Raw genomic sequence first — 57,671 nt, 5'->3', positions numbered from 1 at the left:
CTGGAAAGCTGGCTGCCGTCGACGCTGATGGTGCCGGAGGCAGCGGCATGTACCGCCGCCGAGCCGGCGCCGCTGCTGCTCAGGCTGCTGTCGGTGATGCCGATGCTGCCGCCTTCGGCCGTCCAGGCGCCATCGGCCTTGACGCCGCGGGTGGTCACCTGGCTACCCTCGGACAATTCGATACGGGTGCCCTGCCGGGTGTAGAGGCCATGGCTGCCCTCGCCTTCGGTGACGATCTGGCTGTTCTGCACCTGCGCCGAACCGCTGGCGTTGTTGACCATCACCCCGATGCTGGCAGCACCGTGGGTGGTGACGCTTGAGTCCTTCAGGGAGTTCTCGGCGCTGTTGCTGGAGATGTGCACGCCATGGCTGCCCTGCCCGGCAGTTTCCAGGGTCGCGCCGCTGACCTGCAGCGAGGCACCGTTGTTGGCCTGGATGGCGGTGCTGTCATCACCGGAGGTGGAAACCTGGGAATCCCCCAGCGTCAGGGTGCCGTTGTTGTCCAGTAGTACGCCGGCGCTATGGTCGCCCACGGTACTCAGCGCACTGCCGGTGACCTGGGCCGCACCGTTGTTGTGGGCGTGCACCGCGGCGGCGTTGTCGCCGTCGGTAGCGACAACGCCGCGCACCAATGCAACCTGTCCGCCGCTCTGGGCGTCCAGGCCGTAGTCGTTGTCACCGTGGGTACTGACCTGGGAGTCGACGATGTTCACCGTGCCACCGTTGACCTGCAGGCCGAAGCTGCCGGCGCTGTCGACTTCCACGTGGTCGACCTCGTCCTGCTTGCCACTCCACAGGTTGAACAGCAGACCGCCGCCGCTGCCGGTGTTGTGCACCCAGCCACCGTCCATGCTGAATTCCATGTCGTTGACGGTAATGGCGGCCTGGCCGGCATTCACGTCGAAGTGGGCATCGTGCAATTCGCTGGTGTTGTTCTCCCAGGGGGAAAACGACTGCGGGGTATCGAAATCCTCAGCCAGCGACGGCAGCGCCGCCAGCGAAGTGATCACCGCTGCCAGCAACGTGGGAAGAAACGGCGGCGCGTGTCGGCTCGTCGGCGAAAGGTTGCGGGTGTTCATCTGGTAGCCCTCCAGAATCCATGTCTGGCCGGCGCGTGAGCCGGTCTCTGGGGCGATTCTTCTCGGAGCGATGAGCTCCGAAGATGGGAAAGCATTTACCGTTGCGTAGGAAACTTCCTACTCAAATTCTGCAGGACGGGCGGAAATGCTCTAGCGTTGAACGAGACTTCGACAAGGAAAAATGCCATGGGCCAGGTGCTGATCGCCGACGGACATCCGGTCACCCGCCATGCCGTCCGCGTGCTGCTGGAGAGCGAAGGCCACGCCATCGCCGGCGAGGCCGAGGACGGTCTGGACGCCCTGCGCCTGAGCCTGGAACGCCCCGCGGACCTGCTGATCCTCGACATCGACCTGTCGCGCCTCAACGGCCTGGACGTGATGGCGCGGCTCAAGGCGCACGGCGTCGACTTGCCGGTGCTCGCGTTCAGCGCCCAGGACTCGGAGCACATCGTCGGACGCTTCCTGCAGGGCGGTGCCTCGGGCTTCGTCAGCAAGCACGACGACTTGCGTGAGCTGAGCCTGGCCGTGGCCATGCTGCTGCGCGGCCGCAGCTACTTTCCCATGCGTCTGCTGGGCAACGTCAATCTGCCCCAGGTGCGCAGCGGTGAGCGCGAGCGGGTGGCCAGCCTGTCCAACCGCGAACTTTCCGTGCTGTATTTCCTCGCCAGCGGGCGCAACAACCACCAGATCGCCCATGAGCTGACCATCAGCGAGAAGACCGTCAGCACCTACCGCACGCGCCTGCAGCACAAGCTCAACCTGCACAGCCTGGCGGAACTGATCGACTTCGCCCGGCGCAACGCGCTGGTGGCCGCCCCCCAGGCCGAACCCGAGCAGCCGGCGCCGGCCAGCGACGAACTGGTGATGCTGCGCAGCCTGGTCGACAGCCTGCCCGATGCGCTCTACGTACGCGATACCGGTGGCCGCCTGGTGCATGCCAACCTCGCCTTCCTGCGCCTCTACGACGTCGACCTAGCCGAGGTGCTGGGCACCCGAGCCATGGACGTGGATTGGTACGCGCCGGCCCAGGCCGAACTGCTGCACCAGTACTTCCTACAGGCCGTGGCCGCCGAACAGGCCTTCGCCCGCGACATCGAGCTGCGCATCCACGGCCAGCGCCGTGTGTTGCACCACTGGGGCAAGCCCTACCGCGACGCCCAGGGGCGGCTGCTCGGAATGATCTGCGGCAGCGCCGACATCACCGGCCGCCAGGACCGCCTGCGCGCCATCGAGGCGGACAAGCAGCAGGCCGAGCTGAGCAACCGGCAGAAACTCAACTTCCTGGTGCGGGCGAGCAACGAGTTCAGCCTGCCGCTAGGGGCGATGCACGGCCTGCTGGAGATGGTCCTGCAGCGCGCCAGCCTGGAGCCGGCCGACCGCCAGGCGCTGGAGTGGATCGACGGCACCAGCCGCGACCTGCTCAGGCTGACCGCCGACCTGCGCCAGATCGCCCGCCTGGAAAGTGGCGAGGAGCAGATGCAGAGCCTGCCATTGAGCCTGGAAGAACTGTTGCACGCCGCACTGGCCAGCGCCGCTGCGCCGGCCAGCGTCAAGGGGTTGAAGCTTGAGGTCGAAGTGGCACCACCGCTGGATCAAGCGGTACTGGGCGATCCCTTGCTGCTGCGCAAGATCCTCGACTACCTGCTGGCCTACCTGATCCGCGAAACCACCGCCGGCATCCTGCGCATCGGCCTGCATGGGCAGGTCGAGCACGAGCACCTGTCCGTCCGTCTCAACGCAGCCCCCATCGCCAGTACCCCGGAAGACCCGCTGGCAGTCTACTCGCTGGAAGAACTGGCCGCCGACGCTGCACGACAGATGCTGCAGGACGCGCCAGTCGGCCTGATCGTCGCCAAACGACTGGTGGGGCTGCTCAAGGGCGAGCTGGTACTCGCAAGCCCTCCCGGCCAGGGGGCGACCGTGAGCCTGCACCTGTCCCTGCCGCTGGCGTAGAGCTCTCGCTGGACAGGTTGGGAGGCGTAGGGCAACAACGCGCCAGCGCTGCCCCCATTCGCTTTTCCTAGGATGGCGTGGAGCGCAGCGATACCCATCAGGCCCACGTGCCGGCAGCATGGGTATCGCTGCGCTCCACCCATCCTACAGATCGAGCCACGCCGCCCTCTTCCTTCAGTAGCCAACGGATTTCAGCACCTCGCCCACCCCCTGGCTCGGCGGGCGGCCAAGGAAGCGCAGCAACTGGTCGGTGCGATTGGTGAAGAAGCCGTCCACGCCGGCTTTGCTCAACTGGTCGAAGTCCACCGCGTCATCGACCGTGTAGGCATGCACGAACAGACCACGCTCATGGGCGGCCTGGTTCATCCAAGGCTGCACCAGGTCCATGTAGCTCTGGTCGCCACGGGCGGTCAGGGTCACCGAAGGGCCGACACCCAGGGCGCCATTGGCCTTGGCCCAATCCAGCCAGGCGAAGAGTTCTTCCCTGGATTTCACTTCCTGGCGGGCATAGAAGTCTGCTTTGATCTTCTCGCCGGACTGGGCGAAGGTCGTCGGGCTCTTCGCCGCCAGGTAGCCATCGCCCACCCACAACAACAGGATCTTCGGCACCTTCGGCATGCTCTTCTGCAGCAGCTCCAGGCTGCTCTTCTCGAAGGTCTGCAACACGATCTTGCCCTGGGGTTCGCCATCGGCGTTGAGCCAACCGCGGTTTTCCAGCACCTTGCGCAGGTCTTCCTCGATGCCCGGGAACTGCCCCGGCGCCTTGGTTTCCAGGTAAAGGCCCGGGGTTTCGCCACCGCCTTCGGCGATGTCGATCAGCTCATCGAGGGTCAGGATGCGTACACCCACGTACTTGGAACGCGCGCGCTCGGGATAGGCGGCGTTGAACCAGCTGCCGGCGTCCAGGCGCTTGAGCTCGGCCAGGGTGAACTGACTCACCGGCGCCTTTTCACGACCCGGGAAGACCTTGGCGACGTCGGTGGTGCGCTCCAGGGTGTCATCGTGCACCGCTACCAGCACGCCGTCCTTGGTGCGCTGCAGGTCCGCTTCCAGGTAATCCGCCCCCAGGTCGCGGGCCGCGAGGTAGGCCGGCGCGGTTTCTTCCGGGGCGTCGTGGGAAGCCCCCCGGTGAGCGATTACCGTCGGCCAGGGAACGCCGGCAGCCTCGCTCAGCGTGCGGCCGGGCGATTCCTCGGCGCTGGCGGTGACACTGGCGACAGCCAGTACGAAGGTGCCCAGTACAGCAGCGAGACAACGGCGCATAGGCGAAAGCCCCCCTTTCCCGATTGAGCGGCCCAGTCTGCCGGCGGCCTGTGAACATCCTGCGACGGCTGGAACGACAAGGCCCGCGAACGATCGCTCGTTCGCGGGCCTTTGCTCTTCCCTGCCCGATCAGCGCGGCAGGTCGAAGCGGTCGAGGTTCATCACCTTGGTCCAGGCCTTGACGAAGTCATGGACGAACTTGCGTTCGCCGTCCGAGCAACCATAGACCTCCGACAACGCCCGCAGCTGGGAGTTTGATCCCAGTAGCAGGTCGATGCGGCTGCCGGTCCACCTGGCTTCGCCGGTCTTGCGGTCGCGGCCCTCGAACTGGTCGTTGGCGTCCGAGGTCGGCTTCCACACCGTCCCCATGTCCAGCAGGTTGACGAAGAAGTCGTTGCTGAGTGTGCCGGGGCGCGCGGTGAACACGCCGTTCTGCGAGCCACCGGTGTTGGCGCCGAGCACACGCAGGCCGCCGATCAGCGCGGTGACTTCCGGCGCGGTCAGGGTCAGCAACTGCGCCTTGTCGATCAGCAACGCTTCGGCCGGCACCGAGAACTTCGACTTCTGGAAGTTGCGGAAGCCATCGGCCACCGGTTCCAGCATGCCCACCGAGTGCACGTCGGTCTGCTCCTGGCTGGCGTCCATGCGGCCCGGCGCGAACGGCACGCTGACCTTGTGGCCACCCTTGCGCGCGGCCTCTTCCACGCCGGCATCGCCGGCCAGGACGATCAGGTCGGCCAGAGAGATCTTCTTGCCGCCAGCAGCGGAGGCGTTGAACTCGGACTGGATTTCACCCAGCACGCCGAGCACCTTGGCCAGCTGTTCGGGCTGGTTCACCGGCCAGTCCTTCTGCGGCGCCAGGCGGATGCGCGCGCCGTTGGCGCCGCCGCGCTTGTCGGAGCCACGGAAGGTCGAGGCCGAAGCCCAGGCAGTGGACACCAGCTCGCCGACCGACAGGCCCGAAGCCAGCACCTTGGCCTTGAGCGCAGCAATGTCGGCATCATCCACCAGCGGGTGGTTGACCGCCGGAATCGGGTCTTGCCAGATCAGCTCTTCCTTCGGCACTTCCGGGCCCAGGTAGCGAGCCAGCGGGCCCATGTCGCGGTGGGTCAGCTTGAACCAGGCACGGGCAAAAGCGTCGGCGAACGCTTCGGGATCTTCGTAGAAACGACGGGAAATCTTCTCGTAGGCCGGGTCGACGCGCAGCGAGATGTCGGTGGTCAGCATCGACGGCGCGCGGCGCTTGGATTTGTCATGGGCATCGGGAATGCTGCCAGCACCCGCGCCATTCTTCGGTTGCCACTGGTGGGCGCCGGCCGGGCTCTTGGTCAGTTCCCACTCGTAGCCGAACAGGTTCCAGAAGAAGTTGTTGCTCCAGCGCGTCGGTGTGGACGTCCAGGTGACTTCCAGGCCACTGGTGATGGCGTCGCCGCCCGAGCCCGTGCCGAACTTGCTGACCCAGCCCAGGCCCTGGCTTTCCAGGCCGCCGGCTTCCGGGTCGACGCCGACGTTGTCCGCAGGGCCCGCGCCGTGGGTCTTGCCGAAGGTGTGGCCGCCGGCGATCAGGGCAACGGTTTCCTCGTCGTCCATGGCCATGCGGGCGAAGGTCTCGCGGATGTCGCGGGCAGCGGCTACCGGATCGGGGTTGCCGTTGGGGCCCTCGGGGTTCACGTAGATCAGACCCATCTGCACGGCGGCCAGAGGGTTTTCCAGGTCTCGCTCACCGGTGTAGCGCTTGTCGCCGCCCAGCCAGGTGGTCTCCTCGCCCCAGTACACGTCCATGTCCGGTTCCCAGACATCTTCGCGGCCGCCGGCGAAGCCGAAGGTCTTGAAGCCCATGGATTCCAGGGCGACGTTGCCGGTGAGGACGATCAGGTCGGCCCAGGACAGCTTGGCGCCGTACTTCTGCTTGATCGGCCAGATCAGCCGGCGGGCCTTGTCCAGGCTGACGTTGTCCGGCCAGCTGTTGAGCGGGGCGAAGCGCTGCTGGCCACGGCCGGCGCCGCCACGGCCATCGCCGATGCGGTAGGTGCCGGCGGCGTGCCAGGCCATGCGGATGAACAGCGGGCCGTAGTGGCCGAAGTCGGCCGGCCACCAGTCCTGGGAGTCGGTCATCACGGCGCGCAGGTCGGCCTTGACCGCTTCCAGGTCGAGGGTCTTGAAGGCCTCGGCGTAGTTGAAGTCCTCACCCATGGGGTTGGACTTGGAAGAATGCTGGTGCAGCAGGTCCAGCCTCAGCTGGTTCGGCCACCAGTCACGGTTGGAAGTACCACCACCAGCGGTCTGGTGGAACGGGCAGCTACCTTTCTTTTCTTCACTCATTGCAGGCTCCTTGGGGGCGCCTATCGTTGGCGCCTTGTATTCGCACAACCCATCAGAAGATAGATCAACTGGGCGAGGCTGCTATTGCAGTTTTCGATTGGCTCGGACGGTAAAAGGCTATCGATGGGGATGGCGAAAAGCCTTGTTACAGAGGGGATGCGCCGGAGGGGCCGGCGCTGGGCGGTTGGCGGGCGTGGCCCGCTCCTGCAGGTTGGGTTGAAGCGCTCGTGGCCTTGCAGGAGCCGGCCATGCCCCGCGATCGGCATACGGCCCTTGCGGACCGCACCGTTACTCCATCAGAAGGCGAAGCAGGAACAGCCGAAGGCGCCCCAGAACCCGGCGAAGTCGCTTACCGGCACGTCTTTGGTACGCGCCCGTTCATGGCTGTGGCCATGGACACCGCAGGAGCCGATGCACTGGTGCACGGCCTGCTGCAGCGGAGCCTGCGGCCGCCAGTGGCCGGGGACCATGGCCACCGGAGACCATTCCGGCACCACCGGGATGCTCGGCGGGGCCAGTTTGTCGAATTCTCGGTCGCCGTGGACGATCTTGCCGCCCACCACGGTGAGCACCGACTCGATGGTCTTGATCGCCTCTTCCTCGACGCTGAAGAAGTCCTCCGAGAGTACCGCCAGGTCCGCCAGTTGGCCGGCCTTGAGCATGCCCTTCTTGCCCTGCTCGCTGGAGAACCAGGCGCTGCCGTGGGTGAAGAGCTGGATCGCCACTTCACGGCTCAGCCCTTCCGGGTAGAGGCTCAGGCCGCCCACGGTCTTGCCACTGACCATCCAGTACAGCGAGGTCCAGGGGTTGTAGCTGGACACGCGGGTGGCGTCGGTACCTGCGCCCACCGGCACGCCTTCGGCCAGCATGCGCTTGATCGGCGGCGTCGCCTCGGCGGCCTGTTTGCCGTAGCGATCGACGAAGTACTCGCCCTGGAAGGCCATGCGGTCCTGGATGGCGATACCGCCGCCCAGCGCCCTCACCCGCTCGATGTTCTTCGGCGTGATGGTTTCGGCGTGGTCGAAGAACCACGGCAGGCCGTTGAATGGAATGTCGCGGTTGACCTTCTCGAACACGTCGAGCATGCGCGAGATGGACTCGTCATAGGTCGCGTGCAGGCGGAACGGCCAACGCTGTTCGACCAGGTGACGTACCACCGGCTCCAGCTCGGCTTCCATGGTGCCGGGCAGGTCCGGACGCGGTTCGAGGAAGTCCTCGAAGTCCGCCGCCGAGAACACCAGCATCTCGCCCGCGCCGTTGTGGCGCAGGAAGTCGGTGCCCTGGCCGTAGGTCACGCTGCTGGTCCAGTTCTTGAAGTCCGCCAGTTCTTCCTTGGGCTTCTGGGTGAACAGGTTGTACGCGATGCGCACGGTGAGCTGATCGGCGTCGGCCAGCTGCTGGATCACCTGGTAGTCGTCCGGGTAGTTCTGGAAGCCGCCACCGGCGTCGATCACGCTGGTCAGGCCGAGGCGGTTCAGCTCACGCATGAACTGGCGGGTCGAGTTGACCTGGTACTCCAGCGGCAGCTTCGGTCCCTTGGCCAGGGTTGCGTAAAGGATCATCGCGTTGGGACGGGCGATCAGCATGCCGGTGGGCTCGCCGTTGCTGTCACGGACGATCTCGCCGCCGGGCGGGTTCGGGGTGTCCTTGGTGTAGCCAACGACGCGCAACGCAGCGCGGTTGAGCAGTGCGCGGTCATACAGGTGCAGGACGAACACCGGGGTATCCGGCGCCGCCTTGTTCAATTCCTCGATGGTCGGCAGGCGGCGCTCGGCGAACTGGAATTCGTTCCAGCCACCCACTACGCGCACCCACTGCGGCGACGGCGTGCGCTGGGCCTGCAGGCGCAGCATCTCCAGCGCGTCGGAAAGCGACGGTACGCCCTCCCAGCGCAGTTCGAGGTTGTAGTTCAGGCCACCGCGGATCAGGTGCAGGTGCGAGTCGTTGAGGCCGGGGATGACGGTGCGGCGGTTGAGGTCGACCAGTTTCGTCGACTCGTCGCGGTAGGCCATCGCCTGGGCGTCGGTGCCAACCACCAGGAACTTGCCGTCGGCGATGGCCACGGCCGTGGCGTGCGGGCGCTCCGGGTCGACGGTGTGCAGCTTGCCGTTGAACAGGATCAGGTCTGCGTTGCTCATATTCGGGTACCTCAGTATTGCAGGAAGGCCAGCAGGTCTTCGTTGAGTTGTTGCGCGTGGGTCACGGCAAAGCCATGGGGTGCGCCGGCGTAGACCTTGAGTTCAGCGCCCGCGATCTGCTGGGCGGCCAGCTTGCCGGTGGTCTCGAACGGCACGATCTGGTCGTCGTCGCCGTGGATGACCAGGGTCGGCACGTCGACCTTGGCCAGGTCGGCGCGGAAGTCGGTCTCGGAGAAGGCGCTGACGCAGTCCAGCGTGCCTTTGAGCGACGCCAGCAGAGCGATGTTGAGGGTCTGGGTGAGCACGCCGTCGGAGACTTTCTGGCCATGGTTGGTGCCGTAGAACGGCGCCGCGAAGTCGGCGATGAACTGGGCGCGATCCTGCAGCAGGCCGGCCTTGATGCCGTCGAACACGCCCTTCTCGACGCCCTGGGGGAAGTCGGCGGACTGGCCGAAGATCGGCGTTACGGCGCCCAGCAGGACCAGGCCGGCGACGCGGGAGGTGCCATGACGGCCGATGTAGCGGCTGACGTCGCCGCCGCCCATGGAGAAGCCCACCAGCGTCACGTCACGCAGGTCCAGGTGCTCGATCAGGCCGGCGATGTCATCGGCGAAAGTGTCGTAGTCGTAGCCGTTCCACGGCTGGCTGGAGCGACCGAAACCGCGACGGTCGAAAGCGATGGTGCGGTAGCCGCGGCTGCTCAGGTACTGCATCTGGTATTCCCACATGTCGCCGTCCAGCGGCCAACCGTGGCTGAACAGCACAGGTTTGCCGCTGCCCCAGTCCTTGTAATAGATCTCGGTGCCGTCGCGGGTAACGAAAGTGCTCATGGAAACTCCTCTGCCTGCCATGCAGGACGATGGGATACGGGCGCCACGCGGGCGCCTGGGGAGGGAAAGCTCAGTTGGCATTCAGCCAGCCGGCACAGCGACGGGTCACCCACGGCATGATCAGGTAGACCACCGGGAGTACGATGCACAGGGTCACCAGCAGGTTGCTCGGCACCACGCCGGCCAGCACCGGGAAGCGCTCGAACGCAGGCCCCCAGAGCGGCGGGATGACCATGGTCAGCGGGCTGATCACCAGATAGGTGAGCAGGGCCTGCTTCCATTTCGGCGGCTGGCGCACGTTGCCGTGCTCGGGGGTGAACCAGAATTCGGCGTCGTTGTGGATCAGTGGGTGATCGCCCTCTTCCAGCAGCGGCAGGACTTCGGCGACCAGCTCGGCGCGCTCGCGGGAGTCGATCCAGGCTTGCAGCTGGCCGGCGCGGGCGAAGCGCACCACGGTGGTGAACATCGCGCCCTCGCCGTCCGGACGGATCACGTTCACACCCAGGTGCCCCGGCTGCCGGCGCGCCGCGGCGACAGTGCGGCGCAGCCAGGCCTCGTAGCTGGGCAGGGCTTCACAACGCACCTTGTGGTGCACCACCAGCGTCACCACGCTGTTCAGATCGATGGTTTCGGCGCTCATGGGTGTCCCGGACTCATGATTGAGGTCCGGTCACTATGAACGAGGAAGCTGCCGGCCTATTGGACGCATGTGCTGGGTTGGGGCCCTACTGTGGTGATGAGCCGACTTGTAGGAGCGAGCTTGCTCGCGAACCCGCTTCACGCGGGTCGATCCGGTATTGGGCGGTTCGCGAGCAAGGACTAGGCGTCCCCCTCGGTCCTACGAAAAGCGTCAATGTGCGCGACGGGAAGAACGGGAGGCCAGGCTCTTGCAGGAGCGGATCAGGCCGCAGAGCTGGCGACCTCGACCTGGCGCAGGTACGCACGGGCCGTGTTCGGCACGCGGTAGCGTACCTCGCACTCGCCCTGCTCCACCCACAGCAGCGACTTGTCCGCCAGTTGCCGCACGGCGGCGAACACGCATTCGCGGCACCAGCGCTTGTCATCCAGCGAGGCGACCGCGGTATCCAGGGTGAAGTCATCCGCCAGTTGGGCGAGCAACCCCAGGCAGCGCTGCTCTGCAGCGTCGAGCAGGCCGTAGCTCCAGTCGTAGGTCGCACGCAGGTTCTGCTGGCGCGCCGGGGCGGTGCGGCGGCCGGGCATCAACAGTTGCATCGGTGTGTCCAGCAGTGCCGGCAGCCCGGCGAGGCCAAGGATTCCCACCTGCCGCGCGGCCATCTCGATGGCCAGGGGAATGCCGTCCAGCCGCCGGCAGATGTCGATGATCGCGCGCACTTGCCCGGATTTGAGTTCAAAGCGGTCGCAGACCTCCCGCGCGCGCATCACGAACAGTTGCACTGCCGAACTGCACATGGCCAGCGCGAGCGGCGCATCGTCCTGCACAGGTACCTCCAGCGGCGGCAGGCGTACCACGCGCTCGCCCTCCGCGCGCAGCGGCTCACGACTGGTGGCCAGGATGCTCAGTGCTGGGTGCAGGCGCAACAGGTGCTCCACCGCCTCGGCGCAGCGCTCGGCGAGGTGTTCGCAGTTATCCAGCAACAGCAGGGTCGCTTCAGGGGCCGGCTCGCGCAGGAGAATGGCGAGGCTCTGGCTGAGGGAGACACCGTCGGGATCTGCGGACAGGTCGAGGAAGCGCACCTGGTTGAAATGCTTGCCGAGCTGCTCGGCGGCGTGGATCGCCAGGGACGTCTTGCCCATGCCACCGGGGCCGACCAGGGTCATCAGGCGCGTGGCGGGCATCTGCTTCACCACCCGCTCAAGCAGCGCCTGGCGGCCGACCAGGCCCATCAGCAGCACCGGCAGGTTGCTGGCGCGCACCTCGCAAGGCCGTGTCACCGCCCGCGCCGGAGCGACCACGCTCTCCACCACACCGACGAAGCCATAGCCGCGCAACGGCACGTTGGCGATGTAGCGCTCACCCGTGCGGCCTTCGCCGAGGGCACGACGCAGGGCCGCGATGTGCACACGCAGGTTGATCTCCTCGACCACGGTGTCACCCCAGACCTCCCCGATGATCACATCCTTGCCGATGATCTCGCCGGGCTGGCGGATCAGCACCTGGAGAATGTCCAGCGCCCGGCTGCCGATACGCACCGGGCGATCGCCCTGCAACAGCTGGCGCTTGTAGGGGTGAAACTGGAAGCGACCGAACTGCAGGATGGTCTCGGTGCGGTTTTCCGTGCTTGCGCTCATGTCCTGCTCACGTCTGCGGATCTGACGGATCGCTCTACAACGGGTCCTCCAGGCGATCTGGCCAGTACCGAGGTGACGCGCCCCTGATGATTGGTCAGGGTATTCTCCCGCCCCCGTGTGACAGCGCAATTCCCGCGGGGGGAAGGATTCGGCCAACTTGGGTGCGCCAGACGGTCAACCCGCGAAAATTGCGGCGCACTGCCATCAGGCGAAGCCGAATTGCTCGCGATACTGGCTCGGTGTCATGCCGATGCGCTCGCCGAACACCGTGCGCATGTGCCGAGGGCTGCCAAAGCCGCTGCGACAGGCTACCTGCTTGAGCGGCAGGTCGCTGCTCTCCAGCAGCTTGCGCGCGTGGTCGATGCGCGCGCTCTGCACGTACTGCATGGGCGTCATGCTGGTCTCGCGCTGGAAGGCGCGGGCAAAATTGCGCGGGCTCATGGCCACCCGCTCGGCCAGGCGGTTCACCGTCAGCGGCTCGTCGATGTGGTCCACCACGTAGGCCTGGGCGCGGGCGATCACTGAGCCGTCGCGCACCACCGAGACCAATAGCGGGCCGAACGGGGTCTGACCACCCTGGCGCTTGAGCACCACCAGCAGCACCTTGGCGACCTCCAGGGCGATCTCCTTGCCATGGTCCTCGGCGACTACTGCCAGCGCCATGTCGATGCCAGCGGTGACCCCTCCGGAGGTGATCAGGTTGCGGTCGATGACGTAGATGCGCTCGGCCTGTACCTGAGCGCGCGGGTAGAGCTGTGCCAGCCGTTCCAGGTAGTTCCAGTGGGTGGTGCAGCGGTAGCCGTCGAGCAACCCGGCGGCGCCGAGCAGGAAGGCGCCGGTGCACACTGCACCATAGCGTTTCGCGGCGCGCGCCGCTGTCGGCAGCCAGGCGTTGAGCATCTGGTTGTCGCCGTTGTAGGCACCGGGTCCGCCGGGTACCAGCAGCAGGTCCACACCGGCGAGCAGCGCTTCCAGCGGCAGGTCGGCGCTCATCTTCAAGCCACTGGAGGCACGCACACCGTCGGCCTTCGTCGCCACTGTCAGCAGACGGTAATGCCGCTCCGGCGGCAAGTAGCGATTGGCCATGGAGAACACCTCCATCGGTCCGGTCACATCCAGCGCCAGCACATCGTCGTACAGCACCATGGCCACTGTTTTCATTCTTCTACTCGCACGCAAACGGGGCTTGGCGGTCTCGCGTGCCCCGGTATCAGGAAAAAACCACTGTACCCATTCACCGCGTCGGCGAATCGCACATTTGCATCATTCTGCGCCGGCCGGGCTGAGCACACAGGTCCAATAAATGCCAGGCCGGCGACACCATAGTCTGCCCAATGCAGCCTGCGGGCAGGCCTTGCAGAACTGCAAAGTGCCCCTGCAAGGCTGTCTGTTCCGCACCTTTCGCCGATCGGCAAAGATGCCTCCACGGTTCGGCACCGACCACAACGGACCGGACCCAACGACCACTTGAACCCCATCATCCAGAAGGACGACCCCCATGACCGCCATCGCCAAAGCCGTTCCCGGCAAGACCCTGCTCAACCCTTCCGATCACACCCTGATCATGATCGACCACCAGTCGCAGATGGCTTTCGCCACCAAGTCCATCGACGCAGTGACCCTGCGCAACAACGCAGCCCTGGTGTCCAAGGCGGCCAAGGAATTCGGCGTCTCCACCATCCTCACCACCGTCGCCGAGAAGAGCTTCTCCGGCCCGATGTTCGACGAGATCAAGTCGGTCTTCCCCGACCACAACGTCATCGACCGCACCAGCATGAACACCTGGGAAGACCCGCGCATCGCCGTGGAAGTGAACAAGTTCGGCAAGCAGAAGATCGTCCTCGCCGGCCTCTGGACCTCCGTGTGCATCGTCGGCCCAGCCCTGTCGGCCATTGACCAGGGCTTCGAGGTCTACGTGATCGCCGACGCCTGCGGCGATGTCTCCACCGAGGCCCACGAGATGGCGATGCAACGAATGATCCAACTGGGCGCCCGCCCCATGACCTCCGTGCAATACCTGCTGGAGCTGCAGCGTGACTGGGCTCGCGGCGAAACCTACAACCAGACCGTCAAGACCGCCATCGAGAACGGCGGCGCCTATGGCTTGGGCCTGATCTACGCCAAGTCCATGTTCAACGCCAGCGAAGGCCACTGAGCCTGAGCGCCAGAAAAAGGGCGGCATTGCCGCCCTTTTTCTTTGCCCCGGACAACCCACCATGCCGACCCACGACCGCTCCCCTGCCCTGGCGCTCCTGTTCATGCGGGTGACAGCCGCCCTGCTGCTCCTGCAGGTACACGGGCTACCCAAGCTGCTGCACTGGCAAAGCGAGCTGCAGCACATCGAAGACCCCTTCGGCCTCGGCGCCGTGCCGACCCTGGCGCTGGCGGTGTTCGCCGAAGTGCTCTGCCCGATCCTGCTGATCCTCGGGGTTTTCGCGCGCCTCGCCTGCCTGCCGGTGATCGCCGTGCTGCTGGTGGCGCTGCTGTTCGTCCATCCGCAATGGTCGCTGGAAGAAGGCCAGTTCGCCTGGTGGATGCTGATTCTCTTCACCGGCCTGGCGATCGCCGGCCCCGGCGCTTATCGCCTTCCCCTGCCCCGTTTCGTGACAGCCCTGATGGAGCCGCGCCCGTGAAAAGCCCGCTGATACCCTGCCTCCTGGCGCTGGCCTGCACCCAGGCCCAGGCCGCCGACTGGTCGCTGCTGTCGCGCAACTACTTCCTCGACAACGACTACCGCAGCCCCGGCCCCAACGGCCAGAGCCTGCGGCGCGAATGGGCGCAGGGTTTCATCGGCAGGTTCAGCAGCGATGTCACGCCCGGCACCATCGGCCTGGGCGTCGATGCCCACGCCTTCCTTGGCCTGAAGCTCGACGGTGGCCGAGGTCACGCCGGCACCGGTTTGCTGCCGCTGGACAGCGACGGCCGCAGCGAGAGCGAGTACTCCGATGCCGGCGGCGCGCTGCGCCTGGTGCACGAGAAAACCAGCCTCGCCTGGGGTGAGATGGAAGTGGCAACCCCGGTGTTCGACACCGGTGACAAGCGCCTGCAACCCGAATACGCCACCGGCTGGTTTCTCGACGACCGGAGCCTGCCGGGCCTGCGCCTGCAAGCCGGGCGCTTCACCGCCTTCAAGAACCAGAATTCCAGCTCCAGCCACGGCGAGTTCGAAGGCTACGGCGCCAGCACCCGCTTCGGCGGCCTGAGCCTGGCCGGCGCCACCTGGAGCGCGCCGGATGCCACCTGGGGCGGCGCGCTCTACGCCAGCCAGCTGGACGACGTCTGGCACCAGGCCTATGCCAACCTCAACGGCCGCTTCGGTCGCTGGTCGGTGGACGCCAACCTCTACAAGACCGGCGACGCCGGCAGCGCCCGTGCCGGGAACATCGACACCCTGGCGTGGAGCCTGCTGGGCAAGGTCGCGCTGGGTAGTCACGCGTTGAGCCTGGGCTACCAGCAGATAGACGGCGACACGCCATTCGACTTCGTCGGCGGCGACTCTATCTACCTCGCCAACTCCATCAAGTACGCCGACTTCAACGGCCCCGGCGAGCGCTCCTGGCAGGCCCGCTACCAGTGGGACGGCGCCAGCTCCGGCCTTGCCGGGCTGACCCTCTCGGCGCGCTATGTGCGCGGCAGTGACATCGACGGCACCCACGCCCCTTGCGGCGGCGCCTACAACCCCATGGAAGGCGGCGCCTGCCAGCCCGCCTACGGTGATGGCGGGAAGCATTGGGAGCGCGACCTGGATGTTCGCTACGTAGTGCAGTCCGGCCCGGCCAAGGACCTGGCACTGAGCGTCGCGCAGGTCTCCCACCGCGCCAACGACGCCCAGGGTGGCGCGGATATCGACCGTATCTACGTGATCATCGAGTACCCGATCAAGGGCATGTTCTGAGCCTGCGGCCCCACCTGCGCAGGGCGGATAACGCGCCAGCGTTATCCGCCACAACTGAACCGGCGGATAGCCTGTTCCAGGTTATTCGCCTCACGATTCTGAGCCGTTTACGGGTAAGACCCGCTTGAGGATTCCACTGGAAAAGCACGTCGCAGGATGGAGTGGAGCGATACCCATCATTACCCTGCTCCATCGGCATGGGTATCGCTGCGCTCCACCCATCCTACAAATGCCGATGAATTCCGTTCACGGCACCGGCGCGCTCATGTACTCGACCATCCGTTCGCGCAGCCAGCGTTCGGCCGGGTCGTTGTCGTGGGCGGCGCTCCAGACCAGGGAGAGCTCAGCCGGCTTGATCTCCAGCGGCGGGTCTTCGGCGCGCAGGCAGCTGTCTTCCACCAGCGCGCAGGCCGCGTAGTCAGGGACGGTGGCGATCATCTCGGTGTTGCGCAGCAGCGCGCGCAGGCTGCCGAACTGCGGCACGGCGAGCACCACGCGACGACGGCGATCGATGCGCTCCAGGTCCAGATCGATGGCGCCGTTCAGGTCGCCGGAGAACGACACCATCACGTGCGGCCGCGAGCAGTATTCGTCCAGGCTCAGCGGGCCGGGTCGGCTGTCACCGCGCAGCACCTTCACGCCGATATCGCGCAGCTTGCGACGCTTGGCGTTGGCCGGCAGATCAGTGGTGTAGCTGACTCCGGCAGTGATCTCGCCGGAAGACAGCAGCGCCGGCATCAACAGGAAGTTGGCGCGGCGCACCACCACCGTGATGTTCGGCGCATCCTGCTGCAGGCGCGCCAGCAGCGCGGGGAACAGGCCGAATTCGGCATCGTCGGAGAGGCCCAGGCGGAAGACGTTGCAGCTGCTCTCAGGCTCGAAGGTCTTGGCGCGGCTGACCGCAGCGGAGATCACATCCATCGCCGGGCGCAGTTCCTCGAAGATGTGCAGCGCCCGACTGGTAGGTTCCATGGCGCGGCCGGCGCGCACCAGCAGCGGGTCGTCGAACAGGTCGCGCAGGCGCGCCAGGGCGGCGCTGACGGTGGACTGGGTGATGAACAGCTTCTCGCCGACGCGGGTGAGGTTCCGCTCCAGCATCAGGGATTCGAAGATCACCAGCAGGTTCATGTCCAGGCGGCGCAGGTCGTTTCGGTTCATGGCTGGTCGCTCGGGGCTGTGGGAGTGGGCATCTTTGCACAAGACGAGGGCCTCGCCAGTCGACCACGTAACACAGCGATCTTATTGGACGCATGTGCTTGATGGCGGCCTCTGAGCGCAATTCGATTGAGCATCGGATCACCTTGATTTACCTTGTGTTTTTCCTTAATCGAAGCCGCTTTACGCCGCCGCTGGAAGCTAACAGAAGAGAGACGCCATGCCCGCACCTGCCCACCAGGTAGCGACCATGCTCGCCCCCCAGACCCACCGCCTGGTCCGGCAGCTCATGGAGGAGCTGGAAAGCCAGGGAGACGGCCTCCACCAGGCCAGCCAGCGCCTTTGCCAGCACCTGCTGGAACACTACCGGCTGCCTGAGCCCCGCAACGATGGAGCAGATACCGGCGAACGCCTCGCCCTGGCCCCCTGGCAGGAGCGCAAGGCCAAGGACATCCTCGCCGGCAGCCTGCTCAGCCGCCTGTACATTGCCGATGTCGCCGAGCAGTGCGGCCTGTCGCGCAGCCACTTTTCCCGCGCCTTCAAACAGGCCACCGGGCTCGCGCCACGGGAATGGGCGCTGCGCCTGCGCATCGACCGTGCCCGCGAGTTGCTGGCCAGCGGCGACGCGCCAATCTCCCAGGTCGGCCAGGAATGCGGCTTCGCCGACCAGTCCCACTTCTGCCGCAGCTTTCGCAAGCTGGCGGGCTGCACACCGAACCGCTGGCGGCAGGCCAGTCGGGTGGGCGGGACACAGGAATTGGCCTCTTCGTAGGAGCGGACTCCGTCCGCGATGTTTTCATCCAACTCCGGATGGGTCCGAGCGGCCATGAGTTTCGTAGGGCGCATAACCTGGAACAGGTTATCCGCCAGACGCGCCACCGGCGGATAACTCTGGCGCGTTATCCGCCCTACCTTCTGTTCGCGAGCAAGCTCGCTCCTACAGGGTTGGCATGAAGGGATAACCCTGAGCTCGCCGATGCGCTCTTCGTAGGAGCGGGCCACGCCCGCGATCGCGGACAAGGTCCGCATATTCAGATTCAAATCTTCCATTCAGCTTCGTTCAGCCATGGTTCAGCGAGGATCGGCCGAATCTTGAGGTATGACAGTCCTACAGCGATTTCCTAGGTCTACGCTTCCCTGCAGTTAATCACCTTTCCCACTTGGCAGGAGCCGGGAGTCAGAGCATGACTGCACAGCAAACCACCGACGGCAAACCACAAACCACCGACTGGTACCGCAAGAGCGTCGACCAGACCCTGGCCGATCTGCAGACCAGCGCGGAAGGCCTCTCCCCCGACGAAGCCGAGGCGAGGCTGCTGCGCGTCGGCCCCAACGCCTTGCCGGCCAAGGACGTCGACCCACTCTGGCTGCGCTTCGCCCGGCACTTCAACGACGTGCTGATCTACATCCTCCTGGCCGCCGCCGTGGCCACCGCGCTGATGGGCCACTGGACCGACACCATCGTCATCCTGCTGGTGGCAGTGATCAACGCCGGCATCGGCTTCTTCCAGGAGAACAAGGCGGAGAAATCCCTCGCCGCCCTGCGCGGCATGCTCAGCAGCACCGCCCACGTGGTGCGCAACGGCAAGAAGATCGAACTGGACGCCAGCCAGCTGGTACCCGGCGACATCGTCATCCTGCGCCCCGGAGACAAGATTCCCGCCGACGTGCGCCTGTTCGACGTGCACCACCTGCAGGTCGAAGAGTCCATGCTCACTGGCGAATCACTCACCGTCGGCAAGCAGGCCGACGCGCTGGACACCGAAGCGCTGCTGGCCGACCGCCTGAACCTCGGCTTCTCCGGCACCAACGTCAGCGCCGGCAACGCCCGCGGCGTGGTGATCGAGACCGGCGGCAATACCGAACTGGGCCGCATCAACAAGCTGATCGCCAACGTCGACGAAAGCGAAACCCCGCTGCTGCGGCAGATCGCCGAGCTGGGCAAACGCATCTTCCAGCTGATCATCGGCATGATGGTGGCGCTGTTCATCATCGGCTTCTTCTGGCACGACTACCCGTTCGGCGAACTGCTGCTGTCGCTGATCAGCCTGGCCGTGGCCTCGGTCCCCGAGGGCCTGCCGGCCATCGTCTCGATCATCCTGTCGCTGGGCGTGCAACGCATGGCGCAGAACAAGGCGATCATCCGCAAGCTGCCGACCGTGGAAACCCTGGGCGCCATGAGCGTGATCTGCTCGGACAAGACCGGCACCCTGACCATGAACGAGATGACCGTGAAGAGCGTGCTGCTCGCCAACGGTCTCTACAGCGTCGAAGGCCAGAGCTACGAGCCCAAGGGCCGCATCACCTTCGGCGGTACCAGCGACGAGCTCGACTGGTCGCAGCACGGTGCGCTGGATGCCCTCATCCGCGCGGTCGACATCTGCAACGACAGCAGCCTGCAACTCAATGACGAAGGGCGCTGGGGTGTAGTCGGCGGCCCCACCGAGGGCGCGCTGAAAGTCCTGGCGCGCAAGGCGGACCTGCCGGAGATCGAGTTCCAGAAGTTCGGCAAGATTCCCTTCGACTCCGCCTACAAGTACATGGCGCGCCGTTGCGACGTTGCCGGCCAGAGCCTGATCTACCTCAAGGGCGCGCCCGACGTGCTGCTGCGCGTGTGCCAACAGCAACTCGGTGCCAACGGCGTGGAGCCGCTGGACCGCGAGTACTGGGAGCGCGAGATGAGCTTCATCGCCGGGCAAGGCCTGCGCATGCTCGCCGCCGCCTACAAGCCGGTACAGCCCGATGACGGCGTGATCGACCACGAGGACGTACAGGACGGCATGATCTTCCTCGGCGTTGCCGGCCTGCTCGACCCGCCGCGCCCGGAAGCCATCGAGGCCATCGCGCTGTGCAAGCGCGCCGGCATCCAGGTGAAGATGATCACTGGCGACCACCCGGACACCGCCGTGGCCATCGCCGGCATGCTCGGCATGGGCAACGACCTGCGCGCCATGACCGGCCAGGAGCTGGAACAGGCCGATGATACCCAGCTGAAATCCCTCGCCATGCAGTACTCGGTGTTCGCCCGCACCAGCCCCGAGCACAAGCTGCGCCTGGTGCGTGCACTGCAGGCCAACGAGGAAGTGGTCGGCATGACCGGCGACGGGGTCAACGACGCCCCGGCGCTGAAACAGGCCGACGTCGGCATCGCCATGGGCATCAAGGGCACCGAGGTGACCAAGGAAGCCGCCGACATGGTGCTCACCGACGACAACTTCTCCACCATCGCCGGCGCCGTGCGCGAGGGCCGCCGGGTCTACGACAACCTGAAGAAGACCGTGCTGTTCATCCTGCCGACCAACATGGCCCAGGGCCTGCTGATCGTCATGGCGATCCTCGCCGGCGCGGTGATCCCGCTGGCGCCGCTACAGATTCTCTGGATGAACATGGCGACCTCCACCACCTTGTCCTTCGCCCTGGCCTTCGAGCCCGGCGAGCCGGGGATGATGCGTCGGCCGCCGCGTAACGCGAAGGAATCGATCCTCAACGGCTTCGCGGTCTGGCGGGTGCTCTATGTGGGCGGCCTGCTCACCGCCGCGGCCTTCCTGCTGGAAGCCTGGATGGTCAGCAACGGCCAGGACACCGACCACATCCGCACCATGATCCTGCACACCCTGGTTACCGCGCAGTGGGCCTACCTGTTCAACTGCCGGTTGCAGGAAGAGTTCTCGCTGAACACGGCGCTGCTGCGCAACGGCGCGCTGCTCACCGTGACCCTGGCGCTGATCCTGCTGCAGTGCTTCGTGATCTACGTGCCCTTCATGCAGACCGCCTTCCACACCGTCGCCCTGCCCTTCAGCGGCTGGCTGATCTCGCTGGGCATCGGCATCGCGGTGTTCTTCGCGGTGGAACTGGAGAAACTGGTGATCCGCCGCTGGAAAGCCTCGCGCGGTTGACAGGCTTCTCGTAGGAGCGAGCTTGCTCGCGAACAGCCCCAAGCCCCTCCCTCGCCGGAGGGGCTTTTTTTGGCCTGTACGCACTAACCTGCGTGCCCTGTAAGGCAGACCGGCGTCAGCCCGTTCGCGAGCAAGCTCGCTCCTACAGATCGGCGCCAGTATGTGAGTCCATCTTCCGACCCGTAGGGCGCATAACGCGCCAGCGTTATCCGCCGTTGGAGTCGATGGCTACCATGGCGGATAACCTGTTCCAGGTTATCCGCCCTAAGCTCGCTCCTACCAGTCGAGTTTGCGGTCAGAGCAACGGCAAGGTGTAGCTGACGATCAGGCGGTTCTCGTCCTGGTCGCGCTGGGTCGGCGTGCCGGAGCCGCTGGCGGGCAGGCCGCTGCGCAGCATGGCGTTGCGCCAGGAGAAGCCCAGCCCCTTGAAGCTGCCCTCGGGGATCACATAGGACAGCGTCAGGTCGCGCTCCCACTCGCCCTCGTCGCCGCTGGCGGTCTTCACGTCGTCGCCCTTGAGGTAGATCGCCGCGAAGGTCAGGCCCGGCAGGCCGGCCTGGGCGAAGTCGTAGCCGTAGCGCGCCACCCAGGTTCGCTCGCCGGCATGCAGGAACTTGCCGATCTGCACGTCGGTGATCAGGTAGGCGCTGCCGCTGGCACCGTCGCCCCGGTTCAGGTACGGGAAATCGCTGTCACCGTTCATGACCTGATAGCCGGCACCGAAGCTGTGTCCGGACAGGCTGTAGGTGAACATTCCGCTGTAGGTGCGATTGTCCACCTCGCCCTTGGTCACCCGGTTACCGTAGTAGCCGCTGGAGAGGTAGCCGTCGGCTTGCCCTGAGGTGCTGCCGTTCTTGCCATCGGAATCGCTGTCGAAGGCGCGCAGGTCGGTCTTCAGCACACCGGGGCCGAGGTTCAGGCTGTGTTGCAGGCCGAGGAAGTGCTGCTGGTAGAACTCGCTGAGCTGGCCGTAGTAGTACTGCAGCGTCAGGTCCTTGCTCAGCTTGTAGTCGCCGCCGGCATAGTAGAACTCGTTGCTGTCGCGGGCCGTCGCGCCGCTGTTGGCGCCCTGGATCGACAGGCCGCGCCAGTCGCTGGAGTTGCGCCCGCGGGTGTGTTCCAGCTTGCCGGCCACCAGGCTCAGGTTGTCGATGTCGGCGCTGGTCACCTGCCCGCCCTCGAAGGTGCCGGGCAGCAGGCGACCGTCGTTGTAGGTCACCACCGGCAGCTTGGGCATCAGGGTGCCGTAGCGCAGTTCGGTGCTGGAAATCTTCGCCTTGAGGGTCGGACCGAAGCTGCTGAAATCGTTCACCGCCTCGCCGTTTCTTTTCGACGGGAACACGGTGCCGGCCTGCTGACTGGCGGATTCGTAGTGGGTGCCGCCGCCACTGTCCAGCCGGACGCCGAGCAGTCCGATGGCGTCGACGCCCACCCCCACGGTGCCCTGGGTGTAGCCCGAGGCATAGTTGAGAATGAAACCCTGGCCCCACTCTTCCTGGCGGCTCGGTTCGGCAGTGCCGTTGCGGTTGTCACTGTTAATGTAGAAGTTGCGCAGGGTCAGGCTGGCCTTGCTGTCTTCGAGGAAGCCGGCAGCCTGGGCGGCAGGCACGAGCAGGCCGAGGGCGGCGCAGGCGATGGCGGCGCCCAGGGTGGAGTTTTTCATTGTTGTCTCCGGATCGTGGATTTCAGGGTGAGCGCCGCCCGTCCCAGCAGAGCGGGCAGACGCGAGGTTTCTAGCTTTTTGTAGGAGCGAGCTTGCTCGCGAACGGGCAAGCTCAGGGCTACCCGCAGCGTCTGGCGGCGCTGCGGGCGTTCAGGCGCGGATCAGGTCACCGGAGCCGGATTGAACAGCACCAGGTCGTTGTGCAGGCGGTGGCGTTCAGCCCAGGTGTGCACCTTGCCGCTGGCCACGTCGAGATAGAGCTGGAAGATTTCCCAACCCAGTTCGTCGAGGGTCATGCGCCCGGAGGTGACCCGGCCGGCGTCGACGTCGATCAGGTCCGGCCAGCGCTCGGCCAGCTCGGTGCGCGTTGCCACCTTGATCACCGGCGCCATGGCCAGCCCATAAGGCGTGCCGCGGCCCGTGGTGAAAATGTGCAGGTTCATCCCGGCGGCCAGTTGCAGGGTGCCGCAGATGAAGTCGCTGGCCGGGGTGGCGCAGTATTGCAGGCCCCTGCCCTTCACCCGCGCGCCGGGCGAAACGACCCCGGCGATGGCGCTGTTGCCGGACTTGGCGATGGAGCCCATGGCCTTCTCGACGATGTTGTTCAGCCCGCCCTTCTTGTTGCCGGGCGTCGTGTTGGCGCTGCGGTCGGCCATGCCGCGGGCGAGGTAGCGGTCGTACCAGTCCATCTCGGCGACCAGTTGCTCGGCCACCTCGCGGGTGGCCGCGCGGGCGGTGAGCAGGTGGATGCCGTCGCGCACCTCGGTGTTTTCGGAGAACATCACGGTGGCGCCAGCACGCACCAGCAGGTCCGCCGCCACACCGAGGCCGGGGTTGGCGGTGACGCCGGAGAAGGCATCGCTGCCGCCGCACTGCATGCCCACCACCAGCTCCGAGGCCGGCACGGTTTCGCGGCGGCGCTCGTTCAGCACCACCAGACGCTCTTCGATCAGATCGAGGATCTGCGCCACCATGCCCTGGAAGCCGTTGCCGGACTCCTGCAGGCGGTACAGCCACTGCGCCTCGTCCTGGCCGGCGGTGAGCGCATCGCCGTCCATCAGTTGCACCGGCTGCAGCTTCTCGCACCCCAGGCCGATGACCAGCGCCTGGCCGCCTAGGTTGGGGTTGCGCGCCAGGTTGTACAACGTGCGAATCGGGATGATCGCGTCCGGCGCGTTGATCGCCACGCCGCAGCCGTAACTGTGGGTCAGCGCCACTACGTCATCGACGTGCGGGTACTTGGGCAGTAGCTCGCGGCGGGCGCGCTCCACGCAGTGGTCCAGCACGCCGGTCACGCACTGTACCGTGGTGCTGACGCCCAGCAGATTGCGCGTGCCGACGCTGCCGTCGGCGTTGCGGTAGCCCTCGAAGCTGTAGCCGGTCAGTGGCTCGGCGGCGGGCGGCACGTCGGTAGCCAGCGGCAGCGCATCCAGCACCGGCGGCTCCGGCAGGCTGAGCAGCTGCTCGGTGACCCAGCGACCCTTGGCGATGGGTGCCAGCGCATAACCGATCACCGTGCCGTAGCGCAGCACCGGCGCACCTTCGGCTATGTCCACCAGCGCCACCTTGTGGCTCTGCGGGATCGACTCGGCAGCTACCAGTTCGTCTGGAAAGCGACCGCCAGCGGCCACGCCCTGGTCGTTGACGACGATGGCGACGTTATCGTCCGCGTGCAATTTCACGTAGCGCGGCGAGTCCTGGTGCGGGATCAACTGCATGACACTCATCTCCGAAATACCCCCGGAACTGCTCAGGAATTGGCCGGGGCCAGACGTTTTTCATCGACACGGCGCGGCGACTTGGGCGCTTCGTCGCTCAGCTCTACCCGCTCGATACGGCCGACGATGAACAGGTAGCTCAGCACCGCCACCAGGGCGTTGGCGCCGACGAACACCAGCGCCCACTTGAACGAGCCGGTGGCGCTGATCAGGTAGCCGATGACGATCGGCGTGGTGATCGAGGCCAGGTTGCCGAAGGTGTTGAACAGGCCACCGGAGAGGCCGGCGATCTGCTTGGGCGAGGTATCCGCCACCACCGCCCAGCCCAGCGCACCCAGGCCCTTGCCGAAGAACGCCAGGGTCATGAAGCCGACCACCATCCACTCGGCATCCACGTAGTTGCAGAACACCATGGTGGTGGACAGCAGCAGGCCGCAGACGATGGGCAGCTTGCGGGCGAAGGTCAGCGAATGGCCGCGGCGCAGCAGGTAGTCGGAGATGATCCCGCCCAGTACACCACCGAGGAAGCCCATCAGCGCGGGCAGCGAAGCGATGAAGCCGGCCTTGAGGATCGACATGCCGCGCTCCTGCACCAGGTACACCGGGAACCAGGTGAGGAAGAAGTAGGTGATCGCGTTGATGCAGTACTGGCCCAGGTACACGCCCAGCAGCATGCGGCTGCGCAGCAGCTGGCTGACGTAGTGCCATTTCGGGCCGTCACTGGCGCGCTTCTGGTCCATGTCGACCATACCGCCGCCCGCCTCGATGGCTGCGACTTCAGCGGCGTTGGTGCGCGGGTGTTCCTTGGGGTTGTAGATGGTCTTCATCCAGATGCCGGCGAAGACCATGCCCAGCACGCCCATCACCACGAACACGTGCTCCCAGCCGAAGTGGAAGACGATCCAGCCCATGATCGGCGCGAACAGCGCGGTAGCGAAGTACTGCGCCGAGTTGAAGATGGCCGAGGCCGTGCCGCGTTCGGCGGTGGGGAACCAGGCGGCGACGATGCGTGCGTTGCCGGGGAAGGACGGCGCCTCGGCGAAGCCCACCATGAAGCGCAGCAGGAACAGTGCGATCACCGCGCTGGCCACCGGCAGGTAGCCGACGAAGCCCTGCAGGAAGGTGAACAGCGACCAGATGAAGATGCCCGCCGCATAGACCTTCTTCGAGCCGAAGCGATCCAGCAGCCAGCCGCCGGGAATCTGCCCGGCCACGTAGGCCCAGCCGAAGGCGGAGAAGATGTAGCCGAGGGTGACCGCGTCGATGCCCAGGTCCTTCTGCAGGCTGGAGCCGGCGATGGAAATGGTGGCGCGGTCGGCGTAGTTGATGGTGGTTACCAGGAACAGCATCAGCAGGATCAGGTAACGCACATGCGTCGGTTTGGCGGTTGCTTGGCTCATCGATTGCGTCTCGTGTCTTGTTTTTATGGGAGCGACCGGCGCATGCCGGCCAGATTATCAGCCAGCCCGCTGCGGCGAGCCGTTACCGCCTCCTTGCCGACGTACGGCGGCCGGGGCCGGTACGTCCGTTCCGACTCGCGTACTGACGACATGCGCGAGCGACACAGGAAAGTGCGCGCCATGGCCGGCAGGCAGCCGGATGGCGAAGTGCTTGAGAGCGTGGAGCGAAGAAAACAGCCCCGCCGGGCGTCTGCCGAGCAGGCAAGACGGCGCGACGCGGCCAAGGAACGGGCGCGGGGGAAGCCGGCGCGCGACGGCGCGGCGATGTGCAATCGGATGTGTGATCGATTGATTCAGCATGACGACCTACCAGCGAAAGTGAGCGGAGTGGGAAGCTCGCGGCGCGTTCAGCGCCTGGGTTCGCGGGTACGTGTCGACTGCGGGCAGACGATGGTCATGGTGGTTCCCCTGCTTTGTTCTTGTATCGGGGTTACGGGTGCTTTCGCAGCGAGCGGCCATGGCAAGGGCCGCTCGCTGAGCCGGTCAGGCGCCGACGTAGGCGGTCTTCACCGTGGTGTAGAACTCCTGGGCATAACGACCCTGCTCGCGCGGCCCATAGGACGAGCCTTTGCGACCGCCGAACGGCACGTGGTAATCCACCCCGGCGGTAGGCAGGTTGACCATCACCATCCCGGCCTGGGCATGCCGCTTGAAATGCGCCGCGTGCTTGAGCGAGGTGGTGGCGATCCCGGCGGAGAGACCGAATTCGGTGGCGTTGGCCTGGGCCAGCGCTTCGTCGTAGTCCTTCACCTTGAGGATGCTGGCCACCGGGCCGAAGATTTCTTCGCGGTTGATGCGCATCTCCGGGGTGGTCTCGTCGAACAGCGCCGGGGCCATGTAGTAGCCGTCGGTGGCCAGCGCCAGACGCTCACCGCCGAACAGCAGGCGCGCGCCTTCGTTGCGGCCGATCTCGACGTAGTCCAGGTCCTGGCGCAGCTGCGCTTCGGAGACCACCGGGCCGATGTCGATACCTTCATGCAGCGCGTTGCCGACCTTGATCCTGCGCATGCGCTCGACCATGGCCTCGACGAAGCGCGGGTAGATACCTTCGGTGACGATCAGCCGGCTGGAAGCGGTGCAGCGCTGGCCGGTGGAGTAGAAGGCGCTCTGCACCGACAGTTCCACGGCGCTGGCGAGGTCTGCGTCGTCGAGGATGATCTGCGGGTTCTTGCCGCCCATCTCCAGCTGCACCTTGGCACCACGGGCCACGCATTGTGCGGCGATGCGCCGGCCGACACCGACCGAGCCGGTGAAGCTCACGGCGTCCACCTGCGGGTGGTTGACCAGGGCTTCGCCAATCACGCTGCCACGGCCCATCACCAGGTTGAACACGCCATTGGGGAAACCGGCGCGGGAGATGATTTCCGCCAGCGCCCAGGCACTGCCGGGCACCAGGTCGGCGGGTTTGATCACCACGCAGTTGCCGTAGGCCAGGGCCGGCGCGATCTTCCACGCGGGGATGGCGATGGGGAAGTTCCACGGGGTGATCAGGCCGACCACACCGACGGCTTCGCGGGTGACCTCGACACTGACGCCGGGACGGACCGAGGGCAGCAGGTCGCCGGCCAGGCGCAGGCATTCGCCGGCGAAGAACTTGAAGATGTTGCCGGCGCGACCGACCTCGCCGATGGCTTCGGGCAGGGTCTTGCCCTCCTCCCGCGCCAGCAGCGCACCCAACTCGGCGCGGCGCGCGAGGATCTCGCTCCCGACCTTGTCCAGCGCATCGGCGCGGGCCTGCACATTGCTGTTGGACCAGGCCGGGAAAGCGGCGCGGGCCGCCTCCACTGCCTGGTTGACCAGCGCGGCATCGCCCAGGGCGTAGTCGCCGACCACGTCGGAGAGGTCGGACGGATTGCGGTTCGGGGTCGCGTCGGTAGCGGCCAGCCACTGGCCGTCGACGTAGTGCGAATACTGTTGTGCCACGGGGACCTCCGGCTTACTGCGGGCCGAGTTTCTTGATCAGCGCGTCGAGCATCTCGACTTCTTCGCCGGTGAGATCGGTCAGCGGTGCGCGCACCGGACCCGCGTCATGGCCGACCAGCTTGGCGCCGGCCTTGATGATGCTCACGCCGTAGCCTTCGCAACGGTTGCGGATGGCCAGGTAAGGCAGGAAGAAATCGTCGATCAGGCGGTTGACCGTGGCGTGGTCGTCAGCGGCGATGGCGTTGTAGAACTCGATGGCAGTCTTCGGGATGAAGTTGAAGACGGCGGAGGAATACACCGGCACGCCCAGGGCCTTGTAGGCCGCCGCGTACACTTCGGCGGTCGGCAGGCCGCCCAGGTAGGTCAGGCGCTCGCCCAGGCGGCGGCGGATGGCGACCATCGGCTCGATCTCGCCGATGCCGTCCTTGAAGCCGATCAGGTTCGGGCAGCGATCCGCCAGTTTTTCCAGGCTGTCGGCGTTCAGGCGGCAGACGTTGCGGTTGTATACCACCACGCCGAAGTCCACCGAGCGGCAGACCTGCTCGACGTGGGCCACCAGGCCTTCCTGGCTGGCTTCGGTCAGGTAGTGCGGCAGCAGCAGGATACCGGCGGCGCCCTGCCGTTCGGCTTCCTGGGCGTAGGCGATGGCCTGGCGGGTCGGGCCGCCAGCGCCAGCGAGGATCGGCACCTGACCACGGCAGGTGTCCACCGCGGTCTTGATGATCGAGGAGAACTCGTTGGGTTCCAGCGAGAAGAACTCGCCGGTGCCGCCGGCCGCGAAGAGTGCACTGGCGCCGTACGGGGCCAGCCACTCCAGGCGGCGGGCGTAGGTGTCCGCGCGGAAGTTGCCCTGGGTATCGAAGTCCGTCACGGGGAACGACAGCAGACCGGACGAAAGGGTGGACTTCAGTTCTTGTGGATTCATTGGCGATCACCCTGCAAAGCGAATTTTTATAGGAAGAGGTGGAACGACAATCGGCTTATGGCGTCTTGTTGTCAGTCATCGTACAACTACAAATAAAAGACGGCAAGTCATCAGACAACCTTTTCTTCCGCCCGCTCGTCAGCCGAGTTTTTCTTCGGCCGATTCGTGGGCGCGGCGCAGGCGTTCGCGGGAATTGGTGAGGTGCAGGCGCATGGCGGCGCGGGCGGCGTCGCTGTCGTGGCGGGCGATGGCCTCGAAGATGTCTTCGTGCTCGCGGTTGACCCGCGCCAGATACTGGCCCTGGTCGTCATGGGCCAGGCGCGCGGAGTTGAGCCGGGTACGCGGGATGATGCTCGCCCCCAGGTGGCTCATGATGTCGGTGAAATAGGAGTTGCCGGTGGCCTCGGCGATGCGCAGGTGGAACTGAAAGTCCGAGGCCACTGCGTCGCGGCCGTGGGCCTGGCTCTCTTCCAGGGCGTCCAGGGCTTCGCGCAGGCCCTGCAACTGCTCCGGCGTGCGGCGCTGGGCGGCGAGCCCGGCGGACTCCACCTCCAGGCTGATGCGCAGTTCCAGCACGGCGAGCACATCGCGCAGGGTCACGATGGTCGCCGGGTCGATGCGGAACGGGCCGTCCTTGGGCGTGTCCAGCACGAAGGTGCCGATACCGTGGCGCGTCTCCACCAGCCCTGCAGCCTGCAATCGGGAGATCGCCTCGCGCACCACGGTGCGGCTGACGCCCTGCTCGGCCATGATCGCCGACTCGGTGGGCAGCTTCTCCCCCGGCTTGATGCGGCCGTCGCGGATACGCGCGGAAAGCTCGGCGACCACGTCGTGGGCGAGGCTGCGGGAACGTTTGCGGGGAAGCGGGCTGGTGGGCATGGGAGTCGCTGGATAAGAAGAGAGGCAGTCATCGTACAACATCAGGCGCCACGGGGGCCATGGCCCGCCAGGTTGTGTGATGACTGCCCTGCCCCACGCTCCCAGCTTCTTTATGTAGGAGCGAGCTTGCTCGCGAACGATTTTCCCGGTAGTTCCGGCGCTGGGAGGTTCGCGAGCAAGCTCGCTCCTACAGGAAGAACCGTAGTGGTGGATGCGAGGATCGACTGGCCGCCGTAGGAGCGAGCCGACCGCATGCCCCGCCCGGACATCCATGGCAGGTCGGCTCGCCCCTACAGTGCCACGCCCTTCCCTCCCCAGGTCCCCGGCCCTTTCCCGTCCGGGAAAGGAGGCGTACGCCGGGTGTTTCCGTGTTCACCTCATGGCCCGCCGGGCCATCCCCGGATGACCGTTCGTGCGGGGTACCTCGCTACATCAACCGCGCCTTGAGCAACGGCCGCAACAGGTAGTTCAGCACGCTGCGCTTGCCGCTGAGGATGTCCACTTCGGCGACCATGCCGGGGATGATCGGCAGCACCTCGCCGTTACGCGTCAACTGGCTGCCGTCGGTCTTGATCAGCACCTGGTAGTAGTACTCCTTGCCGTGCACCGTATCTTCTTCGATCGTGTCGGCGCTGATCTGTTCCAGGGTGCCCTTCAAATCGCCGTAGATGCTGTAGTCGTAGGCAGTGATCTTCACCTTGGCCGGCATGCCCGGCACCAGGAAGGCCACGTCGCGCGGCTTGACCTTGGCCTCCACGAGCAGGCGTTCCTCCACCGGGATCACTTCCATGATCGGCTCGCCCGGCTGCACCACGCCGCCACGGGTGCTGATCAGCACGGTGTTCACCCGCCCGCGCACCGGCGAGAGAATCTCCGTGCGGCGCAGCTGGTCCTTGCGCTGCTGGACGATGGGCTCGATCTGCGCCAGCTGGGCCTTCTTCTCCTGGCGCTCGGTGTAGGCATCCTGGAAATAGCTGTTCTTCAGCTCGGTGAGCTTGCCGCTCAGGGTGGCGATGTCCTGACTGAGCTTGAGCGCCTCCATCTGGCTCACCGCGCGGCGCTCCACCAGCGGCTTGACCAGCGCCAGCTGGCTCTGCGCCAGGCGAATCTGCTGCTGCAGCGAACGGGTGTTCTCCTCCAGCTTGTCGCGCCGCGACTTGAACAGCTCGCGCTCGGAGCGCGCCACCGGGCCGTCCGCGGACATGCCTTCAGGGAAGACGATGTGGTCCTGGCCCATCACCTCGGCATCCAGCCGGGCAATCGCGGCGCCGAGCACTTCGGCCTGGTTGGCGGCTTCCTGCCAGGAGGTCTCGAAATGCGTGCGATCCAGGCGCACCAGCGGCTGGCCCACCTGCACCAGCTCACCCTCCTGCACCAGCAGGCGGTCAAGAATGCCGCCCTCCAGGCTCTGGATCTTCTGCATGCGGCTGAACGGCACGACCCGGCCGTCGCCACGGGTCACTTCGTCCAGCTCGGCCCAGGCCGCCCAGGCGATGGCGGCGACCAGGCTCAACAGCAGCGCCCAGAGCAGTGGTCGCGACACCGGATGACTGGCAGCCAGCAGCGGGTCCTGCAACTCTCGGCGCAGGCGTTCGGCAGCGCGGGATTCACTGGCCATGGACGGCTCCTTCCTGTCCGGGAATATGGACCGTGCGGTCCTTGACGATCTGGTCCAGGGTGCCGTCCATCACCACCTTGCCCTGGCTGAGCACCACGGCACGGGTGGCCACGGCGAGCATGGTCTTCTTGTGCGTGGTCATCACCAGCGTGCGGCCTTCCAGCCAGCGCTGCAGGTAGCCGATGACGTGCAGTTCGGTGCTCTGGTCGAAGGTCGCGGTGGGTTCGTCGAGCAGCACCACGGACGGGTCCTGCAGCAGCACCCGGGCCAGCCCCACGGCCTGGCGCTGGCCGCCCGAGAGGCTGCCGTTGCCCAGCAGCGGAAGGTCCAGCCCCAGCGGGTGGGAACGGATGAAATCGCCCAGGCCGACACCGTCCAGCGCCTCGAACATCTCCTCGTCGCTGATCGCCGCGCCTTCCAGGTTGAGGTTGTCGCGCAGGGTTCCATAGAACAACGCCACATCCTGCGGCAGGTAGCCGATGTGGCGGCGACGGTCGGATGGGTCGATCTGCGCAATCGCCACATCGTCCAGCAGCAGGCGACCCGATTGTGCGTCGTACAGACCGGCCAGCAGGCGCAGCAGGGTCGACTTGCCGGCACCATTGCCGCCCAGCAGCGCGATGCGCTCGCCGGGGCGGATCTCCAGCGCGGAGACATCCACCGCCGGCGGGTTCTCGCCATGGGCCAGCTTCAGGGCCTCCAGGCGGTAATGCCCGGCAAGGCGTTCCTTGCGCACGAAGCGCTTGTCCTGCGGGCGCTCGCTGGGCGCCTGCATCAACTGGTCGAGCCCTTCCATGGCCACCCGGGTGTGCTGCCAGCGGCCGAGAATGCCGGCGGCCTGAGACAACGGCGCCACCGCGCGGGACGCGAGGATCGAGCAGGCCACCAGCGCACCGACGCTCAGCTCACCCGCGCTGATGCGGTAAACGCCGAACACCACCACGCCGACGTAGCACAGTTGCTGGACGATGCTCGCACCGTAGGACAGCGCGGTGGTCAGGGTGTGGGTGCGCATGGCGTTGCCGGCCAGCTGCGCGGTGAGGTTTTCCCAGAGGTGCAGGCAACGGCCTTCGGCGCGGGTGGCCTTGACCGATTCGAGGTTCTCGATGGATTCCAGCAGGATGCCGTTCTTCACCGCGCCCTCGCGCAGGTTCTCCCGCGACAGCCGCGCCAGCAGTCCCTGGCAGAACAGGCCGGGCAGCAGCATCAGCAGCGCCGCCACTGCCGGCACCCAGACCAGGTACCCGCCGATCAGCGCGATGATCAGCAGGAACAGGAACACGAACGGCAGGTCGCTGATCATTGCCGCACTGGATGCGGTAAAGAACTCGCGCACGCCCTCGAACTCGCGCACCTGCGTACTGAACGCGCCCACCGAGCCGGGTTTGGCGGCCAGCCGGGTATTGAGCACGCGCTCGAACAGCAGCGTCGACAGTTGCAGGTCGATGCGCTTGCCCATGGTCGTCAGCAGGTGCCCGCGCAGGGCACGGATCACCCCCTCCAGCACGATGGCCAGGCCCACGCCGGTGGCGAGGATCCACAGGGTGTCCATGGCCGCGTTGGGCACGACACGGTCATATACCTGCATGGCGAACAGGGCTGAAGCAATCGCCAGCAGGTTCGCCATCATCGCCGCCATGGCGACTTCGAAATAGGAGCGCCAGAGCCGCTTCAGCGGGCCGAAGAACCAGTGGTCCGGCTCACGCCGGGCGAAGTCTCCGACGCGCCCGTCCGCGCGGTAACGGCACTTGGCGAAGATCGCCACGCCGCTGTAGCGCTGCGCCAGCTCCGCCAGCGCAATCCGTTCGGCGCCGCCGTCGCTGTGCGGCACCAACACGCTGGCCGTCTGCTCATCCTGCTCGCAGAGCACCAGCGTACCGCCGTCCTCAAGCAGCAACAGCGCTGGCAGCAGGTAGTTGTCCATCTTCGCCAGGGCCAGGCGCTCGACCCGCGCGACGATGTCTGCGCGGCGCAAGGCTCGGGGTACGAAGCGCAGCGGCAGGCGGCCCTGGTGCAACGGCATGCCCTCTCCCAGCTCGGCCACGCCCAGCGGCCGACCCAGTTGCCGACAGAGCAGGGAAAGCCCCTGGCGCAGCGGGTCGGCCTCGACCTCGTACTCCGCCAGCAGTACCACATTCTCGGCGCTCATCAGGAGGCTCCCGCAGACAGGTGATGTTCCAGCAATGGCCCGAGCAGGCCGATCTGCGCGGCGGCACGGTATTCCACGCGCTTGCGCTCGAAGCGCAGGTTGGCCAGCTGGCGTTCGGCCTCGAAACGCTCGCGCTGCACGTTGAGCAGGTCGATCACGTCACGCCGGCCAACTTCGAACTGGTCGCGGTAGACACCGCTGACCTGATCCGATTCGCGCACTTGCTGCACCAGCGAATCCTCGCGCCAGCGCAGGGTGTCGTCGGTGTCGAACAGCGTCTGCAGCTTGCGCTTGATATCGCGCTGCATGGCGTCGCGGGTCCAGCGGGTGGCCTCCAGATGCTGCTGGGCAGCGGTGGGCCGACGGAAGTTGGACAGGCCCTCGAAGGTATCCATGCGCAGGCGCAGCGACACGACCGAGTCGTTCTCCAGGTGCCCGCCGATCTCCCGGCGCAGCGAGGATGCCTCCAGGTTTACCTGCGGCAGGAGCGATGCCTTGCTCTCGCGCAGTTGGGCCTCGGCCACGTCGGCGTCCTCGGAGGCCTTGCGGTACAGCGGACTGTCGACGATCAGACGATTCATGTCAGTCCCCACCAGATAGCGTTGCATGGACAACGGTTCCGGTTCGGCGAGGTCGGCCGGCGGCTTGCCGACCAGTACCTCATACTGGTTGCGGGCATCCTGCAGGGCCCCCTTCTCCAGAGCCAACTGCTCCTGCGCGCGGGACAGTTCGAGGTTGGCGCGGTCCAGCTCGCTGCGGTCGGAATAGCCATCACCGCCGCGCGCCTGGGTCATCTCGCGGATGTCGCCCAGGCGCTGGATGTGCTCGCGAACCGTCTCGATCCGCGCCTGGGCGGCGAGTACGTCGAGATAGGTCTCGACGATCTCCAGCGCCGCATCCTCGCGCTTCACCAGGGCCGTCTCGTCGAGCTGGCGATGAGTGGCCTTGGCGCTGTCGACCTTGCTTTTCATCCGGCCCCAGTCGTAAAGCATCTGCGATGCGGTGAGGTCATAGACGACTTCACCGAAATCGAATTCATTGGGCCCGCCGGACATGCTCACCTGCGGGTAATACCCTCCTTTGCTGATTTCCACATCGGTCTTGCCGCGTTGCGCTTCCGCCAGCGCGGCGCGGACTTCGGGATGGATCGCGAGGCCGGCGCGCACGGCCTCGTCCAGTGTCTGCCCCTGGCCTGCCGCGCTCGTGAGCAGCAGGCCATACAACCAGGCGTTGCGTAATGTCATGCAGGACTTTCCTTCTCCCGGAAACGACGGCTCAGGACACGACGACGTGGACGGTGTTCTCCTCCACCAGCAGCGTGGTGTTGCCGAAGGTATAGACGTCGTAGCTGACGCCGCTGTGGACCTGGTTGACTCCGGTATCCACGGCACCTCTCACCGTGAGGGTGTCATTGCTGTCACCGGTGACCTGCAGGACATTGTTGGCATCGGTGACCGCGTCCACCTGGGCGGCGGTGAGCGTCAGGCTGCCGCCGGTATCGCCCTTGCCCATGTCCACCCGCTCGATGTTGGTCCAGGTGCCGGTGCCGGCCGCGCCGTAGTTGAGGGTGATGCCGTGGTCGAGCATCACGGTGTCGAAGCCGGTACCGCCGTCGATGGACTTGAAGTTGGTGGCCTGCAGCTGGACGGTGTCGTTGCCATCGCCGGCCTGGACGATGTCGCCGGTACCGACATGGAGGAACAGGTCCGCCCCGGCATTGCCGTAGAAATGCTCGGCACCGCTCTGCCCGACGAACACATCGGCACCCGCTGTCCCGGTGACACTGATCTCGCCGATGGCCAGGCTCAGCCCCGAGCCGGTGAGCGAGATGCCGTAGGTCGCGCTCTGGTGACCGCTGGCGTCATAGGCGATCAATTGCAGGCTGAGCTGGCTGCCCAGGTTGAGGATCTGCGTGACGGACAGGCCGAGCTGCCCCAGCAGGTCCGCCGCCAGCAGGTTGATGGTGAAGTGCCCGGTGGCATCGACAACCGGGTGCAGCGTGACGTTGGCCGCCGGCGTGATCACCTGCACCGCGAGGCTGCCCCCGGCGATCGCCGTGCCGCTGATGCCCAGTGCCGGCGGCAGCAACCCGACGGCCAGGCCGAGCCCGCCGATGGTCACAGTGTTCTGCGTGAGCACATTCTCCAGGTTGATGCTCGCCAGGTTGCCGAGGTTGCCGGCGGCATCCCGCGATCCCACCGACACACTGGCGTCCAGCAACTGGTCCCAGGTCAGGCTCAGGCCCAGGCCGCTGAACAGGTCCACCTGGGCGAGGCCCGCGTTACTGGCAGTCAGTTCGGTGTGCGAGGTCAGCCCACTGACGTTCACGTCCACCACCAGCGTGCTGTTGGCCTCACCACTGATACCCAGCAGGTTGCTCGCCAGGGTCAGTACCGGTGTGGCCGGCGCAAGGGTGTCGAGGACGAAGCTGGCCGGCGTCGCCGTCAGCCCGCCATTGACGTCGGCGGTGAGGGTCGCCGCGCCCTGCGGGATCACACCCACTCCGGCGGCAGGCAGCACGGTTACCAGGGCCACTCCCGCCAGAATCTCCGCGGCAGTGAGCACGTGGGCCTGGGTGTAGCTGTAGCCGCCCGGCCCGCTGTAGCGCAGGGTCAGGGTCTGCCCGGCGCGGGCACCAGCGGTCAGGCCGACACGCACCTGGATGCCGTCGCTCAGCTCGGCCTTGTTGATGTAGCCGTCGGCGGCCTCGGCGATGGTCAGCACCGGGCGCGTCAGGTCCGGCGCCTGGATCTGGATCGCCGCGCCGGCATTGCCGGCGGCATCCACGGCGTTCACCGTCAGCAACTGCCCTGCGGTCAGGGCCGGGCTGAGGTTGACGGTGAAGTTGCCGCTGGCGTTGGCCTGGACAGTGATCGGGTTGGCCGTGTCGCCGTTGATGATGACCTTCACCGTGCTGTTCGCTTCGGCGATGCCGGTGAGCACTGTGCCATTGGCGGTCACGCTCAAGCCGCTGGGCGCGACCGGCGCCACGCTGTCGATGCCGATGGTGGTTGCCACACTGGTGTTGCCGGCAGCGTCCTTGGCCGTCACGCTGACCTGAGTGTTGTTCGCCAGCGGGCTGCCGGGCGTGAAGCTCCAGTTCCCGGTGGCATCGGCGGTGACCTGCGCGATGATGGCGCCGCCGACCTTGAGGATTACCGTCGAACCGATCTCCGCCGTGCCGCTGAGTACACTGCCGTTGCTCGGGGCGACTACCGGAGCGGTGGGCGCCACGGCATCCACCGTGACACTGGCGGCGACGCTGATATTGCCCACCGCATCCTTGGCCACCACGCTGACCTGGGTGTTGTTGGCCAGCGCCACGCCAGGGGCGAAGCTCCATTGCCCCTGAGCGTTGGCGGTGACCTGGCCGATGATGTTGCCGCCCACGCTGAGCACCACCGTGGTGCCCGCCTCGGCCGTACCGGCGAGCAGCACGCCACTGCTGGGATTGATCACCGGGGTGGCCGGCGGCAGTGCATCCACCGTGGTGCTGGCGGCGACGACGCTGACGTTGCCGGCGGCATCCTTCGCCACCACGCTCACCACCACGCCATTGCCCACCGGTACTCCCGGTGTGAAGCTCCAGAGGCCGCTGGCATTGGCCGTTACCTGGCCGAGCAACGCGCCATTGGCTCCCGTGATGATGATCGTGGAGTTGGCTTCGGCGGTTCCGGTGAAGGTGATGCCGTTGCTGGCGGCAATGGTCGGTGTGTTGGGCGCGATGCTGTCCACTGTGACGCTAACCGCGCCGCTGGTGTTGCCCGTCGCATCCCGAGCCACCACGCTGACCTGCACGCCATTGGCCAGGGGCACACCGGGCGTGTAGGCCCAGTGGCCGGTGCCATCGACCACCACCTGGGCGATAGGCACGCCCCCGACGCTGAGCACCACCGTGGCGCCCGCCTCGGCCGTGCCGGCAATCTGTCCGCCATTGCTCGGCGAGACCACCGGTACGTTCGGTGCCAGCGCATCGACCACCAGGGTCGCGGCGCCGCTGAGGTTGCTGCTGGCGTCGCGCGCCACGGCGCTGATCACCGCGCCATCGGCGAGCGGCGCTGCAGGCGTGAAGCTCCAGCTGCCGTTGGCTTGCGCCGTCACTTGGCCGACGAACACACCGTCGACGCTCAGCAGGATAGTGACGTTGGCTTCGGCGGTGCCGCTGATCACTGTGCCGTTGCTCGGTGTGATGACCGGCACGGCCGGCAGGCTGGAGTCGATGACCACGCTGGTCGCCAGGCCTTCGTTGCCTACCGCGTCACGGGCGCTGATCACCACTTCCAGACCGTTGCCCAGCGGTGAGCCCGGCACGTAATGCCAGTTGCCATTGGCATCGGCCTTCACTTCGACGATCAGGTTGCCGAAGCCATCGCGCAGGATGACCGTGGCGTTGGCTTCCGCGGTGCCGGCGAGTACGGAGCCATCGCTGGGCGTAACGGTGGGTACCGCTGGCGCCAGGGCGTCGATGGTGACGCTGACGCTGGCACTCAGGTTGCCCGTGGCGTCCACCGTCAGCACATCCACCACCGTGCCGTTGGCCAGCGCCGAGGGTACCGGGAAGGACCAGGTCCCATCGGCCTGCACCGCAACCCGCGCCAGTTCCACACCATTCACGCTGAGCACCACGGTGACGCCCAGTTCGGCGCTGCCGCTGAGCAGCGTGCCATTGCTGGGGTCGACCACCGGTGGCTCGGGCGCCTGGCTGTCGACCACGGTGGACGCAGGGCCGCTACTGTTGCCGGCGGCGTCCTGGGCCACGGCGGTGACCGTGGTGCCGTTGGCCAGCGCCGGGCTGGGACTGAATGTCCAGTCGCCGCTACCGTTGGCCTGGGTAGTGCCGATGAAGTTGCCGTTGCCATCGCGCAGGATGACGGTGGCGTTGATTTCGGCGGTACCGCTCAGCACGGTGCCATCGCTGGGCTCGATGGTCGGTGGCGGCGGCGCGACGTTGTCGACGGTGGTGCTGACCGCTGCACTGGTATTCCCGACCGCATCGCGCGTGGCGGCCTGGATGACCACGCCATTGCCCAGCGGCGTGGCCGGATCGAAGGACCAGTTGCCGGCGCTGTCGGCGACGGCGGTGCCGATGGGATTGCCGCCGCCATCGGTGAGCACCACGGTAACGCCGGCCGTGGCGGTACCGGTGATATGCACGCCATTGCTCGGGGCAATGGTCGGGACGGCCGGCGCCACGGCGTCCACCGTGGTGCTGGCTGAGCCGCTGGTATTGCCGGCAGCATCCCGCGCCACGACGTTGACCACGGTGCCATCGGGCAGCGCTGTGCCGGGTGCGAAGGACCACTGCCCCGCCCCATTGGCGCTGACCTGGCCGATGGGATTGCCGTTGCCGTCGGTGAGAATCACCGTGGCGTTGGCCTCGGCGGTCCCTTCGAGCAGCGTGCCGTTGCTGGCGTCAATGGTCGGGGTCGGCGGCGCCAGGTTGTCGACCGTGGTGCTGACCGGGCCGCTGGTGTTGCCGGTGGCATCCTGCGCCACTGCGTTCACCACGGTGCCATTGGCCAACGGGGTACCGGGTGTGAAGCTCCAGTTGCCGCTGCCGTTGGCCGTGGCCTGGCCGATCAGGTTGCCGTTGCCGTCGGTGAGGATGACGGTGGCGTTGATCTCGGCGGTGCCGTGCAGCTCGGTGCCGTTGCTCGCCGCGATGGTCGGTGCGGCGGGCGCGACCGAGTCCACGGTCGTGCTCACCGTGCCGCTGGTGTTGCCGGCGGCATCCTTGGCCTGGGCAATCACCTGCGTACCGTTGGCCAGCGCCGGGCTCACCGCCAGGCTCCAGGCGCCGTTGGCACCCGCGCGTACCTGGCCGATGGCGTTGCCATTGCCATCGGTGAGCAGTACCAGCGCATTCGCTTCGGCGGTGCCGGTCAGCAGCGTGCCGTTGCTCAGGTTGATGGTGGGGTCGGCCGGGGCGGTGGTGTCCACGGTGGTGCTGACCGAGGCGCTCTGGTTGCCGGCGGCGTCCACCGACACGGCATTCACCGTCGTGCCATTGGGCAACATCGTCGACGGCGTGAAGCTCCACTTGCCGTTGCCATCGACGCTGACCTGGGCGATCGAGTTGCCGTTACCGTCAGTGAGCACGATGCTCGAACCGGCCTCGCCGGTGCCGCTGAGCACAGTGCCGTTGCTGGGCAGGATGGTCGGCGTGGTCGGCGCGGTGGTGTCCACCTGGGTGCTGGCCGGGCCGCTGGTGTTGCCGGCGGCATCCTGGGCGATGGAGATCACTGTGGTACCGCCGAGCAGCGGTGGGTTGGGCGTGAAACTCCACTGCCCGGTGCCGGCATTGGCAATCACCTGGCCGATGGGGTTGCCGTTGCCGTCGATGAGGATGACCGTGGCCCCCGGTTCGGCGCTGCCGGTGAGGACGTTGCCGTTGCTGGCGTCGATGGTTGGTGCGGCCGGTGCCAGCGCATCCACCGTGGTGCTGGCGGGTTGGCTGGTGTTGCCGGCGGCGTCCTGCGCCACGGCATTGACCACCGTGCCGTTGGCCAGCGGCGCGGCGGGCGAGAAGCTCCAGTGCCCGCTGGCGTCGGCGGTGACCTGCCCCACCGGGTTGCCGTTGCCATCGCTGAGGATCACGGTGCTGCCGGCCTCGGCAGTACCACTGAGAGCGGTGCCATTGCTCGGATCAACGGTGGGAGCGCCGGGCGCAAGGCCATCGATGGTGATGCTGGTTTCACCGCTGACCTGCCCGCCCTCCACCGCCACGGCGGAAATTTGTGTGCCATCGGGGAGCTTCGAGGGCGGCGTCCAGCTCCACTTGCCGTCGCTACCGGCGCCAACTTCGATCAGCATCACGCCGTTGCCATCGAGAATGCGCACGATGACGTTGGGCTCCGCGGTCCCGCTGATCACGCTGCCATCGCTGGGAGAGATGATCGGCGCACTCGGCAGCGTGGCGTCCACCGTCACCGTCGCTGGCGGGCTGATGTTGCCCGCCGCATCGCGGGCCAGGGCAGTCACCAGGGTCGTGTCGGCGATCGGGCTGGCCGGTGTGAAGGTCCAGTGCCCACTGGCATCCGCCGTGGTCTGGCCGATGGCAGTGCCACCCACGCTCAGCAAGACGGTGCTGCCCGCCTCCGCCGTGCCGCTGAGCACTTCGCCGTTGCTGGCGCTGAGGGTCGGTGCGGCAGGCGGGTCTGCATCGATGGTGACGCTGGCCGGCGTGCTCTGGTTGCCTGCGGCGTCCCGCGCGATGACTTGCAGCACGTCGCCATCACCCGGCTGCGGGCTTGGGTTTAGCGTCCACTGGCCGTCCGGGCCTGCGGTGGTGCGGCCCAGTTCCTGGCCGCCCGCGGTGGTGACGATGACCGTGCTGCCCACCTCTGCCGTGCCGCTGAGTGCGCTGCCGTTGCTCGGTGCGACTGTTGGCGCCGCCGGGGGCGCGGCATCGATGACGATGCTCGCCACGGCGCTGGCGTTGCCGGAAGCATCCTGGGCAATCACATCGATCCGGGTGCCGTCGGCCAGGGGCGGACTCGGGGTGAAGGTCCAGCTGCCGTCCGGGCCGGTGGTAGCCTGGCCGATCAGCACGTTGTTGGCGTAGACCAGCGTAATGGTGCTGGCGATCTCGGCGGTGCCGGTGATCACCGTGCCATTGCTCGGGTCGATGCTCGGGGCGACGGGCGCAGCGGAGTCCACCACCACACTGTCACTGCCACTGATGTTGCCGGCGGCATCCTGTGCGACTGCGCTGACGGTCACGCCGTTGCCCACCGCTGGAGTGGCGGTGTAGGTCCAGTGGCCCTCGGCATCCACCAGGGCGCGGCCAATCTCGCCGCCCGGCCCGCTGAGGATGACGGTGCTGCCCGCTTCGGCGGTGCCGCTGAAGGTGGTGCCGTTGCTCGGCAGGATATCCGGCGCGCCGGGAGCGACGCCGTCCACGCTGCCGTTGACGACAGGCGTGGTGTTGCCGGCCGCGTCGGTGCCCTGCACCGAGACGGCCGTGCCGTCGCCCAACGGGCTGCCGGGCGTGTAGCTCCAGCGGCCGTCCTGGCCGACCTGCACACGGGCGACCTCACTGCCGGCGACGCTGACGATGACCGTACTGCCGATTTCCCCGGTGCCGCCCAGGACGCTGCCGCTGCTTGGGTCGAGGGTCGGCGTGGTGGGCGCGCTGGAGTCCACCGTCACCTGGACCGGGCCGCTCTCGTTGCCTGCAGCATCGCGGGCGACGATGGTCACCACGGTGCCGTCGGCCAGAGGCTGGTCCGGGGTGAAGGTCCAGTTGCCGCCCGCACCGACGGTGACCTGCCCCAGCACATTGCCGGCGCCGTCAGTGAAGACCAGGACACTGCCCTCCTCGCCGGTGCCACTGAGCACGGTGCCATTGCTTGGCGTGGCCGTCGGGTCCGTCGGCGCGCTGCTGTCGATGGTCACCACCGTGCCGTTGCTGGCATTGCCCGCCGCATCGGTGGCGACCACCGTTACGCTGCTGCCATTGGGCAACGGTGATGCCGGGGTGATGCTCCAGTTGCCCTGGCCGTCGGCGGTGGTCTGGCCCACCGGGTTGTTGTTCGCATCGGTCACCGTGACCGTGCTGCCCGGTTCGGCGGTGCCGCTGATCTGCGTGCCGTTGCCGGGGTTCACCTGCGGGTCTGCCGGCGGCGTGGCGTCGACGGTCAGCGTGGTGGTGTCGCTGCGGTTGCCGGAGGAGTCCACCGCGACCACGCTGAGGGTCGCACCATCGGGCAGCGGCGTGCTCGGGGTGTAGCTCCAGCTGCCGTCGGGCCCTACCGGTACTTCGGCGATCACCTGGCCATTGGCGGAAATCACCACCACCTGCGCGTTGGGTTCGGCGGTGCCGCTGAGCTCGCTGCCGGTGCTGGGAGTGACCACCGGCGCGGCCGGTGGCTGCGCGTCCACGGTCACACCCGCCGTGCCGCTTTCATTGCCCGCCGCATCGCGGGCCATGACCGTCACCTGGGTGCCGTTGGGCAGCGCCGGTTGCGGGGCGAAGCTCCAGACGCCACCCGCGTCGGCGAGCGCCTGGCCGATCACATTGCCGCCGGCATCGCGCAGGATCACCGTGGAGTTGGCCTCGGCGGTGCCGGTGAAGAGCTGGCCATTGCTCGGATCGACCAGCGGGGTCGGCGGCGCCACGGAATCCACCGTGGTGCTCGCCGGCTGGCTGACATTGCCGGCCGCGTCGGTGGCCGTCACGTTCACCTGCGTGCCGTTGGGCAGCGCGGTACCGGGTGTGAAGGTCCACTGCCCGTTGCCATCGGCCGTGGCCACGGCGATGGGATTGCCGTTGCCATCGCTGAGCGTGACGGTCGAGCCGGGTTCCGCCGTGCCCGACAGCGTCACGCCGGTGCTGCCGTTGATGGTCGGTGCGACCGGCGCCACGGCATCCACGGTGCCCGTGACCGGTACGCTTTCATGGCCACTGACCGGGTCGACGGCCACCACCTGGTAATCCGAACCGTTGGGCAATGGCGTCGCCGGCGTGACACTCCAGTGGCCATTCCCGTCGGCCGTGGTGCGGCCGATTTCATTGCCGTTGGCATCGCGCACTATCACCTGCTGGCCGGCCTCGGCGGTGCCGCTGATGACGCTGCCGTTGCTCGCATCCGGTGTGGGCGGCGTGGTCAGGTCGCTGTCCACCGTGGTGGTGGTTTCCGCACCAACGTTGCCGGCCGCATCACGCACCGCCAGGCGCAGCACGAAGCCACTGGGCAGCGCCTGGTTGAAGCGGAACAGCCAGGCTCCATTGAGCCCCACCGCCGCCTCGCCCAAGGGGTTGCCGGCGGCGTCCATGATGACGACGGTGCTGCCCGGCTCGGCGGTGCCGCCGATCTGCGTGCCGTTGCTTGGCCCTGCCGTGGGGGCATTGGGTGCCAGGTTGTCGACGGTGATCTGCCCCACCGGGCTGACGTTGCCGGCCGCGTCCGTCGCGGTGGCGAGCACCTGGGTGCCATTGCCCAGGGGTGTACCCGGCGTGTATGACCAGTCCCCGGTCACCGGATCGGCGGAAACCTGGGCGATGGGATTGCCGTTGCCGTCGGTGAGGGTCACCGTGCTGCCCGGCTCGGCGGTGCCATGCAGGACATCGCCGTTGCTCGCGTCGATCTGCGGGGCATTGGGGACCTGGCGGTCGATGACCACGGGGGTTGGCTGGCCGACGTTACCGGCGGCGTCACGGGCGACCACGGAAACCTGCGTGCCGTTGGGCAGGGCCGACGGCGGCGTGAAGGTCCACTGCCCGGTGGCAGCGTCGGCGGTCACCTGGCCGATGGGATTGCCGTTGGCATCGAGGATGATCAGGGTGGCGCCGCGTTCGGCCGTACCGCTGAGGACAAGGCCATTGCTGGCATTGACCTGCGGCGGCGGAGGCGCGGCGGCGTCGACCACCACGCTGGTGGGCTGGCTGGAGTTGCCGGCGGCGTCGGTGGCGGTGACCACCACCACCGTACCGTCTGGCAACGAAGCCCCCGGCGTGAAGGACCACGCACCGCTGATGCCGTCGGCGCGGACCTGAGCAATGAGGTTGCCCTGTGGGTCGGTGAGGCTGACCAGGCTGCCGGGTTCGGAGATACCGCTGAGGACGGCGCCATTGCTGGTGTCCACCTGGGGCGCAACGGGTGCCACCCCGTCAACGACCAGCCCGATCACCGGGCTCTGGTGGCCGCTCAGCGGGTCCACGGCGACGACCTGCAACTGGGTGCCGTCAGGCAGCTGAGCACCGGGGGTGTAGCTCCAGTGGCCTCCTCCATCGGCAGTGACGGAGCCGATCAGGTTGCCGTTGCCGTCGCGGATCTCCACGCGGTCCCCGGCATCCGCCAGGCCACTGATGCTCAAGCCGTTGCTGGGGTTGACCGTGGGCGCCGAGGGAATGCTGGCATCCACCGTGACGCTGGCCGCCGGCCCGGTGTTGCCGGCGGCGTCCCTGGCGCTGACCGAGACCTGCACACCGTCGCCCAGCGGGGGGCTGAAGGAGAACTGCCAGTGGCCGCTGCCGTCGACCTGGGCCTGGCCGATCACCTGGCCGGAGGCATTGGTCAGCAGCACCGTGCTGTTGGCTTCCGCGCTGCCACTGAACAATCCGCCATTGCTCGGGTTGACCGTGGGCGCTGCCGGGGGCTGGGTATCCAGGGTGATCTGCGCCGGGCCGCTGAGGTTGCCGGCCGCGTCCCTGGCGACGACGGTGACCTGGGTGCCATTGGGCAATGGTGAGCCGGGCTGGTAGCTCCAGTGGCCGTTGCCGTCGGCGACGACGGTCGCCAGCGGGGCGCCGTTGCCGGTGGTGAGCACCACGGTCGCGCCGGCTTCCGCCGTACCTTCCAGCCCGGCGGCATTGCCCGACGTGATCAAGGGCGTGGGCGGAGCCACCGCATCCACCGTGACGCTGGCTGGGCCGCTCTCCCCCTGCGGGCCGCGTGCTACGGCAGTGACCACGGTACCGTCGGCCAGCGGCGTGAGCGGGGTGAAGCTCCAGTGGCCGTCGCCGCCCACCAGGGCCACGCCGATCAGGATGCCCTGGGCATTGCTCAGGTAGACCTGGCTGCCCACAGTCGCCGTGCCCTGGAGGACATGACCGTTGCTCGGCTCGATGACCGGCGCCGGCACGCCGCCGCCCGGCGCGCTGACGGTGGCAATCGGGCTGGCGTTGCCGGCGGCGTCGCGAACGATGATGGAAATGACCTGGCCGGCCGACAGCGGCGACTCCAGGCTGAGATTGAAACGCCCATCGGGACCGACCTGCACGGTCAGGTCGGGGACGCCGTCATTGTTGAGATCGATGGACAATGAGCTACCCGGTTCGGCGATACCCGCAAGGCCACGACCGTCGGCGCTGATCGCCAGGTTATGGGCGGCCTCCGGTGGCGTGGTATCCGGCGCACTCACCACGGTGGCCGGTCCGCTGTTGCCGGCCGGGTCGGTGACCGTCACCGTGACGCCCTGGCCATTGTTCACCGGGCTGGGCAGGGTGATTTCGAAATGCCCGTCGGAGCCGGCGACCCCGGTCGCATCGGGGATGCCATCGCCGTTGGTGTCGACCTTCACGGTGGAACCAGGCTCGGCGCTGCCGCTGACCTTGCTGCCATCTTCCGACACCGTGACACCGGTCGCGGCGCCAGGAGCCGTGGTATCCGGCGCGGTGACGGTGGTACCGGAGCTGGCACTGCCACCATTGGGGCCGCGCACTACCACGGTGACATTTTCGCCGTTGCTCAATGGCGGGCTGACCGGTATCTGGAAATTGCCGTTGCCGTCCACCGGCGCGGTGTAGTCGGGCTGGCCGTCACCGTTGACATCCACCTCGACGGTCGTACCCGGCGTTGCACGGCCGGTGATCACGCTGCCATCAGGGCTGACCGTGACATCGGTCGCCGGCGCGGGGGGCGCTGGAGGGTTGCTGCCGCCGCCACCGCCGCCGCCCCCGCCCCCACCGCCGCTGCTGGCAATGGCAGCGCCGCCAGCAATCACTGCGGCGCCGGCGAGGATGGTCCCGGCCGTGCCCAGCCCGGCGATGCCACCTGCCGCAGCGCCGGCCTCGGCACCGGTCAGGGACTCAAAGCCGGCGTCGATGGGCGCGGAGACGTAGGTGGGCATCAGCGTGCCGTCGGCCGCAACAGCATCCAGTTCGGTCACCACCAGGTCGCCCTTCTCGTCCACGAGATAAAGCTGGCTGGGCGGCTGCCCTTCGGCGAAGAAATTGGCGATGCGGATGGTCTCGCCATCCTTGAGCTGCACCACCAGGTCCGCACCAACCTGCTGGTAGCTGGCGACCGCGTCGGCGGTGACATCCAGGGCCACGTTGCTGGCCTGCTGGAGAACGATGCTTCCTTGTACCGTCTGCTGCGTGGCGGTGGCCACCTGCACTTGAGATGCCACGACCTTCGCCTGGATCGCCATGTTGACTTCCTCTGACCGGAATATTTTTTTGTTTATGGCCAGAAAGAGATAGCAGCTTCTGTACAAGGCGCCGGGAGCACTCTCAAAGGCTCCTGGCCAAAAGGTTTAATCGAAAGGTAGTAACCTAAGCACCCGCTGAAAAGTTCAGAGTTTATTGTCCACTCGCAGATATAAGCGCTGATATCAGGTCGGTTTACTCTCGACAATTAATTGACATTCTCTGTAAGCAGCGCCACTTACGGGGCTTACTCCCGCTATCGCGAATTGGTCGTCGCACTTCGCCGCCCCGACACGTCCACGACAATATTCAGTCGCTTGTTTGACTATCGCCAATGGCTTACACGACTGTAGTCCCTGGAGTACAAATTACCGTTCGTCGGAAAATATGAGTCCAGCAAACCTGTCGGTACGGTCATGCCAATCCACAGACCAGAGGGTCGCTGAAGCCCGGCGCAGAGCGAAGCGGCGAAACAGACGGGTTGACATGCAAAATTGAATGTAAAGGCCCAGCCTCCCACGGTTCGAATAGCAGTTCGTCACCGGCGTAGGCGCGAGCGCAAAACTTCGACTATTGCGCGGATTCGCCCTGTTCATTAATTCACCAGGGCAGGATCTGCGGTTTCGAAGTTGCCCGGCAGTTCACAGGACACTCGGACATCAAGGGAAGTGAGAGATAAAGCGGGAAGCCCGAGCGTTATACCGGGCAGATCGCCCTGACTAAAGTTCGGCAAATGGCGAAATAGAGGATGTTCAATAAAGGAATTCCGAAGACCGAACTTTAAGTCTGGCCTTCGGAACTCGCTTATTCAGCGAGGCAATTTAAAGCGCCATATCGCTGGAGGCCTTTTCCGGTGCCGGAGCGGCGTCGGTCGGCTGTGCAGCCGGAGCCTGGTCGATGGCCGGCGGCGGGTCCAGTTGCAGGACCTTGGCGGTGTAGCTCCACTCCTGGAAGGTTTTCTCCGGGCTGTCGTTGAGCTTGGTGCCGTAGCTGGGGACGATCTGGTGGACCTTGGCCTGCCACTCCGGGGTAGCCAGCTTGTCCTTGAACACCTTCTCCAGCACGTTGAGCATGATCGGCGCGGCGGTGGAAGCGCCCGGCGATGCGCCCAGCAGGCCGGCGATGCTGCCGTCGGCGGAAGCGACGATCTCGGTGCCGAGCTTCAGCACGCCGCCCTTGTCCGCGTCTCGCTTGATGATCTGCACGCGCTGACCGGCCTGCCACAGACGCCAGTCCTCGGCCTTGGCCTCCGGGAAGTACTCGCGCAGGGCGGCGAGGCGGTCGTCGTCAGACAGCATCAGCTGGCCGGCGAGGTATTCCACCAGCGGGTATTCGTCGATGCCTACGCGGGTCATCGGCCAGACGTTGTGGACATTGGTGCTGCCCAGCAGGTCGAGGTACGAGCCTTCCTTGAGGAACTTGGTGGAGAAGGTGGCGAACGGCCCGAAGAGGATCACGCGCTTACCGTCCAGCACGCGGGTGTCCAGGTGCGGCACGGACATCGGCGGAGCGCCGACCGATGCCTTGCCGTAGGCCTTGGCCAGGTGCTGCTGGGCAATGGTCGGGTTCTCGGTGACCAGGAACGAACCGCCCACCGGGAAACCGGCGTAGTCCTTGGCTTCCTCGATGCCGGATTTCTGCAGCAGACGCAGTGCACCGCCGCCGGCGCCGATGAAGACGAACCTGGCGTCGGTTTCGGTGACGCTGCCGTCCTTGAGGTTCTTGTACTCGACGCGCCAGGTGCCGTCGTCGTTGCGGGTGATGTCCTCGACTTCGCTGGAGAGCTTCAGGCTGAAGTTCGGCTTGGTCTGCAGGTAGCCGGCGAACTGGCGGGTGATCTCGCCGAAGTTCACATCGGTGCCAATCGGCGTCCAGGTGGCGGCGATCTTCTGCGCCGGGTCGCGGCCCTGCATCATCAGCGGCACCCACTTGGCGATCTGCGCCGGGTCCTCGGAGTACTGCATGCCACGGAACAGCGGGCTGGCCTGCAGCGCCTCGTAGCGCTTCTTGAGGAAGGCGATGTTGTCGTCGCCCCAGACGAAGCTCATGTGCGGGGTGGAGTTGATGAACGAGCGCGGGTTCTTCAGCACGCCGTTCTGCACCTGCCAGGCCCAGAACTGACGGGAGATCTGGAAGGACTCGTTGATCTCCACCGCCTTGGCGATGGTGACGTTGCCGTCTTTATCTTCGGGGGTGTAGTTCAGCTCGGCCAGGGCGGAATGGCCGGTGCCGGCGTTGTTCCAGCCGTTGGAGCTTTCCTGGGCGACGCCGTCCAGGCGCTCGACCATCTCCATGCTCCAGCCCGGCTCCAGCTCGTTGAGCCAGACGCCCAGGGTGGTGCTCATGATGCCGCCGCCGATCAGCAGCACATCGACCTTCTTGGTTTCCGCGAACGCGGGCGCGCAATTCACTGCCAGAGCGAGGCCCAGCAGCGCCCCGCTAACTTTCTTGATCATCGAAAGGTTTCTCGTCGTTAGGGCTTGGCCTTCCCCACCAGCGTCATTCAGCGTGAAGGCCGGACCCCGCGCACAGGGCGCGAACGATGGGCAAGGCGACAGATGACGAGGATGAGTCGGGACTCAGTTCCCTCCTCCGCCGGCTCTGAGGCCTGCTTGATGGAATGAGGGACGTCCTGCGCAGAGAGACACGCAAAGCCTTCGGCTTTGGCTTTTGTTGTGGGAGGGATGCATGGTCTGCTGAAACGTTTGCGCATTCTATAGAAAGCGCACCTCATCACCAACCGTTTCGCTCAACTATCCGTTACGCGGTGTTCCTGCCAGCTGTCGCGCCCCGGTCGCAGGTCGCGCACGGCACTGGGCACCCGCCCCGTCCAGCGCTTGAACGAGCGACGGAAGTTGGTGGTGTCGGTAAAGCGCAGGTACTCCGCGACTTCCTCGTTGCTATAGCCCTGTGACCAGTACAGATAAAGCGCCACGTGCTTGCGCACCTCATCGTGCACAGCCTGGAAGTGCGTCTGGTGCTTCTGCAGCTTGCGCTTGCAGGTGGCCGGGCTGATGCCCATGCGCTCGGCCAGCTGATCGAGGCTCAGCGGATCGCGGGCCTCGCGCTGCAGCAGGCGGTACACATGTTCCAGCACGCCTTCGCGCAGGCCCAGTTGGTCCTGCTCGCGCCGGGCATCGCGCTGCGCCGCCTGGCCAGCGGTGAGTGAGGCGCGCGGCCAGGGTTTCACCAGGTATTCGCGGGGGATCAGCATGGCGTCGACATGGCAGTCGAACTGCAGGTTGAGCCCCAGGTGCGCCTGGTACTGCTCGATATAGTCAGGTCGTTCATGGGCGAACAGATACTTCCACGGCAGGCGCTCCTCCGACAGCCAACGTGACAATGAGGTGACCGCCGTCATGCCGCTCTCCACCAGAAAACGCCGGGCACCACCGATACCGCAGGCATCCACCCAGTACAGACAGGCAACGCGCTCCTCCACCAGCAGGCGCGGTGCAAGCAGCGGGCTGAAACGCGCACGGTGGCGGATCAGCAACTCCAGCGCCTCCTGCAGGTTGGCCGCGTGCATCAGCGCACCACTGGCGGCGCCCTGATGCCCCGGCAGCAAGCGCTGGCCAAAGAGAAAACCCAGTTCCTCGCCGCCGCTGCCCTGCCGGCAATTGTCCACCAGCCGCAGGTACTGCTCGACGCTGATCAGCCGCTGGCCCGCGATGATGTCTTCCTGGAACAGCCCCGTGCCACGCAACAGGCGATGGCTGTCCAGTTCGCGGCTGAGCGCCAGGTCGAGCAGGCAGGCGGGCTGGTGCTGCGCCGGGATGAAGCGCAGGTCGCGCTCGTAGTAGTTCAGTCGGGCATCCATGCGGCACACCTCACGCGCTGCGCGCCAGTCGCGGCCGCGATTTGGCCCGCGCCATGGCCAGGCTCAGGCGCTCCAGCAGGTTGTCCGCTGATTCATCACGCGCCATGCAGGCCACGGCAGTGGCACTGAGGGCGAGGCTTTCGCCCTGCGGCATGCTCTTGTGCGCATAGGAACGCACCGCGCGCTCCAGCTCCCCGGCGATGCGCCAGGCCTGGGCCTCGCCAGTGCCAGGCAGGAGTGCGACGAAACGGTCGCCCGCCAGCCGGCACAGCAGATCGGAGTGGCGCAGGTTGAGCAACAGTAATTGGCTCACCGCCTGCAGCACCCGGTCACCCTCGGCATGACCATGCTGGCGATTGAAGGGCGCGAAATCGTCCAGGTCCACCAGCACCAGGGAAAACGCCTGTTGCTCCTCGCCAGAGCGACGCTGCTCCAGCTCGATCTGCCGGCGCAGGTAGGCCGCGCCATTGAGCGGAGTAAGGCGGTCATGGTGCAGGTGCTCGCGGAACAGCCGCTCGCGCTTGCTCAGCTGTTGGCCGAGGGCCTTCTGCTCCTTGCTCCAATGGTACAGACCCAGGGTGATCAGCAGCAGGCCGATGGGCATCGGCGCCGACTCGAGCCAGTGGTCCCAGGAAATCTCGGCGGGCAACTGGATGAACTCGTCGAGAGCGTCCATCCACATGGAGAAGAACACCGCGCCCAGCCCCACCGCCAGCAAGGTAGTGACTCGCCCGGTAGGCCGGTGCGCGAGCACCAGGCATACCCAGCAGAACGCCAGCAGCGCCGACCCACCCTCGCCCACCACGTCGAGCCAGTCGATCCGCTCCCAGGTCTTGATGTGCCCGGCCGCGAGGTAGAGCAACAGGCCAATGTTGGCGAGCGCCACCAGCGCGATCAGTTTCAGCCGGTGCAGCTTGAGCAGGTTGGACATGGGAGTGGTATCCGCGAACGAGTGACGGAGGCCAGCCAAACAGGTCCGCGTGATGCTTTGATGACAGTGCCGAGGGTGCAATCGGCTCACTCGAAACTGCCCTCATCCTGCAAAAAAAACCTGTGCCGCCAACACCGACGCCACGCGGCGCGACCTGCCGCCGGGGCTGAGCCGAACGCACCGGGTCAATTGGGCTCAAAAACACCCTTGTCACGGCTGAAACCCCGGTATTCCGGGGCTCGCAGGCCATCGCTGTCACGTAACCGTCATTCCCGCTGCCTAGCTTCCGCTCCCCAGTTGACCGGGCCGAATCGCCCCGGTCGAAGGAACGGGCACAAGGGGAAATGCCGTGATCGATCAACAATTGCCGCGGACGCTGCGTCCGCTGTTCAAGGTCAGCGCCCTGGCGCTGGCGATCGCCGCCACACCGTCGGGCTGGGCCGAGGAAGCTGCCGAGGTTGGCGAAAGCGTCACCGTGTACGGTCAGGCCGACAGCCTCGACAAGGCCCTGCGCCAGCAGCGCCGCTCCGACAGCGTGGAGAGCGTGGTACACGCCGACAGCATCGGCCAGCTGCCCGACAGCAATGCCGCCGAAGCCCTGCAACGCGTACCGGGGACCTCCATCGAACGCGACCAGGGCGAAGGCCGCTTCGTACGGGTTCGTGGCCTCGGCCCGGACCTCAACGCCGTCACCATCAACGGCACCCTGGTGCCCTCGCCCGAGGCCGGACGCCGTGCCGTGGCGCTGGACGTGCTGCCCAGCGAACTGATCCAGTCGCTGTCAGTGGTCAAGACCCTGACCCCGGACATGGACGCCAACTCCCTGGGCGGCACCATCGAGGTTGAAAGCCTCTCCGCCTTCGATCACGACGGCCTGTTCTTCAGCGGCACCGCACAGACCAGCTACGACGAGAACACCAACCGCTTCAGCCCGAAATACTCCGGCGCCGCCAGCCAGCGCTTCAGCCTCGGCGACGGCATCGACAACTTCGGCGTGGCCGCCGCACTGAGCTGGCAGAAGCGCAAGTTCGGTTCCGACAACGTCGAGACCGGCGGCGACTGGGATTTCGACGACGGTGCCCGACTCAACAGCCTGGAGCAACGTGACTACGACATCCAGCGCGAGCGCAGCGGCGGCGCGCTGAACTTCGACTACCGCCCCGACGACGACAGCAAGCTCTGGCTGCGCACTCTCTACAGCGAGTTCAAGGACAACGAGACACGCCAGTCCACCAAGATCGACTTCGAGGACGCCCTGGCCGAAGGCGAAAGCGGCGAAGCCGAGGTGGAGCGCCGCCTGAAACACCGCGAGGAAACCCAGACCATCCAGTCCTACGTCTTCGGCGGCGAGCAACGTCGCGGCGACTGGACCTTCAGCGGCCAGGCCGGCTGGAGCAAATCCGACGAGGACAGCCCCGGCCACATCGACCCGGCCGTTTACAGCGGCGGCGACATGGACAGTGGCTGGTACGACAGCGAGAAGCCACGCCTGAACATCGACCCGGCGTTCTACGACCCGAGTCAGTTCAGCCTGGACAAGGTCGAGTGGGGCAAGTCCTACACATCAGACCGCGAGAAGAACCTGCGTCTGGACCTGGCCCGCGACTACGACCTGGCCGGCAACCCGTCGACCTTCAAATTCGGCGGCAAGCTCAGCCGGCGCACCAAGGACAACGACGAAGAGGTCTGGCAGTACGAGGACCTCGCCGACGCCGGCCTGAGCGACGACCAGCTGAACCTCGCCAACGCCCTGGACGGCACCGTGCACTACCGCCTGCAGAAGTTCGGCCAGGGAATATCCGCCGACGCGGTCAAGCGCCTGATCGGCGGGCTGGATTCGGCGCAGTACTACGACGAGGAAGCCTCCACCATCAATGACTTCCGCATGCACGAAGACATCGACGCCGGCTACTTCATGAACACCGTGGACGTCGGTGACTGGCGTTTCATCGCCGGCCTGCGCTACGAGGGCACGCACTTCGAGGCCAGGGGCACCGGCATCGACAACGGCGACTACCAGGCCATCGAGCGCAAGCGCGACTACCACAACTGGCTGCCAGGCCTGCATGCCCGTTACCAACTGGACGACCAGACGCAGATTCGCGCCGCCTGGACCAACACCGTGGTACGCCCGACCTTCGAACAACTCGCGCCCGGTTATGCCATCGATGGCGACGAAGCGGAGTTCGGCAACCCGGACCTCGCCGCCCTGCGCTCGCACAACCTGGACCTGGCCATCGAGCGCTACCTGGGGCGCGCCAGCGTGGTTTCGGCGTCGCTGTTCTACAAGGACATCAAGAACTTCGTCTACAACACCGACCTCGCCGGCAGCGGCGCCTGGGCGGACTTCGACGAGGCGTCCACCTTCGCCAATGGCGACAAGGCCAAGGTCTACGGCCTGGAACTGGCCTGGTCGCAGAAAATGGTCATGCTCCCCGCGCCCTGGGACGGCCTGCTGCTGGGCGCCAACGCCACCTTCAGCCGCTCGCGCGCCGAGATCGCCGATGCCGACGGCAACCAGCGCAACATTGACTTGCCCAGCCAATCCGACGTCACCGGCAACCTGCTCATCGGCTACGAGAAGGACCGCCTGAGCCTGCGCCTGACCGCCAACTACAAGTCCGACTACCTCTATGAGGTCGGCAACGTCAGCGACAAGCACTACGACAGCCGTGTCGACGACCAGACGCAGATCGACTTCAGCGCGCGCTACTCGCTGACGGACAACCTGCAGGTGTTCTTCAACGCCGAGAACCTCGGCGATGAGCCTTACTACATCTACAGCGGCCACCGTCGCTACAACTACCAGTACGAAGAGTACGGCCCGACCTACACCGTCGGCCTGACCCTCACCCACTTCTGAGGACCGCGCACGCCGGTCCGCCGGCGTCCGCGCAGCACCACAAGGACAGACGCCCTCCATGAAACGCCGCTACTCCCTTGCTCCGCTGCTCGCCGGCCTGCTGCTGGCCGGCCATGCCTGCGCCGAATCCGTCGCCCTGCAACCCTGGCCGACCCGTGCCAAGGCCCAGGCCATCGCCTTGCTGCCCGGCGCCGGCAGCGTCGTCGCCAGCAAGCGCGACGGCCTCCTGCTGCTGGACGAGACAGGTAGCGAACGCGGTCGTCTCGCCGGCCGCTACGACTTCCTCGACCAACGCCCCTGGGGCGACGGTAGCCTGCTCGCCACTTTCGACCGCGAACGCCAACAGCCGCTGTTGCAGCCGTTGGCCGGCAACGGCCACTGGGGCGCTGCGCTGCGCCTGCCAAGCCCGGACTTCGCGGTCAACGGCCAGTGCCTCTACCGTGACGCCAGCGCCAACCTCTACCTGTTCCTGGTCGGCGAGAACGGCCAGGGCGAGCAATGGCTGGTCGGCCACGGCCAGCGACTCGAACGCGAGGCGCGCAAGGTGCGACGCCTGGCCCTGCCGCCGAGCGCCGAGCTGTGCCGTACCGACGACAGCGACGGCACCCTGTACGTCGACGAACCCGGCATCGGCCTGTGGGCCTATGGTGCCAACCCGGAGGCAGACGGCAGCCGCCTGCCGGTGGACCTGAGCGCGCCCTATGGCAATCTCGCCGGATCGGTCAGCGGACTGGCGGTGGTATCCGGCGGTGTGCTCGCGCTGGACAAGGGCCCGGCCCTGCAACGCTACGTGCGTCAGGGCAACGGTTGGGAGAACCTCGGCGCGATCGCACTGAGTGGCCCGAAGAAAGCCGAACAACTCGCAGCCGCCGAACAGGCCGGCACGCTGCGCATCGTCCTGCAGGACGATACCAGCGGGCACTACTACCACGCCGAAGTCCCTGCCCTGCCCGCACACGCCGAAGGCCCCCGCGCGCTGCCCGAGGTGATGCCGGCGGTGCAGACGCAGAGCGTGCAGCGTCATGGCGACGCCGCCGATGACCCGGCGATCTGGGTCAGCGCGAAAAACCCGAAACTCAGCCGCGTACTGGGCACCAACAAGCAGGAAGGCCTGCTGGTCTTCGACCTCCAGGGTCGCCAGTTGCAGAGCCTGGCTTCCGGTCTGGTGAACAATGTCGACGTGCGCCACGGCTTCCGGCTCGGCAATCGCCGCGTCGACCTGGCGGTGGCGAGCAACCGCAGCGACAACAGCCTGACGCTGTTCGCCATCGAGCCGGCTGACGGCAAGGTGCGCGAGATCGGCCGCGTGCCAACGCCACTGGAAGAAGTCTACGGCCTGTGCCTGTACGCCCCCCGCGACGGCGACATTCAGGCCTTCGTCAACGACAAGGACGGTCGCTTCCAGCAATACCGCCTCAGTGCCCCCAACGGCAAGGTGAAGGGCGAGTTGCTGCGCGAGTTCCGCGTCGCCAGCCAGCCCGAGGGCTGCGTTGCCGATGATCGCAACCAGCGTCTGTTCCTCGGCGAGGAAGACGTGGCCGTCTGGACCCTCGGCGCCGAGCCCGACACACCTGGCGTGCCGGAACAGGTACTGGCCGTGGGCGACCTGCTGCATGACGACGTCGAGGGCCTGGCCCTCTACCAAGGCGCCAAGGCGAGCTACCTGCTGGTCTCCAGCCAGGGCAACGACAGCTACCTGGTGCTCGACGCCAAAGCACCCTACCGCGTGCGCGGTGCCTTCCGCGTTGGCCTGAACGCCGCTGCCGGTATCGACGGCACTTCGGAAACCGACGGCATCGAGGTTACCTCGGCCAACCTGGGCGGTGCGTTCGGCCAGGGCATGCTGGTGGTGCAGGACGGCCGCAAGCGCCTGCCCGAAGGCACGCAGAACTTCAAGTACGTGCCCTGGGCGGAAGTCGCCCGTGTCCTCGATCTCGACTGACCACCGCGCTCCCCTCAAGGGGAGCCCTACCGGGAGACCACCATGCAAGCCACACTCGAACATACCAGCCTCTGGGGGCTGGTCGAAGCCGCCAGCCCGCTCGCCCAGGCCGTGCTGCTGATCCTCCTGGCCGCCTCGCTGTTGAGCTGGTACGTGATAGTCCAGCGCAGCCTGTTGCTGGGCAGCGCCCGTCGCCGCCTGCGCACCTTCGAAGCCCGCTGGCGGGCCAGCGGTGACCTGCCGCGGCTGTTCCGGGAAACCGCCGAGCCCGGCGAGGACGCTGGCGTCGAACGCATCTTCCACGCTGGCTACCAGGAATTCCTGCACCTGCGCGACGAGCCGGGAATCGACCCGGCGCTGCTGATCGAAGGCAGCGAGCGCGCCATGCGCGTGGTCATCGCCCAGGAGGAAGAACGCCTGCAGCGGGGCCTGCCGTTCCTCGCCACCGTTGGCTCCACCAGCCCCTACATCGGCCTGTTCGGCACCGTCTGGGGCATCATGAACGCCTTCATCGGCCTCTCCGGCGTGCAACAGGCCACACTCTCCACCGTCGCACCGGGCATTGCCGAGGCGCTGGTGGCCACCGCCGTCGGCCTGTTCGCGGCGATCCCGGCGGTGATGGCCTACAACCGCTTCGCCGCCGGTTCCGATCAGCTGCTGGGGCGCTACTGCGCCTTTGCCGAACAGCTGCAGGCCCAGCTCAACCGCCGCATCCACGCCGCCCCGGCGCTGGCCGCGGCGGCCTGAACGGAGGCCGGCCATGCGACGCATACGCAGCAAGCACGCGCCCAAGGCGGAAATGAACGTGGTGCCCTACATCGACGTCATGCTGGTGCTGCTGGTGATTTTCATGGTCACCGCACCCATGATCCAGCAGGGCCTGAAGGTGGAGCTGCCGAAGGTGGCCAGCGAAGCGCTGCCCAGTGAAACCGAGCGCCCGGTGCTGACCCTCACGGTACAGGCCGACGGCGGCTACCACTGGTACCTGGGCAGCCAGGTGGACACCGAGCAGCGCACCGACGTTGCCGGCAGCCTGGACGAGCTGACCGCCAAGCTCACCCGCCTGGGTACCGACACCCAGGTGCTGATCCGCGCCGACCAGGCGGTGGACTACGGCCGGGTGATCGCCGCCATGGCCGCGCTGCAACGCGGCGGCGTCAGTGATGTCGGGCTGATCACCGAGGCCCCGCAATCGTGAACCCGAGGATCACCCGCCGCGCCCTGCCGGCCGCCATCAGCGCGGGGCTGCACGCCCTGGCGCTGGTCGGCCTGTACATCGGCTTCCATCCATCCGCGCCGACGACACCGGCGCCGAAGGTGATGCGCACCGCGCTGGTCAGCCTGCCGAGCCCCTCCCCCGTGGTCCCGACGCCCCCCGCGGTGCAGCCTCCCGAGCCCGTCACCACGCCAGCACCGCAGGCCGAGCCGCCCCCGTCCAAGCCGCAACCCGATGTGGCCCAACTGGCCAGGCGCAAGGCCGAACAACGCGAGCGCGAGGATCGCCAACGCGAAGAGCGACGCCAGGAGCAGCAGCGCCTCGCCGAGCAGCAACGCCGGGAACAGGAGCTGCGCGAACGTCAGCAGGCCGAACAGCAGGCCCGTGCCGAGCGCGACCGCCAACTTGCCGCGCAACAAGCCGCTGCCGCCGAAGCTGCCCGCGCCGCGCAGAACTACCAGCCGCTGGTGAAGAAGGCCCCGACTTACCCGGACACAGCCCTCGATCGGCGCCTGGAGGGGGACTGCACAGTGGAATACACCGTCACCCCCAACGGCTCGGTGCGCGACCCGCGCGTGGTGCCCGGCGCCTGCAGCCACAGTGTATTCGAGCGCCCGTCGCTACAGGCCGCCACCCGTTTCCGCTACCAGCCACGGGTGATCGACGGCCAGGCCGTCACCGTGGCCAACGTGCGCAACACCTTCCATTACCGGATCCAAGAGACGTCCCGATGAGTGCTGAACCAACCGATTTCCACGCCCAGCTTTCCGCCTTCGACGACCAGCCGATCAACCCCTCCGGCAACGTGCCGATGAGCGAGCTCATCGATGCCTCACGCCGCCGCCTGCTGAAGAACAGCCTGGTGCTGGGCGCCGTCGGCTTCCTTGG

33 protein-coding genes (1 of these 33 running past the window's edge) are annotated in these 57,671 nt (G+C 66.7%); 11 read left to right on the top strand and 22 right to left on the bottom strand.

The annotated features are described in order from the left end of the window. A protein-coding gene (locus FAS41_RS21395; protein WP_138525438.1) for an autotransporter family protein crosses the window boundary here: on the bottom strand, positions 1-1,079 show its 5' end (the start). It extends 1,996 nt beyond the left edge of the window; only the first 1,079 of its 3,075 coding nucleotides appear in the window; the start codon lies at positions 1,077-1,079; its stop codon lies off the left edge, out of view. Between the two features lie 186 nt (positions 1,080-1,265). On the opposite strand from FAS41_RS21395, the gene FAS41_RS21390 reads away from it, so the two are divergent. Beyond that, complete coding sequence (locus tag FAS41_RS21390; RefSeq protein WP_138525437.1) at positions 1,266-3,032, top strand: response regulator; 1,767 nt, start codon at positions 1,266-1,268, stop codon at positions 3,030-3,032. A gap of 174 nt (positions 3,033-3,206) precedes the next feature. Here FAS41_RS21390 and FAS41_RS21385 read toward each other — a convergent pair whose 3' ends face one another. The 7 genes from FAS41_RS21385 to FAS41_RS21355 all read right to left on the bottom strand — a co-directional run bounded on the left by FAS41_RS21385 (position 3,207) and on the right by FAS41_RS21355 (position 13,017). Further along, positions 3,207-4,295: a glycerophosphodiester phosphodiesterase gene (locus FAS41_RS21385; RefSeq protein ID WP_138525436.1), complete on the bottom strand. Its 1,089-nt coding sequence runs from the start codon at positions 4,293-4,295 to the stop codon at positions 3,207-3,209. 129 nt (positions 4,296-4,424) lie between these two features. Further along, positions 4,425-6,617, bottom strand: coding sequence for a catalase/peroxidase HPI (gene katG / locus FAS41_RS21380; protein WP_138525435.1), 2,193 nt, complete (start codon positions 6,615-6,617; stop codon positions 4,425-4,427). 296 nt (positions 6,618-6,913) lie between these two features. Beyond that, positions 6,914-8,755, bottom strand: coding sequence for an amidohydrolase (locus FAS41_RS21375; RefSeq protein ID WP_138525434.1), 1,842 nt, complete (start codon positions 8,753-8,755; stop codon positions 6,914-6,916). A gap of 11 nt (positions 8,756-8,766) precedes the next feature. Further along, positions 8,767-9,585: an alpha/beta fold hydrolase gene (locus FAS41_RS21370; RefSeq protein ID WP_138525433.1), complete on the bottom strand. Its 819-nt coding sequence runs from the start codon at positions 9,583-9,585 to the stop codon at positions 8,767-8,769. Between the two features lie 70 nt (positions 9,586-9,655). Continuing rightward, positions 9,656-10,225: a putative antibiotic biosynthesis monooxygenase gene (locus FAS41_RS21365; protein WP_138525432.1), complete on the bottom strand. Its 570-nt coding sequence runs from the start codon at positions 10,223-10,225 to the stop codon at positions 9,656-9,658. A 260-nt stretch (positions 10,226-10,485) separates the two neighbouring features. Beyond that, positions 10,486-11,856: an ATP-binding protein gene (locus FAS41_RS21360; protein WP_138525431.1), complete on the bottom strand. Its 1,371-nt coding sequence runs from the start codon at positions 11,854-11,856 to the stop codon at positions 10,486-10,488. Between the two features lie 204 nt (positions 11,857-12,060). Beyond that, positions 12,061-13,017 (bottom strand): GlxA family transcriptional regulator, encoded by a 957-nt coding sequence (locus FAS41_RS21355; protein WP_171049529.1) that lies wholly within the window; start codon positions 13,015-13,017, stop codon positions 12,061-12,063. A gap of 337 nt (positions 13,018-13,354) precedes the next feature. Between FAS41_RS21355 and FAS41_RS21350 the strand changes: the two genes are divergently transcribed. The 3 genes from FAS41_RS21350 (at position 13,355) to FAS41_RS21340 (ending at position 15,751) form a co-directional block, all read left to right on the top strand. After that, positions 13,355-14,011 carry a hydrolase gene (locus tag FAS41_RS21350; RefSeq protein WP_138525430.1) on the top strand — a complete coding sequence of 219 codons (657 nt, stop codon included), beginning with the start codon at positions 13,355-13,357 and terminating at the stop codon, positions 14,009-14,011. 61 nt (positions 14,012-14,072) lie between these two features. Beyond that, a complete protein-coding gene (locus tag FAS41_RS21345) occupies positions 14,073-14,489 on the top strand; it encodes a DoxX family protein (RefSeq protein ID WP_138525429.1) in 417 nt (138 codons plus the stop codon). Next, positions 14,486-15,751: an OprD family porin gene (locus FAS41_RS21340; RefSeq protein ID WP_138525428.1), complete on the top strand. Its 1,266-nt coding sequence runs from the start codon at positions 14,486-14,488 to the stop codon at positions 15,749-15,751. The genes FAS41_RS21345 and FAS41_RS21340 overlap by 4 nt, the downstream gene beginning before the upstream one ends. 246 nt (positions 15,752-15,997) lie before the next feature. Here the strand turns inward: FAS41_RS21340 and FAS41_RS21335 are convergent, their stop codons facing one another. Continuing rightward, on the bottom strand, positions 15,998-16,909 hold the full coding sequence (locus FAS41_RS21335; RefSeq protein WP_138525427.1) for a LysR substrate-binding domain-containing protein: 912 nt from the start codon (positions 16,907-16,909) through the stop codon (positions 15,998-16,000). Between the two features lie 217 nt (positions 16,910-17,126). Here FAS41_RS21335 and FAS41_RS21330 point away from each other — a divergent pair, with 217 nt between their 5' ends. Together FAS41_RS21330 and FAS41_RS21325 are read left to right on the top strand one after the other, a co-directional pair. Then, positions 17,127-17,678 (top strand): AraC family transcriptional regulator, encoded by a 552-nt coding sequence (locus FAS41_RS21330; protein WP_138525426.1) that lies wholly within the window; start codon positions 17,127-17,129, stop codon positions 17,676-17,678. 412 nt (positions 17,679-18,090) lie between these two features. Then, positions 18,091-20,802: a cation-transporting P-type ATPase gene (locus FAS41_RS21325; RefSeq protein ID WP_138525425.1), complete on the top strand. Its 2,712-nt coding sequence runs from the start codon at positions 18,091-18,093 to the stop codon at positions 20,800-20,802. Between the two features lie 295 nt (positions 20,803-21,097). Here the strand turns inward: FAS41_RS21325 and FAS41_RS21320 are convergent, their stop codons facing one another. The 13 genes from FAS41_RS21320 to FAS41_RS21260 form a co-directional block, all read right to left on the bottom strand. Beyond that, positions 21,098-22,465 carry an OprD family porin gene (locus FAS41_RS21320; RefSeq protein WP_138525424.1) on the bottom strand — a complete coding sequence of 456 codons (1,368 nt, stop codon included), beginning with the start codon at positions 22,463-22,465 and terminating at the stop codon, positions 21,098-21,100. Positions 22,466-22,626: 161 nt separating this feature from the next. Further along, positions 22,627-24,183: a galactarate dehydratase gene (gene garD, locus FAS41_RS21315; RefSeq protein WP_138525423.1), complete on the bottom strand. Its 1,557-nt coding sequence runs from the start codon at positions 24,181-24,183 to the stop codon at positions 22,627-22,629. Between the two features lie 32 nt (positions 24,184-24,215). Next, on the bottom strand, positions 24,216-25,583 hold the full coding sequence (locus tag FAS41_RS21310) for an MFS transporter (RefSeq protein WP_138525422.1): 1,368 nt from the start codon (positions 25,581-25,583) through the stop codon (positions 24,216-24,218). A gap of 543 nt (positions 25,584-26,126) precedes the next feature. Further along, entirely contained in the window at positions 26,127-27,566 is a 1,440-nt protein-coding gene (locus tag FAS41_RS21305) for an aldehyde dehydrogenase family protein (RefSeq protein ID WP_138525421.1), read from the bottom strand. Positions 27,567-27,579: 13 nt separating this feature from the next. After that, positions 27,580-28,491 carry a 5-dehydro-4-deoxyglucarate dehydratase gene (kdgD, locus tag FAS41_RS21300; protein WP_138525420.1) on the bottom strand — a complete coding sequence of 304 codons (912 nt, stop codon included), beginning with the start codon at positions 28,489-28,491 and terminating at the stop codon, positions 27,580-27,582. Positions 28,492-28,629: 138 nt separating this feature from the next. Further along, a complete protein-coding gene (locus tag FAS41_RS21295; protein ID WP_138525419.1) occupies positions 28,630-29,370 on the bottom strand; it encodes a FadR/GntR family transcriptional regulator in 741 nt (246 codons plus the stop codon). A gap of 427 nt (positions 29,371-29,797) precedes the next feature. Then, positions 29,798-30,988: a beta-barrel domain-containing protein gene (locus FAS41_RS21290; protein ID WP_138525418.1), complete on the bottom strand. Its 1,191-nt coding sequence runs from the start codon at positions 30,986-30,988 to the stop codon at positions 29,798-29,800. Then, positions 30,978-33,137 carry a type I secretion system permease/ATPase gene (locus tag FAS41_RS21285; RefSeq protein ID WP_138525417.1) on the bottom strand — a complete coding sequence of 720 codons (2,160 nt, stop codon included), beginning with the start codon at positions 33,135-33,137 and terminating at the stop codon, positions 30,978-30,980. Before FAS41_RS21285 ends, FAS41_RS21290 begins: the two co-directional genes overlap by 11 nt. After that, positions 33,137-34,381, bottom strand: coding sequence for a TolC family protein (locus FAS41_RS21280; protein ID WP_138525416.1), 1,245 nt, complete (start codon positions 34,379-34,381; stop codon positions 33,137-33,139). Before FAS41_RS21280 ends, FAS41_RS21285 begins: the two co-directional genes overlap by 1 nt. 31 nt (positions 34,382-34,412) lie before the next feature. Then, positions 34,413-46,013, bottom strand: a complete 11,601-nt coding sequence (locus FAS41_RS21275) for an Ig-like domain-containing protein (protein WP_138525415.1) — start codon at positions 46,011-46,013, stop codon at positions 34,413-34,415. 819 nt (positions 46,014-46,832) lie between these two features. Further along, positions 46,833-48,467, bottom strand: a complete 1,635-nt coding sequence (gene mqo, locus FAS41_RS21270) for a malate dehydrogenase (quinone) (protein WP_138525414.1) — start codon at positions 48,465-48,467, stop codon at positions 46,833-46,835. A 293-nt stretch (positions 48,468-48,760) separates the two neighbouring features. Beyond that, a complete protein-coding gene (locus tag FAS41_RS21265) occupies positions 48,761-49,831 on the bottom strand; it encodes an AraC family transcriptional regulator (RefSeq protein ID WP_138525413.1) in 1,071 nt (356 codons plus the stop codon). A gap of 10 nt (positions 49,832-49,841) precedes the next feature. Continuing rightward, positions 49,842-50,762, bottom strand: coding sequence for a GGDEF domain-containing protein (locus FAS41_RS21260; RefSeq protein WP_138525412.1), 921 nt, complete (start codon positions 50,760-50,762; stop codon positions 49,842-49,844). A 349-nt stretch (positions 50,763-51,111) separates the two neighbouring features. Here FAS41_RS21260 and FAS41_RS21255 point away from each other — a divergent pair, with 349 nt between their 5' ends. From FAS41_RS21255 to FAS41_RS21235, 5 genes are read left to right on the top strand one after another with little or no spacing between them, the layout of a single operon-like run. Further along, entirely contained in the window at positions 51,112-53,625 is a 2,514-nt protein-coding gene (locus tag FAS41_RS21255) for a TonB-dependent receptor (protein WP_138525411.1), read from the top strand. 58 nt (positions 53,626-53,683) lie between these two features. Further along, positions 53,684-55,567, top strand: a complete 1,884-nt coding sequence (locus tag FAS41_RS21250) for a phytase (RefSeq protein ID WP_138525410.1) — start codon at positions 53,684-53,686, stop codon at positions 55,565-55,567. Between the two features lie 42 nt (positions 55,568-55,609). Then, the gene (gene tolQ, locus FAS41_RS21245; protein ID WP_138525409.1) at positions 55,610-56,314 is read left to right on the top strand and encodes a protein TolQ; all 705 of its coding nucleotides are present in this window, start codon (positions 55,610-55,612) and stop codon (positions 56,312-56,314) included. A gap of 13 nt (positions 56,315-56,327) precedes the next feature. Continuing rightward, positions 56,328-56,765, top strand: coding sequence for a protein TolR (tolR, locus tag FAS41_RS21240; RefSeq protein ID WP_138525408.1), 438 nt, complete (start codon positions 56,328-56,330; stop codon positions 56,763-56,765). Continuing rightward, positions 56,762-57,517, top strand: coding sequence for an energy transducer TonB (locus FAS41_RS21235; protein ID WP_246084913.1), 756 nt, complete (start codon positions 56,762-56,764; stop codon positions 57,515-57,517). Before tolR ends, FAS41_RS21235 begins: the two co-directional genes overlap by 4 nt. Positions 57,518-57,671: the final 154 nt, after the last annotated feature.

Source organism: Pseudomonas nicosulfuronedens (assembly GCF_005877905.1).
GTDB lineage: Bacteria > Pseudomonadota > Gammaproteobacteria > Pseudomonadales > Pseudomonadaceae > Pseudomonas > Pseudomonas nicosulfuronedens.
The sequence above is the reverse complement of the archived record's forward strand: the minus strand, read 5'-3'. Positions and strand labels throughout refer to the sequence as shown.

Bases quoted from the DNA above. Each gene is read 5' to 3' on its own strand.
- FAS41_RS21390 (WP_138525437.1), top strand. From the start codon at position 1,266: ATGGGCCAGGTGCTGATCGCCGACGGACATCCGGTCACCCGCCATGCC.
- FAS41_RS21385 (WP_138525436.1), bottom strand. From the start codon at position 4,295: ATGCGCCGTTGTCTCGCTGCTGTACTGGGCACCTTCGTACTGGCTGTC.
- katG (WP_138525435.1), bottom strand. From the start codon at position 6,617: ATGAGTGAAGAAAAGAAAGGTAGCTGCCCGTTCCACCAGACCGCTGGT.
- FAS41_RS21375 (WP_138525434.1), bottom strand. From the start codon at position 8,755: ATGAGCAACGCAGACCTGATCCTGTTCAACGGCAAGCTGCACACCGTC.
- FAS41_RS21370 (WP_138525433.1), bottom strand. From the start codon at position 9,585: ATGAGCACTTTCGTTACCCGCGACGGCACCGAGATCTATTACAAGGAC.
- FAS41_RS21365 (WP_138525432.1), bottom strand. From the start codon at position 10,225: ATGAGCGCCGAAACCATCGATCTGAACAGCGTGGTGACGCTGGTGGTG.
- FAS41_RS21360 (WP_138525431.1), bottom strand. From the start codon at position 11,856: ATGAGCGCAAGCACGGAAAACCGCACCGAGACCATCCTGCAGTTCGGT.
- FAS41_RS21355 (WP_171049529.1), bottom strand. From the start codon at position 13,017: ATGAAAACAGTGGCCATGGTGCTGTACGACGATGTGCTGGCGCTGGAT.
- FAS41_RS21350 (WP_138525430.1), top strand. From the start codon at position 13,355: ATGACCGCCATCGCCAAAGCCGTTCCCGGCAAGACCCTGCTCAACCCT.
- FAS41_RS21345 (WP_138525429.1), top strand. From the start codon at position 14,073: ATGCCGACCCACGACCGCTCCCCTGCCCTGGCGCTCCTGTTCATGCGG.
- FAS41_RS21335 (WP_138525427.1), bottom strand. From the start codon at position 16,909: ATGAACCGAAACGACCTGCGCCGCCTGGACATGAACCTGCTGGTGATC.
- FAS41_RS21330 (WP_138525426.1), top strand. From the start codon at position 17,127: ATGCCCGCACCTGCCCACCAGGTAGCGACCATGCTCGCCCCCCAGACC.
- FAS41_RS21325 (WP_138525425.1), top strand. From the start codon at position 18,091: ATGACTGCACAGCAAACCACCGACGGCAAACCACAAACCACCGACTGG.
- FAS41_RS21320 (WP_138525424.1), bottom strand. From the start codon at position 22,465: ATGAAAAACTCCACCCTGGGCGCCGCCATCGCCTGCGCCGCCCTCGGC.
- garD (WP_138525423.1), bottom strand. From the start codon at position 24,183: ATGCAGTTGATCCCGCACCAGGACTCGCCGCGCTACGTGAAATTGCAC.
- FAS41_RS21310 (WP_138525422.1), bottom strand. From the start codon at position 25,583: ATGAGCCAAGCAACCGCCAAACCGACGCATGTGCGTTACCTGATCCTG.
- kdgD (WP_138525420.1), bottom strand. From the start codon at position 28,491: ATGAATCCACAAGAACTGAAGTCCACCCTTTCGTCCGGTCTGCTGTCG.
- FAS41_RS21295 (WP_138525419.1), bottom strand. From the start codon at position 29,370: ATGCCCACCAGCCCGCTTCCCCGCAAACGTTCCCGCAGCCTCGCCCAC.
- FAS41_RS21290 (WP_138525418.1), bottom strand. From the start codon at position 30,988: ATGGCCAGTGAATCCCGCGCTGCCGAACGCCTGCGCCGAGAGTTGCAG.
- FAS41_RS21285 (WP_138525417.1), bottom strand. From the start codon at position 33,137: ATGAGCGCCGAGAATGTGGTACTGCTGGCGGAGTACGAGGTCGAGGCC.
- FAS41_RS21280 (WP_138525416.1), bottom strand. From the start codon at position 34,381: ATGACATTACGCAACGCCTGGTTGTATGGCCTGCTGCTCACGAGCGCG.
- FAS41_RS21275 (WP_138525415.1), bottom strand. From the start codon at position 46,013: ATGGCGATCCAGGCGAAGGTCGTGGCATCTCAAGTGCAGGTGGCCACC.
- mqo (WP_138525414.1), bottom strand. From the start codon at position 48,467: ATGATCAAGAAAGTTAGCGGGGCGCTGCTGGGCCTCGCTCTGGCAGTG.
- FAS41_RS21265 (WP_138525413.1), bottom strand. From the start codon at position 49,831: ATGGATGCCCGACTGAACTACTACGAGCGCGACCTGCGCTTCATCCCG.
- FAS41_RS21260 (WP_138525412.1), bottom strand. From the start codon at position 50,762: ATGTCCAACCTGCTCAAGCTGCACCGGCTGAAACTGATCGCGCTGGTG.
- FAS41_RS21250 (WP_138525410.1), top strand. From the start codon at position 53,684: ATGAAACGCCGCTACTCCCTTGCTCCGCTGCTCGCCGGCCTGCTGCTG.
- tolQ (WP_138525409.1), top strand. From the start codon at position 55,610: ATGCAAGCCACACTCGAACATACCAGCCTCTGGGGGCTGGTCGAAGCC.
- tolR (WP_138525408.1), top strand. From the start codon at position 56,328: ATGCGACGCATACGCAGCAAGCACGCGCCCAAGGCGGAAATGAACGTG.